This window comes from Brevibacillus sp. GCM10020057, assembly GCF_042683565.1.
Lineage (GTDB): Bacteria > Bacillota > Bacilli > Brevibacillales > Brevibacillaceae > Brevibacillus.
Genome location: NZ_JBHUJW010000018.1, coordinates 1 through 57,671, shown reverse-complemented (window position 1 = coordinate 57,671; position 57,671 = coordinate 1). Strand labels below are relative to the sequence as shown.

The window sequence follows — 57,671 nt, the reverse complement described above, 5'->3', positions numbered from 1 at the left end:
GGCAAGATGTCCGACAAAGCCTACTTCAAGGCGCCGGCAGCTATCTACGTGGAGCTGTTTCGCGGCACTCCCCTGTTTTTGCAAATCTTGCTGATTCATACGGCAGTTATCCCGAGCATTTGGGGTATCTTTTTCCCCGAGGCAAAGGTGCCGGAAGCCCTGTTTTCCGGTTATGTGTCGCTGACCTTGAACGCAGCGGCGTATATTGCGGAGATCTTTCGCGCAGGAATCCAGTCCATTGATCCCGGCCAGATGGAAGCTGCGCGTTCGCTGGGGATGACCAAAGGGATGGCGATGCGCCTGATCATTATCCCGCAAGCCTTTTTGCGCATGCTCCCTGCGCTTGGCAATGAGTTTATCGCCTTGCTGAAGGACTCCTCCCTGCTCGCGATCATTGCGACACCGGAGCTTGGCTATGCGGCTTTCAACGTTGCGAAAAATACGTTCGAGCGCTTCCCTCCGTACCTCACCTCCGGAGCGATCTATTTAATCCTCACGCTGTTCCTCTCGCGGGTAGTCGTGCGAGGACTGGAGAAGCGATATACCCCTAAATAAAGGGAATGACAGCCGCCTTTTTGGGTACACTAGAAAAGAACCACGCAGGATATCTATCCAAATTTTTCGCAAAAGAAAGGGTTGTGCTGTTTCATGCAAGGCAGAGTAAAATGGTTTAATGCAGAAAAAGGTTTCGGCTTCATTGAGCGGGAAGGCGGCGACGATGTATTCGTCCACTTCTCGGCGATCCAGTCTGAAGGCTTTCGCAGTCTGGAAGAAGGCCAGGCTGTAGAATTTGACATTGTGGAAGGCGATCGCGGTCCGCAAGCAGCAAACGTCGTCAAACTGTAGAAAACAGGAAATCCCCCTGGCCCGGTGAAGGGTGCAGGGGGATTATTATGTCAGTCGGTTATTTCTGGATGCGCAATTGGCGGATTTTGTTGATTCCACGCATTATAGCACCGGAAATTTAGTAAGTATTAGTAGAGTTATGTCGAATATGAACGAATAGTAAATATTTTGTATCATTTTTTTGGAGGGAGCCAGAAGGATTATTTGCCTTTCCGACGAATATTCTTAACTAGACGGAAGGGGGTTGGAACCATGAAATTTAACATTCGTGGAGAAAACATTCAAATCACTGCAGCACTTCGTGAGTATGTGGAAAGGAAAGTGGGCCGTCTCGAGAAGTATTTTGAAACACCGCAGCCTGCCGAAGCCCATGTAACCATGCGGGTTCATCGGGAAGAAGGCACGATCGAGGTAACAATCCCGCTCGGCGGGGTGATTATCCGGGCAGAGGAAACCCATGAGGATATGTACGCTGCGATCGATCTGGTGGTAGAAAAACTGGAACGTCAAATTCGCAAGCACAAAACGAAGCTCATGCGCAAGTTGCGCGTCGATTCTACGGCAAAAGTCAATGCGAGTCATTCAGCCGCTGTAGTGCTGGCCGAGGAGAGCGACGAGGAAGATGTGGACATTGACATTGTCCGCACCAAGCGTTTCAACCTGAAACCGATGGATGCCCATGAAGCTGTTATGCAAATGGATATGCTGGGACACAACTTCTTTGTATTCCAGAACAGCGATACCAACGATGTGAGTGTGGTGTACCGCCGTCATGACGGGCGCTACGGGTTGATTGAAGCCAAATAACGAAACTTTATAGCCTGTTACTCGTATAAAACTAGGGAGTTGCTATTGGCAACTCCCTTTACTTGTGTAGTGGGGAAATGATTTGTTAGAATAGATTTTTAGAGAGAGTTTATTTCGGAGAATCGGTATCTCTTTATAGAGATATGTGGAGCACTCCCAAACCGAGACGAAAGACCTATCTTGCATTGGGAGCATATGGAAGGGGTGTCCTCATGTTAGGACTCGTTAAAAAGATTTTTGGCGACAGCAATGAACGCGAAGTCAAAAAAATGTTTAAGCGCGTAGAAGCGATCAACGCGCTGGAACCAAGCATGGCAGCACTCTCTGACGAGCAGCTGCGGGAAAAGACTTCCGAATTCAAGGCTCGCCTGCAAAACGGAGAAGAACTGGACCAGATTTTGAATGAAGCGTTTGCCGTTGTCCGAGAGGCATCCAAACGGGTTCTCGGCATGAGGCATTTTGACGTCCAGTTGATCGGTGGTATGGTTCTGCAGGAAGGCCGTATTTCCGAGATGAAGACCGGTGAAGGGAAAACGCTGGTAGCGACGCTGGCCACCTACCTTAACGCCTTGCTGGGGAAAGGCGTGCACGTCGTTACGGTGAACGAATATTTGGCGGAGCGCGACTCGACCATCATGGGTCGGCTCTACAACTTCCTGGGGCTGACGGTTGGCCTGAACAAGAACGGGATGAGCGCGGAAGAAAAGCGCGCCGCATACGCATGCGACATTACGTACGGTACCAACAATGAGTTCGGCTTCGACTACTTGCGCGACAACATGGTGCTGTACAAGGAACAAATGGTGCAGCGGCCGCTGTTTTATGCCATCATCGACGAGGTGGACAGCATTCTGATCGACGAAGCGCGTACGCCGCTGATCATTTCCGGCTCCGCGAACCGTTCGACCGAGCTGTATTACATCTGCTCACACTTCGTCAAACGACTGGAGCTGGAAAAAGACTTCACGATCGACGAGAAGCTGAAGATCGTTTCCTTGACAGACGAAGGCGTCAGCAAGGTGGAGCAGGCGTTTAACATCGAGAATCTGTACGACACGGCCCACATCACCTTGAACCACCACATTACGGCTGCCCTGAAGGCGCAAGTCCTGTTCAAGCGCGACGTGGACTACGTGGTGCAGGAAGGCGAAGTCGTGATCGTCGACGAGTTTACCGGACGTCTGATGGTGGGCCGCCGTTACAGTGACGGCCTGCACCAGGCGATTGAAGCCAAGGAAGGTCTGCGCGTGCAGAGCGAGAGCATGACGCTGGCGACGATCACCTTGCAAAACTACTTCCGGATGTACCAGAAGCTGTCCGGTATGACTGGTACGGCGAAAACGGAAGAAGAAGAGTTCAAAAAGATTTACGGCCTCGATGTCGTCGTCATTCCGACGAACAAGCCGGTGGCGCGTATTGATTTGCCTGACCTGGTATTCAAGACCGAGGCTGCGAAGTACCGCGCCGTGGTCAACGACATCGTGGAACGCCACAAAAAAGGCCAGCCGGTCCTCGTGGGTACCATTTCCATCGAGAATTCGGAGCGCCTGTCCCAGATGCTGAAGCAAAAAGGCGTGCCTCACAACGTCCTGAACGCGAAGCAGCATGCTCGCGAGGCGGAGATCGTCGCTCGTGCCGGCCAGTACGGAGCGGTGACGATCGCGACGAACATGGCGGGCCGCGGTACCGACATCCAGCTCGGAGAAGGCGTAGCCGAACTGGGCGGTCTGCACATTATCGGTACCGAACGTCACGAGAGCCGCCGGATCGACAACCAGCTGCGCGGTCGTGCCGGCCGTCAGGGGGACCCGGGTTCCTCCCAGTTCTTCCTCTCCATGCAGGATGAACTGATGCGCCGTTTTGGTGCGGACAACATCATGAACATGATGGATCGTCTGGGTATGGAAGAAGACATGCCGATCGAGAGCCGTCTCGTGACGCGCGCTGTCGAATCCGCCCAGAAGCGGGTAGAGGGCGCCAACTTCGATGCCCGTAAAGGCGTACTCCAATACGACGACGTCATGAACCAGCAGCGTCTGGTCATCTACAAGCAGCGCCGCGACATTCTCGAGCAGGAAAACTTGCGCGAGGTTGCGCTGGGCATGCTGTACAGCGTCATGGACCGCAACATCGAGACGCATTGTCCGAAAGAAGAGGTGCCAGAAGATTGGGATCTGCAGGCGTTGGCGGATACAGCCAACCATTCGTTCCTGCATGAAGAAACCATTACCGTGAAAATGCTGAAAGGCAAAGAAGCGGAAGAAATCCGCGAGCTTCTGAAAGCCGAGATCGACAGGCAGTACGCACAGCGTGAAGCCGAGATTGGCGACATGATCCGCGAATTTGAAAAAGTGGTCATCCTGCGCGCTGTCGACAGCAAGTGGATGGATCACATCGATGCGATGGATCAGCTGCGTCAAGGGATTCACCTGCGCGCTTACGGACAGAACGATCCGCTGCGCGAATACCAGTTTGAAGGCTACGAAATGTTCCAGTCCATGATTGCGGCGGTCGAAGAAGAAGTCGCCATGTACATCATGAAAGCGGAAGTCAGCCAAAACCTGGAGCGTCAGGACGTCATCCGCGGCCAGGGTATGGACCCGAGCAAGCTGCAGACATCCGGTCCGTCCGATCGTCCTGACAGTGACACGTCGGGCGATGCCGATCCGAAAAACCGCGCGCAGCGCCGTGCCGAGCAGCAGGAGCGCCGCCGCAGCAACAAGCGATAATCGAAAGTGCGGCCGACATCCCCACCGCAGCCTGCGGGAGGGGATGTTTTTTTCCTGTTGATTCCTTTTGCGTAGACAACGTTCGTCCCTTTCCTGTTTCCCTCGTCGGCAGAGGATCGTCGATTTGTCTAACACTGGAAAAAGCCATCGAACGATTCTGGTGGAAATCATTTGAAAAAGCCATAGAATCGTAAGTACAACACTTTTTCCGAATACACGATGACGGGGGAATGAACGATGAAAACGACAGTCAACGTGATGGGTATACAAGCAGTAAGCATTCTGGAGCGGATCGCGGATACGCTGAAGGCCGTCCTGCGCGTCGGAAAAGAAAATCGATCGGTGCAAGTCATCAGTGATGGGAAAGAAACGGCAAGCAGCTCACGGCTGGAAGTGTTTACTGCCGAGGACCCCGTTTTTCCCGAAGAGCGAGTGGTCTCGGAAATTCCCCGGACGGTCTGGTCGAATGCATTTCTCGTCGCCCCTCATGGGCTTGTAGATAAGAGCGGAGCAGAGCGAGCAAAGGGTGCGAATATTACATGCAAAAAAATGAATAAACATTCACGCGCGAAAAAACGAACGGCGGGGCGCGCCACTCACCTGACGCTTGTCAAGTCCGCCCCGGCGGAAAGAGGACCCGTACGCGAAATCCGTGACCTGAGATCTTCGCCGTCGCCGCCAAAGCCGCCGCAACTTTGACGAATGGCCATAAAAAACGACCACCTTCCCCCTCCTGACGCGTTGTCAGGTTGCGGATCTGGCATTTTGCGATACAATATTCTTAGCTTACGGAAGAGAAGGTGATTCGCAACATGGCATTAATCGATATTGCGGACATCAAACAAGAGATGTCCAGTATGGCTAAGCGTTTAGCAGATATCAGGGGGTCTCTTTGACCTCCCTGTAAAAGAGGAGCGGATCGGTGAACTGGAGGAGCGCATGCTGGCACCCGATTTCTGGGACGACAACGATGCAGCGCAAAAAACTATCAGTGAACTGAACGCCGTCAGAAGTCTCGTGGAGACGATGGGCAAGCTGGATTCCCAGTACGAGGACCTGCAATTGATGCTCGAGCTGGTCATCGAAGAAGGGGATCAGTCCCTCATCCAGGATCTGTACGACAGCACCCAGGAGCTGAAAAAGGCTTTTGAGAGCTTCGAGCTGGAACTGTTGCTGAGCGATCAGTACGATAAGAACAATGCGATCCTGGAACTGCACCCCGGCGCGGGTGGGACGGAATCCCAGGATTGGGCGTCGATGCTGCTGCGTATGTATACGCGCTGGGGCGACGCCAAAGGCTTCAAAGTGGAGACCCTGGACTACCTGCCAGGGGACGAGGCAGGCATCAAGAGCGTCACGCTGCTGATCAAAGGGCACAATGCGTACGGGTACCTCAAATCAGAAAAGGGGGTTCACCGGCTCGTACGGATTTCGCCATTCGATGCATCGGGCAGACGCCACACCTCGTTTGTCTCCTGTAACGTCCTGCCGGAGATCGAGGACGACAACTCGGTTGACATTCGCACAGAGGACCTCAAGATCGACACCTACCGTTCAAGCGGCGCAGGCGGGCAGCACATCAACACGACTGACTCCGCAGTCCGGATCACGCACTTGCCTACCGGGATTGTCGTGACGTGCCAAACAGAGCGCTCGCAGATCAAAAACCGGGAGCGCGCCATGAAGATGCTTACAGCGCGTCTGTTTGAACGGAAACGGGAAGAGCAGGAAAAAGCGATGGCCGCGATCCAGGGCGAACAAAAGGACATCGCCTGGGGCAGCCAGATTCGTTCGTACGTCTTTCACCCATACAGCCTGGTCAAGGACCACCGCACCAACGTAGAGGTAGGCAACGTGCAAGCGGTCATGGACGGGGAGATCGACGTATTCATCGACGCCTATCTGAGATCGCAAATCAAACGCTGACGAGCGTTGCAAGACGGCAGGGACTCTCACCCGCCGTCTTTTTCTTTGCAACAGGCCACTGCAGTTGCGAGGCGCGAGTCATCTGGCGAACGAGTTGATCCGATGCGCGAACCGGGCAAAGACCCCACCCCGCTGCCTCCAAAAGCAAACTTGCCGGAAAAAGGTTTACCTTGTGCGGGACAAAGTGGTAAGTTGGTAAAAGCAGTGTTTCCAGTTCACCAAAAACGGATGTAAAGGGGAGAGCTACATGTTGTACGTTGCATTTTTACCCATTATCGACCAAGAGCTGAATGCAAAGGTAAGACCCGCCCATCTGGAGTATCTCAACGATTTGTTCAAGCAGGATAAAGTGTTCATGGCAGGCCCGTTCACAGATAAAGAAGGCGGTCTCGTCATTTACAAGGCCCCCTCCCTGGAGGAAGCGCGGAAGCTGGCGGAAGCCGATCCGGTAGTGGCAGAAGGAGCGCGTACGCTGGAACTTCGCGAATGGAATCCGCTGGAACTGCCGTTGTCCTAAACCAGCCGAAAGGAATGAGTTCGGGGCACATGTGGCATACTTAGCGAAGAAGTAACCAGAAAAGGAGGAAACAGCCCATGAAACGTGTCTCGATCTTCGCAGCCACGGCTGTACTCATCTTCTCGCTAAGTGCCTGTGGCGGCGGTCAGCAAGCCGAGCCGCCGGCGAATCAGCCGTCTACAGAGACGCCTTCCACGACGGCTCCGTCTGGCAGCTATGACGCAGCAGCAGCCGAAACTCTGTTCAAAAATACTTGTGCAGGGTGCCACGGACAGTCGCTGGAAGGTGCGGTAGGCCCGAACTTGCAAAAGATCGGCAGCCAACTGACCAAAGACCAGATTCTGGAGATTTTAAAAAACGGCAAAGGCGCGATGCCCCCCGGTCTGGTGAAAGATGCCGATGCGGACAATATTGCAGCGTGGCTTGCCGACAAGAAATAAGCGGTTTTACAGAATGAGCGCTCGGATGTTTCGGGCGCTTTTTCGCGCTCCCCGGGTTTTTAGGGTTGTATTCTATGTGAATTTTTATTATCATTCATGTATAAAAATACAAACGGTTTTACGGAGAAGGGGAGAGATTCATGATTCGGGTCGGGATAGTCGGGGCTACCGGTTACGGCGGAGCGGAATTGATTCGTCTGCTGGCGGGACACCCTCATGTGCAAATCGCGAATTTGTATTCGAGCTCTGTGGAAGGCGAGGCGCTGGAAAAAATATTTCCGCACGTGTTCGGATTGGGGCTGCCGAAGCTGGCGCCGATCGATGCGCAGAGCATGAGCGAGGAGAACGATGTCGTTTTCCTGGCGACTCCGGCGGGTGTGAGCGCGGGCTTGTCGCCGCAGCTGATGGAGCTCGGCGGTACGAAGGTCATTGACCTGTCGGGGGACTTCCGTCTGGAGAGCGGAGAGGCGTACCGCAGCTGGTACAAGCGCGAGCCGGCCCCGTCCGAGTGGGTGCAAAAGGCGGTATACGGCCTGACGGAGTGGAATCAGGAGCAGGTGGCCGGAGCCTCTCTCATCGCCAACCCGGGCTGCTATCCCACTGCGACATTGCTCGCCCTGATCCCCGTAATGAAAAGCGGCCTGGTCAAGCCAGGCAGCTGGATCGTGGATGCCAAGTCCGGTGTATCGGGATCGGGACGAGGCTTGTCCATGGGCGTGCATTTCAGCGAAATCAATGAGAATATTCATGCATACAAAGTCGCCAAGCATCAGCATACACCGGAAATCGAGCAGGAGCTGGCCAAGCAGAGCGGCGTGGAGTCGCTAGTGCAGTTTACACCGCATTTGGTCCCGATGACCCGCGGTATCCTCGTAACCGCTTACGGACAGCTGGAGCCGGGCGTATCGCAGGAGCAGGTGCAGGAGCTGTTTGAATCGACGTATGCCGACAAGCCTTTCGTGCGCATCCGTCCGGCAGGAACTCACCCCCATACCAAAGAAGTGCTCGGCTCCAACTACTGCGACATCGCTGTTCACGTCGACGAACGTACGGGACGGATCATTCTTCTGTCCGTCATTGACAATATGGTCAAAGGCGCAGCAGGCCAGGCCATTCAAAACATGAACGTCATGTTCCAGCTGCCGGAGCAAGCCGGGTTGCCGCTTGTGCCGGTGTACCCGTAAAGAGGAGGAGAGCGGATGCAAGGAATCGTGGTCATCAAATGCGGCGGCTCTACGATGGATCAGCTGCCGGACACCTTTTTTCAGGCGATCGCCAAGCTGCAGGCAGAGGGCAAGCAGATCGTCATCGTACACGGCGGCGGACCGGCCATCAACGGCATGCTGGACCGGGTGCAGATTGCGCCGCAGTTTGTGGACGGCATGCGCGTGACGTGCGAAGATACGCTGCGCGTGGTGGAAATGGTTTTGTGCGGGAGCATTAACAAGGCGCTGGTGCGGCGGCTGACGCAGGCAGGGGCCAAAGCGTGGGGCGCAAGCGGCATCGACGGGCAGACACTGGTCGCGGAAAAGACATCCAAGCCGCTGGGCTGGGTAGGCGAAGTGAAGCAGGCGGATACCACCATTCCGCTGGCGATTCTCGCGCAAGGCTACGTGCCTGTCATCGCTCCGCTGTCAGTCAGTCGCGATGGAGCCGATGCGTTCAATGTCAATGCGGATGTGGCGGCAGGCGCGATCGCGGCGGCGCTGTCGGCGGAGAAGCTCATCCTGGTGACCGATGTTCCCGGCATTCTGCGTCCCGAGCCGGATGGCAGCAAGGCGCTGGTGCAAGAGGCGAGCACAGAGGAAATCGAACGAATGATCGCGGAAGGTATTATTACGGGCGGAATGATACCAAAGGTCCAGTCTGCTCTGGACGCGTTGGGGCAGGGCGTGCAGCAGGTCGTGATTTGCCGGGGCACAGCCGAAGACGTGCTGGCGGTGAGCAGCGGAGAGGCTGTCGGCACGACTGTCCGGGTGAACGTTAATCAACCACAATAGGGAGGGGATATTCCCATGAGCACGGTTACAGCTCCAATCCATCTCATGAATAACTATGCAAGATGGCCCATCAGCCTGGTCAAAGGCCAGGGTAATCAGGTCTGGGACGACCAGGGCAAGCAGTATCTCGATTTCACGTCCGGCATCGCGGTAACATCCCTGGGGCACGTCCCGCCAAAGGTGACGGCCAAGCTGCACGAACAGCTGGACACCCTCTGGCACTGCTCGAACCTGGTGAATATTCCGCAGCAAAGCATTCTGGCGGAAAAGCTGAGCCGCTTGTCCGGACTGGATCAGGCGTTTTTCTGCAACAGCGGGGCGGAGGCGAACGAAGGGCTGATCAAGCTGGCTCGCCGCTATGCGCAAAAAGTGAAAGGGACGGACCGCTTCGAGATCATCACGTTTGCGCAATCGTTCCACGGACGCACGCTGGCCACGCTGACGGCGACGGGGCAAGACAAGGTCAAGGACGGCTTTGCTCCCCTGCCGCAAGGATTCGTTACCGTGCCGTACAACGATCTGGCAAGTGTCAAGGCGGCGATCACGGACAAGACGTGCGCCATCATGCTCGAGCTGATCCAGGGCGAGGGCGGCGTGCATCCGGCCGAGGAAGCATGGGTGACGGCATTGCGCGAACTGTGCGATGAGCATGGGTTGCTCCTCTTGGTAGACGAAATCCAGACAGGCATCGGCCGCACCGGCACATGGTTCGCCTTCCAGCAGTACGGTGTGAAGCCGGATGCCATCTCTCTGGCAAAAGGGTTGGGCAGCGGCTTCCCGATCGGCGCGGTAGTGGCGACCAAGGAGGTAGCGGAAGCTTTTGCGCCGGGCACACATGGCACGACGTTTGGCGGCAACCCGCTCGCAACGACGGCAGGCATCGCTACGCTGGATGCGATGGAACAGGAAAACATCCTCGAAAAAGTGGCCGCTATTCATGCGCTGCTCGTCCAGGAGCTGGAGCAGCTCAAAGCCGAGCATCCCGGCAAAGTGCTGACGGTGCGCGGAAAAGGTCTGCTGCTCGGCGTAGAGCTGGCGATCCCGGCGGCGGGCCCCGTGAACTACGCGCGTGAACAAAAAGGCGTCATCCTGCTGACGGCAGGTCCGAACGTGGTGCGTCTGCTCCCGTCCTTCGTCACGACAGAAGCGGAAGTGAAGCAGGCGGTAGCGGCCCTCAGCGAAGGACTGGCGCAGGCGTAAAAGCAAATATTGTGTGCATTGGAAAAATGCAACGAGTGGGAAGGGACAAAAAACTCGTTGCATTTTTATAATTTCAAATGTATATTAATACAAAGAGTTGCATAAATTCTCGGTAAGTGTGCCCTTTGGAGAGGAGTGGCTTTCATAGATGAGCAGTGAGAAAAAAGAAATTGGTGTCGGCTATCTCACGCTGGAGAGCGGGGAAGTGTTTACAGGAACACTGTACGGCGCCCCTATCACCGGATTCGGCGAAGTGGTTTTTCATACAGGAATGACAGGTTATCAGGAAGTGATGACGGACCCCTCTTTTGCAGGGCAGATCGTCACATTCACATATCCATTGATCGGAAATTACGGCATCAACGAAAGAGACTACGAGGCCGCCAAGCCGGCGCTGACCGGGATGATCGTCAGCGAGCTGTGCCTGGAGCCGAGCCACTACGAATCGGTCAAGACGCTGGCAGAAGCGGCAGAGGACTTCGGCTTCCCGATCCTGGCGGGCATTGACACCCGGACCATTACCAAGCGTGTCCGCCAAAACGGACCCGTCTTCGGCGTCATGTCCGACCGTCCGCTCGCGGCGGAGGAAGTCGTGGCGATGCGTTACAAGCACGCGAAAAAATCGCTCGTGGCCAACGTCTCCAGCCAACAGGTCGAGCGTTATCCGGGAGTCGGCGAGCATGTCGTGCTGGTCGATCTGGGGATGAAGCAGTCCATTCTCGATTCGCTGCTCGCCATGGGCTGCCGCGTTACGGTCGTGCCGTTCGATACGACATTTGCCCAGATCAAGGCGCTGCAGCCAGACGGCCTGATGTTCTCCAACGGCCCTGGCGACCCTGAGCATCTGCTCGCGTATTGCAGCGAATGGCGCAAAGCGGTAGAGCAGTACCCGACGCTGGGCATTTGCCTGGGGCATCAGGTGCTGGCACTCATGTACGGCGGCAAGACGGAAAAGCTCGCCTACGGCCACCGCGGCAGCAACCATCCCGTCAAGGAGCTGCTGACCGGAAAGGTGTACCTGACCTCGCAAAACCACGGGTACGTAGTGAAAGAAGAAGAGCTGGATAAGCGGTATTTGGCCGTCTCCTACCGCAATGTCAACGATGGCTCGGTCGAAGGGCTCCGCCATCTGTCCCTGCCCGTTTTCAGCGTGCAATTCCATCCGGAGGCACATCCCGGACCTGGCGATACATCACACATTTTCCACCAATTCTTGCAATCGATGCGCGTAGTAGGAGCGAAAAATTATGCCTAAATTGTCTCACATCCATAAAGTGCTGGTTATCGGTTCCGGCCCGATCGTCATCGGTCAGGCCGCAGAATTTGACTACGCGGGCGCCCAGGCGTGCCTCTCTCTCAAAGAGGAAGGCGTGCAGGTCGTCCTGGTGAACAACAACCCGGCTACGATCATGACTGATGAACAAGTAGCTGACAAAGTATATCTGGAGCCACTCACGGTCGAGTCCGTGACGGCGATCATCGCCAAGGAGCGCCCGGACGGCCTTTTGCCGACGCTCGGCGGTCAGACTGGGCTGAATCTGGCTGTTGCCTTGTCCGAAGCGGGCGTATTGGAAAAGTACAACGTCGAGCTGCTGGGAACGCCACTCGCGGCCATTCAAAACGGGGAAGACCGTGAGCTGTTCAAGCAGTTGATGCAGAAAATCGGCGAGCCGGTGCCGGAGAGCGACACGGTGGAATCCGTGGAAGCGGCGATCGCCTTTGCCAACGCCATCGGCTATCCCGTAATCGTGCGACCGGCTTACACACTGGGCGGCGCAGGCGGCGGGATCGCGGAGGACGAGCAGACGCTGCGCAAGGTGGCGGCAGGCGGTATTGCCGCGAGCCCGATCGGCCAGGTGCTGATCGAGCGCAGCGTAAAAGGATGGAAAGAAATCGAATACGAAGTCATGCGGGATGCCAATGACACCTGCATCATCGTTTGCAATATGGAAAACCTCGACCCGGTGGGGATTCACACCGGCGATAGCATCGTCGTTGCTCCTTCCCAGACGCTGACGGATCGCCAGTATCAAATGCTGCGCAGCGTCTCGACCAAGGTCATCCGTTCCTTGGGCGTCGTCGGCGGCTGCAACATCCAGTTCGCGCTCGACCCGAAATCCGACCGCTACGTGCTGATCGAAGTAAACCCGCGGGTGAGCCGTTCCAGTGCGCTCGCTTCCAAAGCAACGGGCTATCCGATCGCCCGCATCGCAGCCAAGCTGGCCCTGGGCTTTGGGCTGGATGAAGTGCTGAACCCGATCACGGGCTATACGTACGCGAGCTTCGAGCCGGCTCTGGACTATATCGTCGTGAAAATTCCGCGCTTCCCGTTCGACAAGTTCCCGCTGGCTGACCGCAAACTGGGTACGCAGATGAAAGCGACAGGAGAAGTCATGTCTATCGCCCGCAACCTCGAGGCAGGTCTGCTGAAGGCCGTGCGCTCGCTGGAGCAAGGCTGCACGCATCTGTCCCGACCGGAAATGGCCTCCTGGACGCGGGAACAACTGGAGCACGCCTTGCAGGAAGCGACCGACATCCGCCTGTTCGTCTTTGCAGAGGCGATCCGCAAAGGGTTTTCGGAGCAGGAACTGCACAGCCTGACGGGCGTCGATCCGTTCTTCCTGCGCAGCCTGCGCAAAATTGTCGATCTGGAAATCGAGCTGTCCTGCTGCGAAGGCAGCGTGCTGCCGACGGAATTGCTGCTGGAGGCCAAACGCCGCGGTTTTGCCGATGAAACCATCGCGACTCTGACCGGCCGCAGCGCAGCAGAAATCAAAAGCATGCGCCGGGAGGCAGGGATTGCCCCGACATACAAAATCGTGGATACATGCGCAGCGGAGTTCGATGCGAAAACCCCTTACTACTACTCCGACTGGCAAGGCGTGGACGAAGTCGCCTCCTTGGAGGGACGCAAGGTGATGGTTCTCGGCTCTGGCCCGATCCGCATCGGCCAAGGGATTGAATTCGACTATTGCTCTGTGCACGCAGCCAGGGCTTTGCAAAAGAACGGCATCGCGGCGGTGGTCGTGAACAACAACCCGGAGACTGTCAGTACGGACTATGAGACGGCGGATCATCTGTACTTCGAGCCGCTTCACGTGGAAGACGTCCTGCATATCGCAGAGCGCGAGCAGGTGGAAGGCGTCATGGTGCAATTCGGCGGACAGACGGCCATCAACCTTGCAGCCAAGCTGGAGAAGGCCGGCCTGAAGGTGATGGGGACGTCTCTGGCAGCCATCGAGCGCGCAGAAGACCGCGAGCTGTTCTACGAAATGCTGCGCAAGCTGGACATCCCGCACATCCCGGGGAAGGGCGTTTTCTCGCTGGAGGATGCGACCGCAATCGCGGAAGAAATCGGCTTCCCTGTGCTGATGCGCCCGTCGTACGTCATCGGGGGTCAGGGGATGGTCGTCGTCCACGATCTCGGGGAGCTGGAGGCGACGATCAAAGGCTGGTTGAATCATCCGGACAGCAAGTCGTTCTTCCCGCTGCTGGTAGATAAGTACGTGCCGGGCAGCGAAGCCGAAGTGGATGCGGTCTGCGACGGCGAAAGCGTCATTATTCCAGGCATCTTCCAGCATGTCGAAAAAGCCGGCATTCACTCCGGCGACAGCGTAGCACTGTTCCCGGCACCAGGTTTGTCAGACGACATCAAACAAAAGATCGCGAGCTACACCGAGGCAATCGCCAAAGAAATGGGCGCAGTCGGCCTGATCAACATCCAGTTTGTCATCGACGGCAGCACGGTCTATGTGCTGGAGGTCAACCCGCGGGCTTCCCGCACCGTTCCGATCACGAGCAAAGTGACGGGCATCCCGATGGTCCAACTGGCTGTGCAGGCGCAATTGGGGAAAAAGCTCGCCGGACTTGGCTACGGCACAGGCTTGCTGCCGGACATCCCATTCGCGGTCGTAAAAGCACCAGTGTTCTCGACAGTGAAGCTGAACGGCGTGGACCCGGTGCTCGGACCAGAGATGAAATCGACGGGCGAAGTGCTCGGCCTGGGGCGCACCTTCGCGGAAGCGGCAGGCAAGGCGTTTGCGTTCAAAGATAACTTTTACGGCGACTGGAAAGCAGGTCATCTGGTGATCGTGTCCCTGAAAGACGGCGACAAGCAGCCGGACGTCAGCAAGACGCTCGCCCGGCTACAGGCGGAAGGCGCCGTACTGGCAGCGACAGCCGGAACAGCGGACTGGCTGCAAAAGAGCGGAGTAACCGTCAGTCATGTCATCGACAACGAGCTGACCGTAAATGCGCTGCTGCAAAAAGAAAAAGCCGCCTTCGCGCTGATTACGGCGACCATCGGCAACCGCCTGGGCCGCACAGGTTTTGCCATCCGCGGCCGACTGGTGCAACAAGGCGTACCGCTGTTTACAGCTATTGAAACCTTCGATTTGTACGTGAAGTCTATTATGGAGAAAAGAGGTGGCTCACATGCAGCCAGTGAAGATATTGGAACACTTACCAAGTTTGTTGCTCAACAAGCATAAAGGAAAAGATCTGCTGCGCATCGACGAGTTCAACGGGGAAGAATTGATGGAGCTGCTGCATCTGGCAGCGCGCATCAAGAAGATGCAGCAACTGGGACAGCCGTTCCAGCCGCTGCAGGGCAAGACGCTCGGCATGATCTTTGACAAGGCGTCGACGCGTACGCGTGTGTCTTTTGAAGTAGGCATGTACCAGCTGGGCGGGATGGGCATGTTCCTCAGCGGCAAGGAGCTGCAGCTGGGACGCGGCGAGCCGATCAGCGATACGGCGAAGGTACTTTCCCGCTACGTCGATGCGATCATGATCCGCACCTTCTCCCACGCGTATGTGGAAGAGCTGGCAGAGCACGCCACCATCCCGATCATCAACGGGCTGACGGACCTGTACCACCCTTGCCAGGCGCTGGCTGACATGCTGACGATCTGGGAGCACAAGGGCAAGCTGCAAGGGATCAAGCTCGCGTACGTCGGAGACGGCAATAACGTGGCGAATTCCCTCGTACTGGCAGCCGTTCTCCTGGGCATGGACGTGCGCGTAGCGACTCCGCCGGGCTATGAAATGGACACCGCCATCGTGCAAAAGGCAAAAGAATACGCCGGGCAATACGGCGGAGGATTGATGGTAACCCACGATCCGGCAGAAGCGGTAGCCGGCGCGGATGCGGTGTACACGGACGTCTGGACCAGCATGGGCTTTGAAGCAGAGAACGAAGTGAGACTGCAGGCATTTGCCGACTATCAGGTCAATGAAAAACTGGTAGCACTCGCCGATCCGAACTACTTGTTCCTGCACTGCCTGCCGGCTCACCGCGGCGAAGAAGTGACCGCAGGTGTCATCGACGGTGCGCGCTCCTTTATTTTTGATCAGGCAGAAAACCGCCTTCACGCCCAAAAAGCGATTCTGGCTGCGCTCGTGTGAAAAAGGCTCCGGTTCTTTTGGCCTATTTCTCAAAATAAATCCAATAGCCTATGAATATATGATTGCCGATATTTGACACTTATGTGTAATATATAGGTATGAAAGTCGCAAAGAAGTACGGGCTGTATTTGGTCGCTTGGTCCGTATGGAGCCAGTAGCGAATCCGGCCTTTTCGACAGAAAAGGAAAGACGCGCAGGGGCTGTACATGGTCGCTTGGCCCCTGGGTTGGACAATAGCGAAGCCAGCTTTCTCCACTATATTTAAGGGGGGGAAATTGATATGAAAAAATGGTTCGTTACCGTATTGATGGTTGCTGCAATCGTAGCTGCTATTTCTGCAAACTATAACTATGGTTGATTGATGAAGATAAAACACCGCTTTATGCAAAGTGGTGTTTTTCTTTAAGATTTGGAGGCATTGAAAAACATGCTATTAGACGTAATTTGTTTTTCTTTTATCGTAGCTTTCTTGAGGGGCGGCAGAGTAAAAGCCATTCCGAGTTTTCGATTGTTGTATCTATTGATTATCAGCATCGCCCTGCAAGTAGTTTCGGCCTTTCTTCCAAGCTACGGTGGTATTTTTGTATCGATTTCGTATGTGCTTATTTTGGTATTCTTGGCATCGAATCGGAAGTATGAAGACATCAGAATTCTTATGATCGGTTGGTTTTTAAATGCACTTGCCATCTGGACGAATCACGGCAAAATGCCTATTGATCTGGAACAAGCCAAAAAGACACCATACGACTTGACCCCGATTATCAACGGCACCAATTTCAAGCACAGTGTTTTAACGGAGAGTACAAATCTGCCATTCCTGACTGATATAATATACATGCCATTCGTAATTCCGCGTGTTATTAGTATTGGTGATATATTTATCATGCTAGGTACTTTTTTCCTCGTTCAGCGATTTATGAATAAGCCTATATCGCTAATACAACTTCGTGAAGGTAAGAGCTATGCTGCCAAAAATTAATCTCCGTAATTATGTCAAAGGGTTCATTGTTCAAATTGGGTATATCGGCTTAGCTTTCCTCATCATTTACAGCGCAATCGAAGAATGGAACATGCGCGAACATTGGGGAGCCATGATTATCTATGCTTTACTTACGGTTGGGGCTTCTTTTGCTCCGATCCGTACCTTTAACTCGACACTCACATTGAATAATGCCGTCATCTGTTCGGGGATTATTTTATATGGAGCATGGATTGGTGTTTGGTCTGCGTTAATAGAAACCCTAATGCTGGCGTTTTTAGTACGGTTTCATCCTCTAAAGGCACTCTCGAATGTTGGGCAGATTCTCATTACGATCTGGGTTGTAGAATTTCTCAAAAATTACATGGGCGGTTATGCAATTCCGCCCATAATCTCTGACATGATTCTCGCAGTCGTATATTGGTATGTAAACATGTCTCTCTGTGCGATGGGCATTTCCTATTACTTTAAAGTACAGTGGCTCCCCACGATGAGAGAATTGGCAAGAGGAACGACCCTGACATACCTGCTGCTCATGGTAATGGGCTGCATCGGTTCAAGGCTGGTGGAAATCTACGGGCTTGTCACACTGATTCCGATTTTGGGAGCATTCATCACGATGAGCTTCGTTTACCATCAATACTACGACAGCCTCAACAAACTCCAGCAAAAGGTAGAGGAAGTCAAGTCATTCAACCACAGATTTCTGATGGGGATGGCGGCTTCTATCGACGCGCGTGACCGTTACACGAGCGGTCACTCTCAGCGCGTCGCTCATTGGGGCAGAGAAATCGCAAAAGAGATTGGTCTGCCACCAGAAAAGGTCGAAGAAATTTACATAGGCGGCATTTTGCATGATATCGGCAAGATCGGAATTAAAGATGAAATTCTGAATAAAAAGGGAAGATTAACACCGGAGGAATACGATAAAATCAAACAGCATACGGTGATTGGATACGAGATTATTTTACAGGCGGGCATGTTCAATGAATTGCTGCCGGCCATTCGCTCCCACCATGAACGCATTGACGGCAAGGGGTACCCGGACGGGCTGGTCGGGGATGAAATTCCGCTGATGGCGAAAATATTGGCGATATCCGATTCGTTTGATGCGATGGTGGCAGATCGCCCATACCGAAAAGGGCTGCCGGTGGAGGAAGCGCTGAATGAAATTCGGCGCGGTTTTGGCACGCAGTTTGACGAGAAGCTGGCCGGTCATTTCATCGACATCATTCAACGGTTGCCGCGTGATGAACTTGAGAGCATTATCGGACAAGAGGCGCAAGCGCAAAAGCAGTTGCAGGAGGCGATGAATGAGTAATGTCTCCGGCAACTGCTTGTTGTTTTTTTGGGGGGGTCAGCCGTATGAAATGCCATACCAGGAGAGAACTGCAGGACCGGCTGGTTGAAAACAGGGGGGCGACGTAATTCACCGCTCTGTTCGCTTGAATCCAGAACCTTTTGAATTCATACTGGACAATGTACTGTAAATTTCTTCAGGAGGTGATCCAAGCATGGTGCCTACTTACCAGGATGCCGACATGATGCTGAAGCTTTACGAACAGTATGAATCAGACCGATTGCGCACGGCAAGGGCGTGGTTCTCGACGGAGCTGGAACCGATCGCGGAAACGGGGAAGCCCGAGCTTTTTTGGGAACGTTTTCCGCGTGGGAGCGAGGGCTTTGCCCATTTTGCAGGGCTGTACGGTTTTTTTGAAATGGTGGGTGTCTTGCATAAAAACGGGCTTGTTCATCCGGATCTGTTGTTCGACATGTGGTTTATCAACGGGTTTTATCGTCCGATGTACCCGATCATTGCCGCCTGGAGAGAGCGGGGAGACATTCACATCGCGGAAAACTTTGAGCGCCTGGCTGTCGCTGAGCTGGACTGGATTTGCATCCATAAGGGGGCAGAGTACGTACCGCAAGTACCGTATGCCAGAAAATAGTGGCCAGCCCGAAAATGCAACAACAGCCGCCAAGTTTTATGCAAGGCGTTTTATCGTGAAAAAACGAGCAGCCGGACGAGTATTCTTTCTTGTTCGGCTTTTCTGTATAAAGCGTTTCCTGAAATTGCAGGACGAAAATGTAGAAGGTTCAAAAGAAAAGTGGTTGTATTTTTATTAGTTTGTTTGTATAATTACTCACATGAAATTATCTTCGGAACAGGGAGAGAGAACGATGGCAAGAGATAAAATTGTGTTGGCCTACTCGGGCGGCTTGGATACATCCGTAGCAATCAAATGGCTGCAGGAAACATATAACTTCGATGTAATTGCGGTAGCGCTGGATGTAGGAGAAGGAAAAGATCTGGACTTCGTGCAGAAAAAAGCGCTGCAAGTCGGTGCGCTGAAGTCGATCGTCGTGGATGCGAAGGAAGCATTTGCAGAGGAGTTCGTCCTGCCTGCATTGAAAGCAAACGCGATGTACGAAGGCAAATATCCGCTGGTATCTGCGCTGTCCCGCTACCTGATTTCCCGCGTGCTGGTAGAAATCGCGGAAAAAGAAGGCGCTGTGGCGGTCGCTCACGGCTGCACCGGCAAAGGGAACGACCAGGTACGCTTTGACGTGTCCTTCACCGCTTTGAACCCGAACCTCAAAATCGTGGCGCCTGTGCGTGAGTGGGGCTGGACGCGCGACGAAGAGATCGAGTACGCGAAGAAGAACAACATTCCGATTCCGATCAATCTGGACAATCCGTACAGCATCGACCAAAACCTGTGGGGCAGAAGCTGCGAGTGCGGCGTGTTGGAAGATCCGTGGGCAGCTCCGCCAGAAGGCGCGTACGATTTGACCAAATCGATCGCAGATGCGCCTGATCAACCGGAAGAAATCGAGATCACGTTCGTACAAGGCAAGCCGACTGCACTGAACGGCGAAGAGCTGCCGCTGTCCGAGCTGATTCTGAAACTGAACAAAATCGCCGGAAACCACGGCGTAGGCCGTATCGACCACGTAGAAAACCGCCTGGTCGGGATCAAATCCCGCGAAGTGTACGAGACGCCTGCAGCGACTACGCTGATCCTGGCTCACCGCGAGCTGGAATTCCTGACCCAGCCTCGTGAAGTAGCGTCTTTCAAACCGATCGTGGAACAAAAAATGGCGCAAGTGATTTACGAGGGGCTTTGGTACTCGCCAATCCGCAATGCGGTTCAAGCCTTCATCGAAGAAACGCAAAAACACGTAACCGGCGTCGTGCGCGTAAAACTGCACAAAGGCCATGCGATCGTAGTGGGACGCAAATCTGCTTCCTCCCTGTACAGCCATGAGCTGGCTACGTACAACGCAGGCGACCAGTTCGACCACAAAGCGGCGCTCGGCTTCATCAAGCTGTGGGGACTGCCGACCAAAGTTTACGCGCAAGTAAACGAAGGTGTCTTGCATGAGAACATGAAGACAGACATCAAGATTTTGGACGAAAAGGATGCGATCAAGCAATGAAACTCTGGGGAGGACGCTTCACGAAGCCGACGAATCAGCTCGTAGAAGAGTATACTGCTTCTATCTCTTTCGACCAGAAGATGTGGCGTCAGGACATCGTCGGCAGCCTGGCTCATGTTGCCATGCTGGGCAAGTGCGGTATCCTGCCGATGGAGGAAGTCAGACAGATCATTGCTGGTCTGAAAAAAGTGAAAGAAAAGATCGAGCGCGGGCAGGCCGAGTTTCTCGTCGCCCACGAAGATGTCCATATGAATATCGAAAAAATGCTGATCGAGGAAATCGGTCCGGTGGGGGGCAAACTCCACACGGGCCGCAGCCGCAACGACCAGGTCGCCCTCGACATGCATCTGTACCTGCGGGAAAAGCTGATGGAAATCATCCAGCTGGCGATGTATCTCCAGGAAGCGATGGTCGAGCAGGCCAGCCAGCATCTGGATACCGTCATGCCGGGCTATACCCATCTGCAGCGCGCGCAGCCGGTCCTGTTCGGCTACCACCTGATGGCGTATGCGTCCATGCTGCAGCGTGACATCGAGCGCATGACCGAGACGTGGAAGCGCGTCAATGTCCTGCCGCTGGGAGCGGGTGCGCTGGCCGGGACGACATTCCCGATCGACCGGGCGTTCGTGGCGGAGCTGCTGCAATTCGACGGGATTTATCAAAACAGCATGGACGCTGTCAGCGACCGCGACTTCATCGTCGAGTTTTTGGCGGATGCGTCCCTTTTGATGACCCACCTCTCCCGTCTGTGCGAAGAACTGGTCATCTGGAGCAGCCAGGAGTTTTCCTTCGTGGAGCTGGACGATGCGTTCTGCACGGGCTCCAGCATCATGCCGCAAAAGAAAAACCCGGATGTCGCCGAGCTGGTGCGCGGAAAAACAGGCCGCGTCTACGGCAATCTCCTTGGCCTGTTGACGGTGCTCAAAGGCTTGCCGCTGGCGTACAACAAAGACATGCAGGAAGACAAGGAAGGCATGTTTGATACCGTAGCGACCATTCATGGCGCGCTGGCTCTTTTGACGCCGATGATCCAGACGATGCAGGTCAAAACCGAGCGGATGCGCCAGGCGGTGACCAACGACTTCTCGAATGCGACAGACCTGGCTGACTACCTCGTGCGCAAAAACATGCCGTTCCGTCAGGCGCATGAAGTGGTAGGCAGGACAGTTCTGTACTGCATCGAGCACCAAAAGTACTTGCTCGACCTGTCGCTGGAGGAGCTGCAGAGCTTTTCCGATGTGATCGGCGAGGATGTGTACGAAGCACTCGCGGTCGAGACTGTGGTCAATGCCCGCAACGTGCTCGGCGGTACTGCCCGCAATCAGGTCGAGGCGCAGATCGAGTGGTATCGCAAAAAGCTGTTGGAAACTCATGCGTGGGTGGACGAAAACAGCCAAAAGGTCATGATCGAGTCTTTGATTGACGTCGGTTCTCCGGCGTAGTTTAGCCACCCTGTCATAAATGAACAAGCGGTGAGGCAATTTGCCTGACCGCTTGTTCAATGTGCACCTCTCTTCCTGAGCTTCCTGAAAATCGACAAAAGGAGAAAATAAGGGACTATGGGAATGGAGAAAGAGGACTCGAATCGTGAAAAAATAAGTCGAATTATAGGGATTATTGACTATAGTCTCTCTTTGTTATACGATGATCTCAATTCCAGTATTTATGAATTTAATATGATAGGCAAACTTATCGAAAGGTAAGGACGCAAAGCTACGGGTCTAAAGTTGTTAAACTATGATCGCCGGGTTGCCGTGACATATTTCTATTGGACAGATAGAACTATTCGGATACCCGAATAGTTTTTTTTGGAGCTCCCGATTTTCAAAATTTGACAAAACACAGATACGTAGCTGAGATCAAACAAGGAGGAGTTCAGATGAAACGGTTGAGAGAAAAGTTTCGCAGTCTCCAAATCAGGTTTTTGGGATTATTTGTGGTCATCCTGGTTGTTCAACTTGTTTTTTCAATGTTTATGATCAACAGTTTCAAAAAGGTCATACAGCAGGACGAAGTAACCAAATCAAAAAACTTCCTGGAAAGCAAGACGGATTTGATTGGATCAGAGTTTGGCAAAATTGGACTGGTAGGAAAGCTGGCAAGCTCGACATTTGAACAAAGATTGCAAGAAATGAACGGGATTTCCGATGAATTGCTTGAGAGCGCTTTTCAACAGAAATATTTGATGGCAAATGGCTTGTACGGTCTGGATGATTATGTGGCGAAAACAAAGCTTGATATTGGGAACGCCCGCATCGATAAAGGACCAATCACCCTCGAACAGAAGAAAATCATCATGGCGTCGGAATCATTTGATGGGCTGTTTGCCACCATCAAGAAAACCATTCCTGAATCCCAATGGTACTATTTTACGACAGAAGGCAATTTCCAAAAAATTTATCCTTTTGTAGATAACAAAGAGGGGAAATACGTCACCAGCAAGTCGAGAGAAAACGCATTCTACACGATCGCCCGTCCTGAAAACAACCCCGGTAAAGAGGTCGTTTGGACTGAGCCATACAAGGATGACCTCGGCAGCGGCATGATGGTGACAGCATCCATCCCGATTTATGCGCAAGATAAGTTCTACGGAGTATTTTCCGTCGATATTTCGCTGAGTGGCATCGAAAAAGTAGCAAGCTCGTTCACGAGAGAAGATGGATCGCATGCAATCGTAGTAGATTCCGGCAAGAATATTTTGACTGGCGCAACTAATCCTGCAGAAAAAGACAAGCAGAGTACGCTGGAAACAGATATTAAGGACCCGGAAGCCAAAGCCTGGATGGAAAAGGTTATCAGCGAAAAGAAAGATTCGGATCTGTTCCATGATTCCGTGGACTACATTCTGGCGAAGAAGATCGCTTCTACGGGCTGGTATATCTTCATGTATATCCCGACCGACACCATTGAACATGCAGCAAATGAATCGACGATGCTTGTGATTTGGGTCATTGCTTTCTTTATCGTAGGTATCCTCGTCATCCTGGTTTATATGTCCAAACGCCTGAAGGCACTGCGTGTGGTGCGCGACCGCTTGGGCATCATTGCTTCTGGCGGTGGAGACTTGACCGGACGTATTCATGTTTCCGGTAGCGATGAAATTCGCCAGTTGGCTGACATGTTCAACGATTATCTGGATCAGTTGGAAAGTATGATTGCGAATATTAAACGCGCAGCTTCTTCTGTCGTTTCCTATTCCAACCAACTGGAAGAAAATATCCAGACCAGCTCCAATTACATAAACGGTATCAACCAAAAGAGTCATGATGTTCTCAATGAGTCTACAAATATTTCGGCCGTTACCGAAGAATTGAGCGCAGCTGTGGAAGAGATCGCGGCTACGACGAGAGACAACCTGTCTACTCTGGACAAACTCGTAAATGAAGTGATGCAAATCAAGACACTGTCTGAGAACTCTGAAGGTGTTGCCAATAAAGCGTTGAGTGGCATGGAAAACATCGAGAGCGAAGTGACAAAATCTGTAGACATCACAAAACAGCTGGAAGAAAGCATGAAACGCATTCGCGAAATTGTGACCACGATGACAGATATCAGCTCACAAACCAACCTGCTCGCTTTGAACGCCTCCATTGAGGCAGCGCGTGCAGGTGAAGCAGGGAAAGGGTTCTCCGTGGTTGCAGAAGAGGTGCGGAAGCTCGCGGAAGAGTCGAAGAAAAGCTCTGACAACATCAATGAGATTATTGGCGAGCTGCAATCGTCTCTGCGTGAAACCATTGAGGCTTTGACGAATCAGAGCGATATTATCATGCAGGAGAAGCAAAACGTTCTGTCTCTGATCAAACATATGTCCGAGATCAAAGGTTCGATTGAGACTTCTTCGGAACAGATCAACACGTTCCAAACCAACGCCGATGCACAGGCCGACGGAACAGACTCTTCTTCCGAAAATCTGGGACAAGTGGCCGAGAGCCTTACCGAAGTGACAACGGCATTGGCTAACATTAACGAGAACATCCAGAATCAGACGGACATTCAGGCCAATATGAGTGACATCGCAGGTCAGATGAAAGCAACATCTGAGCAACTTCATGACTTGGTGAAATTGTTTGTAGTACGTGAAGAACTAATAAAACAAGCAGAAGAGGTGTGAAACGTATGAATCTGATGGTCCTAGACAAACCATATGTATCTATCCTTATGTCACAGACACTCAAGCACATGGACGTTCAGGTAATCAAATGCGGTGACACTCGAATTCCATTGGAGAAATCCCTAAATGTCCGGTTGCTGGAGGAAACAGGAAATCTCGCAGGCGATACGGAATTGACCCTCTTGTGCAACTCTGAGTACGGGGTAGCTTCCATTTATCCGTTGTTGAAAGGAACGCAGATCTGGGAGAATGCGGAGCTTTTCAAAAACAAGGTGAAATTCAGGGAATTGCTAAAGCAACACTATCCGGATTTCTATTTCCGTGAAGTTACATACGAAGAGCTGGTCCAACTGCCAGCGAGCAGCTTGTCCTTGCCGCTCGTGATCAAACCGGCAAAAGGATTTCGCAGCGTAGGCGTCTATCTGGTGGAAAAAGAAGAAGATTGGCCATCGATTTGCCGGCAAATACAGTCGGATATGATCGCAGCCAAGGAAATTTATCCGGATTCCGTCGTGAGCGCCAGCAGCTTTATTCTGGAGGAATGGATCAAAGGCGATGAATACGCGGTCGATGCGTATTATGATGAGAATGGTGAGCCTGTCGTCCTGAATGTGTACAAACGGATGTTTGCGCACGAAACAGATACATCAGATCGCATCTACTTCACCGGCAAGTCCGTTTTGAAAGAGTCGTTATCCAAGGTTGAAGCCTTCATGAGAAGCATGGGGCAAGTCATTTCGTTGCGTCGTTTCCCTATGCACTTTGAAATTCGAGTCACCGATTCCGGCAGATTAATCCCGATTGAAGTCAATCCGCTACGTTTTGCCGGATTGTGCACCACAGACCTTGGGGCACACGCTTATGGCATCAACGTGTATGAGTACTTCTTCGAGCAGAAGAAGCCGAATTGGGCAGAAATTATCGCGTCCCTGGATGATAGCTATTTCAGCTTCCTGTGCGCCGAACTGCCGCTGAGTATCGATGGCAGATCGATCGAATCCGTTCATGACAGGCGTTTTGTCAAGAACTTCAGTGATATTCTTGAGTACAGACTCGTTTCTTATGAGGAATATCCTACGTTCTCGGTTGTTTTTTACCGAAGCAATTCGCTGGAAGAAAACAAACATTTGCTCGAATTGGATTTGGAACAATATTTGGTCATGAAGTAAGCCGGGAAAAAGGAAAAGCGGCTTCTTCCCGCTAACAGTCAAGCCCCCTTGCTCTGCAGTTTCACAGAGTAAGGGGGCTTGCCATTTATAGAGACATGCGCAAAATCTCCGCGACATCTTCGCTGGTCAGCTTTTTGAAGCTGCCGATCGGGCCGAATGGGGTCGCTTTTTTCGCCATGACTTGCAAGTTTTCGTCGCCGATTTTGTAGTCGGCAAGGCGGGTCGGCGCACCGATGCGGGCGAAGAATGCCTCCGTCGCAGCGATTCCGGCCAGCGCCACTTCTTCGTCTGTTTTTCCGGCTGGATCGACGTTCCACACTTCCACTGCAAAACGGACAAAGCGGGATACGTTCTCCCGGTAGACGTAGCGCATCCATTTCGGGAAGATGATCGCCAGACCGCCGCCGTGCGGGATGTCGTAGACGGCGCTTACGGCATGCTCGATGGAGTGGGTCGCCCAGTCCGTTTCTACGCCGACAGGCAAGGTGCCGTTCAACGCCATCGTGCCGCAATACAGAATGTTGGCGCGGGCGTCGTAGTCTTCCGGATTGGCGAGGACGCGCTCCGCGTTTTCGATCACGGTTTTCAGGATGGACTCGGCGAAGCGGGTCTGCAGCGGAATTTCCGGTGTATGGCTGAAATATTGTTCAAATACGTGCGACATGATGTCGCTGATTCCGTAAACGGTCTGATCGCGAGGTACAGTAAAGGTGTTCTCCGGGTCCAGAATGGAGAAGGCCGGGAAGGTCGTGGTGCCCCCGTGTTTTTCCTTGGTCTCCCAGTTGGTGATGACACTGCCGCGGTTCATTTCGGAGCCGGTAGCAGCCAGCGTCAGAACGGTGCCGAGCGGGAGTGCTGCGGCAGGGGTCGCTTTGTGTGTGTAAAAGTCCCACACGTCTCCATCGTACGGCACCCCGACTGCAACGGCTTTGGCTGCGTCGATGACGCTTCCGCCGCCAACGGCAAGGACCCAGTCGACGCCTTCCTGCCGACAGGTGGCGATGCCTTTTTTTACGGTCTCGAGACGAGGGTTCGGCTCTACGCCAGCCAGCTCCAGAACCCGGCAGCCCGCTTCCTGCAGCAGGGAGGTGACCTTGTCATACAGGCCTGAACGCTTGATGCTGCCGCCTCCGTATACCATCAGGACTGTAGAGCCAAGCTGTTTCGCCTTTTCCGGCAACAGGGACAGCTGTCCCCGTCCGAAAATCAATTCGGTAGGATTATGGTAAACAAAGTTGTTCAACGTTCGTGCCCCTTTCCATTTGTCATTCTTTTCTATTGTAGCCAACCCCTCACATGGAGGCTAGACGCCGATGTGCTGGCGAGTGCAGCGGGAAAAGGATGTCGGAACCACGCGAATGTGAACCTGTTTCGACAAGAATTAAGAGATTTGGTGGATTCCATCAGCGAAACAGGGTGATATAATATGTAGGATGGGGTTTCCCGCTATTTTTGTCGATTGGCGATAGGTTGCAAAAATAGCCGGGTAGAGGAACAGGGGCTTTTTGTCGATTGATAAATAAGGATCAAGAGATACAGAAGGATCTGACTATGTAGGATGTGATTTACTTGATCGAGATGTTTGACGTATGGAAAACATACCCGAACGGCACCAATGCGCTAAAGGGTATCAACATTCGGATTGAAAAAGGCGAGTTCGTGTATGTAGTAGGTCCCAGCGGTGCCGGAAAATCCACGTTTATCAAACTGATGTACCGCGAAGAAAAGCCGTCGAAGGGACAGATTTTTTTAGGCGGCTTCAATGTGAGCCGGATCAAGGAACGGCAAATTCCGCTGGTGCGCCGCAGCATCGGTGTCGTTTTCCAGGATTTCAAACTGTTGCCGACGCTCACTGTTTTTGAAAATGTGGCGTTTGCCATGGAAGTCATTGAGAGCAGCCCGAAGCAGATCAAGCCGCGTGTGATGGATGTGCTCGGCCTGGTGAAGCTGAAGCACAAGGCGAAAATGCTGCCGAGTGAACTCTCGGGGGGAGAGCAGCAGCGCGTCGCTCTGGCGCGGGCGTTGGTCAACAACCCGGGGATCATCATTGCGGACGAACCGACGGGGAACCTCGACCCGGAGACGTCCTGGGAGATCATGAAGCTGTTCGAGGAGATCAACCATCGCGGGACGACGGTAGTAATGGCAACGCACAACCGGGAGATTGTAAACACCATGCGAAAACGGGTCATTGCGATAGAAGCGGGCCAAATCGCCCGTGACGAGCAGAGAGGGGAATACGGTTATGAAGATTAGAACGATGGGACGCCACGTCCGTGAAGGGGTCAAAAACCTCGGGCGGAACGGCTGGATGTCGTTTGCTTCCATCAGTGCCGTTACCATCACTCTTTTCATTCTCGGGGTGTTCCTGATCCTGGCGATGAACGTCAACTACTTCGCGCAAACAGTGGAGAAGCAGGTCGAAATCCGCGTCTTCCTTGACGTGCTGGCGACCAAGGAAAATGTCGCGCAGGTCGAGCAGAATATCAAGGCCATTCCGAAGGTGGACACGGTTACGTTTATTCCGAAAGACGAGGGGCTGAAGCAGTTCAAGGAGAGCCTTGGGGAAAAGGCGTACCTGTTCGATGGGCTGGAAAAGGACAATCCGCTGCCGGATACTTTTGTCGTCAAGACGAAAGATCCGAAGGACACTTCGGTAGTCGCGGCCCAGATCAAAAAGCTGGAGTACGTGAAAAACCTCAACTACGGCGAAGGAACGGTGGAAAAGCTGTTCGCCTGGACGGGAGCGATCCGCAATGTGGGGATTGCCTTCATCATCGGGCTCGGCTTTACGGCGATGTTTCTGATTGCCAATACGATCAAGCTGACAATCGTGGCGCGCCGCCGCGAGATCGAGATCATGAAGCTGGTCGGGGCTACGAACTGGTTTATTCGCTGGCCGTTCTTTGTGGAAGGGCTGCTGATGGGAATTATCGGGGCGCTGATTCCGACGGCGATGTTGACTGTCGGCTATTACTATTTGCTGGACGGGATTCAGTCGAGCTTTGAGGCTGCCCAACTGTTCAAACTGTTGCCATTGTTCCCGCTGGTGTATCAGGTGGCGCTCGCCTTGATTGCGATCGGCGCGTTTATCGGCATCTGGGGAAGTCTGGTGTCTGTCCGCCGTTTCTTGCGGGTATAATTCGGTACAATGTGGGAGGAGTATCATGAGGAAGAAGATCGCGCTTGCACTCTTGATAACCGGTCTGGTAGCCGGATCTGCAACCCCGACCAACGTGAGCTGGGCAGCAAGCAAGGCATCGCTGGAAAAGATCAATCGGGAGCTGAAACAAATTCAGCAAAAATATAAGGCACAGCAGCAGCAGGTGAAAGAGACGGACAAGAAGATTGCTTATGTGCAGAAGCAGCAAAAGGATTTGCAGACCGAGCTGATGCAGATTGACCTGCGCCGCAACGAGACGCAGAAAAAACTGGACAAGCTCGAAGCGCAAATGGATGATACAAAAGAAAAGGCAGCGCAGGCGCAAGACCAGCTGGATGAGGCCAAGGAGCGCGTCGCCAAACGGGAATCGCTGTTGAAGACGCGGGTCAAGTCGATGTACGAGCGCGGCAACGTCTCCTATCTGGACGTCCTGCTGGGCGCGTCCGACTTCGGCGATTTCCTCACCCGGATGGAAGGCTTGCAGCTGATCCTGGAGCAGGATACGCGCATTCTGGAAGACAACATTCGCGACAAGGAAACGATCGAGACGAAAAAGAAAGAAATCGATCACCAGCTGGTCGTGTACGCCGGCATGTTTCAGGAGGCGGAAAACCTCAAAGACGAGTTGGACAAGCAGTACAAGCAGAGCCTGGTTGTAAAGGCCGAGCTGCAAAAGCAGGAAAAAGAGCTGCATGAGATCAAGGAAGAAGAGGAAGCGCAGCTGCTCGCCATCGCGAGAGAGCAATCCGCCAAGTACGCGGAGCGCGTGCGGGCGATGAGCGCGGGTAGCAGCGGCTACAAGGGCGGCAAGCTCGGATTGCCGCTGGCGGATGGAACGTTTCGGATCAGCTCGGGCTTCGGAATGCGTTCCGACCCGTTTACGGGCCGCGCTGCTGGGCATAATGGTTTAGACATGGCAGCGCCAAAAGGAACCACGATCCGGGCTGCCGAAAAAGGCATCGTAATTTTTGCGGGCTATTCCAACGGTTTCGGTAATACGGTCATGATCAAGCACAATTCAGAAATTACCACCCTTTACGGCCATATTCGGGAGGGCGGAATCTTCGTTTCTGTGGGACAATCAGTAGAGAGAGGGCAAAAGATTGCCGAGGTCGGGGCGACCGGCCGAGCTACCGGCAATCACTTGCACTTTACCGTCTACAAAAACGATGTGGCTGTTGATCCTACGCCGTATATCAGGTAGAGTAGCGTCAAACAAATATTGCTAACGGAAACAGCGTACACTAGCAGCATATCTTTTTGCCGGTAGCACAAAGGATGGTGACGCAAGAGTGAAATGGAAAGGACGTAGCGTATTTGCCCTTGTACTCGTCTCGATGGTGGTCAGCAGTCTTTTGACCCTGTCGATGATGAAAATCTCGGCCAATGCCAGCGCGAGTCAGAGCGGGACTCTCACCGCATCGAGCAGCCCTTTGCTGAACGGAAGCGGAAGCGTGGAGTATCCCCAGGAGTTCAGGAAGCTGTACGAAGCTTTTTCAGCGATCAAGAAAGACTACATTCAAAATGTCACCACGGAGCAATTGGTGGAAGGCGCAATCGGCGGCATGGTAGGTTCGCTGGGCGATCCGTACAGCGACTACATGGACCCGCAATCGGCAGAGGAGTTTACGTCTACCTTGCATTCGACGTTCCAGGGGATTGGGACGGAAGTGACGATGCAAAACGGCAAGGTCACCGTCGTCTCTCCCTTCAAGGGTTCGCCAGCGGAGCGCGCGGGCCTGCGCCCGAACGACCAGATTATCAGCGTAAACGGAGAGTCGCTGGAAGGGCTCGACCTGCATGAGGCCGTGACGAAAATTCGCGGCCCCAAAGGGACAAAAGCCGTATTGAAGGTCGTACGCGCGGGTGTAGCGGAACCGCTGAACATCGTGTGCGTGCGCGACGATATTCCGATCGAAACCGTAACCAGCCAGGTGATGGAGAAAAACGGGGTCAAAGTCGGGGTAATCGCCATCTCGCAATTCTCTACCGATACGGCCAAGCATTTCAAAGAACAATTGGCCAGCCTGGAGAAGCAGGGCATCGGCGGTCTGGTCATCGACGTGCGCGGCAACCCTGGCGGTTATTTGCTGGCTGTCAAGGAAATCGGCGAAGTGCTCGTGCCGCATAAAGGCCTGATCGTGCAGATCGCATACGGGGCGAACGGTCAGCAAAAGGAAGAATACCGTTCGACGACAGACGCGCCGAAGCCGTACCCGATCTCACTTCTGATCAACGGCGGCAGCGCCAGCGCTTCGGAAATTTTGGCCGGGGCCTTGCACGACAGCGGCAACTACAAGCTGGTCGGCGAGAAGAGCTTCGGAAAAGGCACGGTCCAAAGCACGATGGAAATGGCGGACAAGAGCCAGCTGAAACTGACGATTGCGAAATGGCTCACGCCAAAAGGCGAATGGATTCACCAAAAAGGGATCGAGCCGGACATCAAAGTCAGCCAGCCAGCCTACTTCAATGCGACGCAGCTTCCGGCTGACAAGGTTCTAGCCCGCGACATGGCCGGCAACGATGTGAAAAACTTGCAGCTGATCCTGACGGGCTTGAATTTGCCCCCGGGCCGGGATGACGGGTATTTTGACGCCGGGACGGAGCAGGCGGTCAAGCAGTTCCAGACAGCGCACAAGCTGCCTGTGACAGGGAAGGTCGATGCTGCGACACGCACCTTGCTGGAAGACAGCCTGCGCGAGACGATGCGCAAACCGGAAAACGATCTGCAGCTGCAAAAAGCACTTGAGGTCGTCGCTCCCCCAAAATAATCCATCCGGCGGAGGCAGGGAAATCCCTGATATTCGTAGAAATGGTAACCACGGCAAATGGCATGCCGTGGTTTTTCTTTTGCACTCGCAAAAAGCATATGTGCTTATTAATAAAGGGTTCTTTAACCATTCGAGGTGAAGCAATTGGCGATACAGGCAGACTTGCTCTCCATTGCGTACGGGCTGGCGGCGATTTTTTTCAATCCGCTCCTTTATCTCTTCCTTTTCTTCATTTATCTGCACTATCGGCGGCAAATGAATCTGGAGCGGCAATTGTTCGCTGTGCGCATCCAGTCGCCGCTGCTTCAGACGATACGCTCCGCAGGAATGGGCATCGCAGCAGGCGTGCTGATCTCCCTGCTCGCAGGGGCTTTGGGAATTGTCGTACAAGTACAGGATCTATGGTTATTATGGGGATTGGCGGTCGTCATGGCGTTGATCCGTTTGCGCTTTCTCTGCTTTGCCTACGCAGCAGGGGTGCTGACGCTGGTAAGCGGCATCGCCCAGCTGCTGCCCGCGTGGAACCAGGCTCCCGTAATCGGGCCGCTGTGGGAGCTGTTCGGACAAGCCAAACCACTGCCGCTTCTGGCATTGGTGGCGATCATGCACCTGATGGAGGCCATGCTCATTCGCTGGAACGGGGGGAGGGACGCTTCCCCGCTGTTCGTCGAAGGCAAGCGCGGCCGCATCGTCGGCGCGTATCTGCTGCATTCCTTCTGGCTGACGCCGCTCGTCCTGTTCGTCCAGATGGACAACGGCGCTGTCAGCGGAGCGCTCTATCCGGGCTGGCCGCTCTTCTGGCCGGAAGCAACTTCCTTTGGCTTGATGTTTCTGCCGACGGTCACGGGCTTTTCGGACATGACCCAGTCGATGACGCCAAGGCGGAAGTCTTCGCGGATTGCGAAACAGCTGGCGCTTTACTCGCTTGTTTTGCTGGCGTTGACCGTACTGACGGTCTGGGTGCCCGCCCTGTTGCTTGTGACGGGGCTGTTTGCGCTCGCGGGGCATGAAGGCCTGTTCTTCCTGAGCCGGATGCAGGAGCAGAGGCAGCCCCCGTACTTTATCCAGTCGCCGCAGGGCGTCAAGGTCATGGGTGTCATCCCGGGGACGCGCGCCGAGGAAATCGGGATTGTGCCGGGCGAGATTATCGTAAAGGTGAACGGAATCAACGTCCGCAACAAGGAAGATCTGTATCCCGCCCTGCAGGCGAACTCGGCCTTTTGCAAGATGGAGGTGCTCACCCATGGCGGGGAGCTGAAATTCGTGCAATGCGCGGTGTATGCCGGCAATCATCACCAGCTCGGTATCATCGTGGTGCCGGATGCGAATACCCGCGTCTACGTCGATCTGATGCGATCCAGTGTCGTGGAACTGATCAGGCAGCGTCTGGAAAAACTGCATATCGGAGCCTAGAACGATCGGGAGGGAGAACGTGCGCCGGGGGACGCGCGGGACCCTCCCGTTTTCCTTGTGCAGATTCGCGTCTGCCACAGCATGAGGGAAGCGGCGATCAAAAATTTTTTGCGAATTTTTCCGCCCGTGCAGAAACAAAACAAAACGTGGTGCGTCTCAAGGTTAGAGGAAAAAAGAGGGAGTGAACATCCACTGTGAGAATGATACGCAAGCCTGCATGGTACGCGCTGGCCGGAATATTGACTGCAGTCAGCCTGTACAGCCCGATGACGGTATCGCATGAAGCGCGAGCAGCGGAACAGGTTGCCGCCGCACCCGTTCCCGCTCCGGTTTCCAAAGGTGTACAGAAGCTGGTTGGGCTAATTCCCGAGCTGACCAGCCGCTATGTCGTCTACGACGGTGAGGTCGACGGCCCGGGCGTGAGCGGTGTCAGCGTGACTTTTGCTTCGTCCGCTGCAGAAAAGGAGAAGGCGACGGACAGGGCGATTTTCTCGGGGACGGGCGATTTGCTGAAGCTGACGCTTGCGCCAAAAGCGGCCGAAAAACCGGTCGCGTGGACGGATCAGCAATGGAAAGACAGAGCCGCTGCGTTTGTGGCGGACCTGAAGCCGGCAGGGGGCGTGTATCAGCCGCGGACGATTACCCGTGAGCAGTCACAGACGACCGTCAGGCTGGTCAAAACGTGGAACAACGTGGCGTTTGAAGATACTTACGATGTGCTGGTTACCTTTGACGGCACAGGCAGGCTCGTCGCTTTTGACACCTTTGCCGGCAAGCCGTACGAACCCGTTGACTCGTCTTCTCTGCCTTCGCTACAGAAGGCGCTGACTGCCCAGCAAGCCGCTGCCAAATACGCGGAGAGCCGCCCGCTGGAGCTGGTGTACTTGCTCCCCGGCGAATATAGCCAGGCGGAGCGGGTGCAGGCGCAGCTCACCTACGTTGTGAAGGACGGGGTTGTCAGAGGAGCGCATACAGGCAGCGCGCTGGATGCCTTCAGCGGAAAACGGCTGGCAGAGCTTGCGTCCTCCGGAAAACAGCCGGTGCAGACGATCGCCGTGAACGGGACGGGCGAGAAGTGGGTGGCGACGACGGAGGTGCAGGCGCAGGACCTGGTGCGAAAACTGGCGCACGTAGAGCCAGGGAAGCTGCCGCTTTCTTCATTTACAGCCGCCTACGACAACGGGGAGGAACGGCGCTTCTTTATCTGGGGTCATTTCAGCGAGGGGACAGCGGCTGAGGATAAGCAGTACCAGATGGGCCAATTTCCAGAGGGGGTTGCCGCCAAGGAGCGTCTGCACATCCTGCTGGAGACAGACGGAAAAACCGGCCAGCTTCTCCGGCTTGCCATGAGCACCGCAGCAGATGGCAGCGGGAAGCCGGATAAGCAGCGGGACTGGAAGACTGCCGAAGCGATTCTGAAGCGTCTGTTGCCTTCGGGGACGACGCAGCTGCAAATGCGCGATGCAGGTAATGAGAATCTGACGTTGATTACCGCTGATCCGCTGGTCAATGGCTTGCCTGTTTATCAAGAGGGACAAACGAGTGAGCAAGGAATGTACACGATCTTGCTGGATGCGGCCAGCGGCAATGTAAAAGACATCCAGATCCGGCGTCCGGCAGATTGGATCGCGCCAGCGCGAACCTCAGCCCTGTCCGAACAGGAGGCAGTCGCTGCAATCCTGAAGACGTATCCTTTGGAGCTGACGTATTTTTCCCAGACCGATCCGCAGACCCAGGCAGTCACCTGGAAGCTGGCCTACGATCTTTCTTTCCGCCAGTCGAAAGCGCATTGCTTCTGCGGCGGGGAGCCGAAGGTAGACCTGACCGTGCGCGTAGACGCGGTGACCGGAAAAGTGCTGACGGACGAACAATAGTTAAGCGTGCAAGCGAAAGCGCGACACGAAAAAATCCGCATTCTTCGGACGGGAAGAGTGCGGATTTTTTGATCCGGTACGTAAATGTTCTACGCTTTGGCCGCGAAGCCGGTGATTTGACCAAGCGATACTCTTTGGCCGTCTTCCAGAACGAATTCGACCGTGCCGTTTTTCATGCTGACCGCCTGGATGACACCAGACAAACTGTCAGTGGAAGTGCTGCCGTCCGTGTTCGTACGGGAGGCGTTGTAGGTAATGGTATAGCCGATCATCTGGGCGTATTGCAGCGAGTTTGTCATCGCCTGGTTTTCCGGCTTGACGCTCATGCCGACGATTTCGTCCAGCTTCACGCTCGCGCCGTTGTCCAGCTGGAAGGTGGCGGTTCCGTCCTTCATGGAGAAGCCGGTAATGACCGCATTTTTGACTTCATCGACGGAAGTGATGTCATCCGTTGTGGCGGGATTGCCGTCTTGATCGACTTGTGTAGTCGTTTTGTAGGAGATTTGGTTTCCGATCATTTGCATGTACTTCAGGCTGCTGTCCAGCGCGTTTCCGGTCATGCCCTGCGACTCCAGACCTTTTACGTCAGCGAGGGGAACCGGATTCGTCTCGCCCGCCATGCGGAAGTAAATTTTGCCGTTGTCCATATAGACGGCCTGGATGACGCCTTCCTTGGATTCCGTAGACGTCTCGCCGGTGACTTCATCGGCAGTCGTCAGATCGTACTTGGCAGTGCGGCCCACCAGCGCTTCGTATTTTTCCAGCGTGAGCATGCTGTTGTTGGATTGCTCCATCAGGGTGGCCATTTTGGTCATTTTCTCGACCATTGTCATCATGCTCGTCTGTTGAATAAACTGGGAGTTATCCATCGGCGACATCGGGTCCTGGTTTTTCAGTTGCTCCAGCAGGAGTTTCATGAACGCATCGTTGTCCAGCTCGGTGGAAAATTCCTTTTTCCCTTTATAGCTTAGGTAGGCCGGCACCATCGAGCTGCTGCTTACCGTATTGTTATCAGACATGTTGGTCCTCCCCTTACTGTGCGGGTTCTTACGTGCGGGTATGTCGTTCCACGTTCCACTATCAGTATCGGAAAAAGGGGATGCAGGATGAAGACAAACATTTGTTCGAGAATTTCGGCTTAATCTTGCACGCATTGTGTTATAATGGAAGAAGAAACCTTTTACGCGATGAGGAGATGAACGAGGGAATGGAGCGTTTTGAATTGGTATCGGAGTATCAGCCGTCCGGCGACCAGCCGACTGCCATCGCAGAGCTGGTGGCAGGGGTAAAGGCTGGCAAAAGGCACCAGACCCTCCTGGGGGCGACGGGAACGGGAAAGACCTATACGGCTGCCCAGGTGATCGCTCAAGTGAACAAGCCGACATTGGTCATGGCGCACAACAAGACGCTGGCCGCCCAGCTGTGCGCGGAATTCAAGGATTTTTTTCCGAACAATGCCGTAGAATATTTCGTCAGCTACTACGATTACTATCAACCGGAAGCATACATTCCCCAATCGGATACGTTTATTGAAAAAGACTCCAGCATCAACGAAGAGATCGACAAGCTGCGCCACTCGGCGACCAGCGCCTTGTTCGAGCGGCGGGATGTCATCATCGTCGCATCGGTGTCGTGCATTTACGGTTTGGGTTCTCCCGAGGAGTACCGGGAGATGCTGCTGTCGCTGCGCGTCGGCATGGAAAAGAGCCGGGACGAGGTTTTGCACCGGCTGGTAGACATACAGTACACTCGCAACGACATCAATTTCACGCGCGGGACCTTCCGGGTACGCGGGGACGTGGTCGAAATCTTCCCTGCCTCGCAGAGCGAGCAGGCGATTCGCGTGGAGTTTTTCGGAGACGAGATCGACCGGATCACAGCGATCGACGTGTTGACAGGAGAAATTCTCGGTCAACGCGACCATGTGGCGATCTTTCCGGCATCCCACTACGTGACGCGGGAAGAAAAAATGAAGCTCGCCGTGCAGAGCATCGAGGCGGAGCTGACGGAGCGTCTGGCCGAGCTGCGCGAAGCGGGCAAGTTGCTTGAAGCGCAGCGGCTGGAGCAGCGTACGCGCTACGATATCGAAATGATGCTGGAAATGGGCTTTTGTTCCGGGATCGAAAACTACTCCCGCCACCTGACGGGATTGCCGGCCGGGCATGCCCCATACACTTTGCTCGACTATTTTCCTGATGATTTTCTCGTTCTGATGGATGAGTCACACATGACCTTGCCGCAGGTGCGGGCGATGTACAACGGCGACCGCGCGCGCAAGGACGTCCTGGTTGAGCACGGTTTCCGCCTGCCGTCTGCCAAGGACAACCGTCCGCTGAAGTTTGAGGAGTTCGAGGCGAAGGTCAAGCAGGCTATCTACATCTCTGCTACACCTGGTCCGTACGAGCTGGAGCACTGTCCGGAACTGGTACAGCAAGTCATTCGTCCGACGGGTCTGGTCGATCCGACAATCTCGGTGCGCCCGATCAAAGGGCAGATCGACGACCTCATCGGCGAGATCCAGGCGACCATTGCCAAAGACGAGCGGGTCCTGGTCACGACCTTGACGAAAAAAATGGCGGAGGATTTGACGGATTACCTGAAAGAAGTGGGCATCAAAGTCCGCTATCTCCACTCCGACATCAAGACGATCGAACGGATGCAAATTTTGCGCTCCTTGCGCCTTGGCGAATTTGATGTCCTGATCGGAATCAACCTGCTGCGGGAAGGTCTGGACCTGCCGGAAGTGTCGCTGGTAGCGATTCTCGACGCCGACAAGGAAGGCTTCCTGCGCAACGAGCGCTCCCTGATCCAGACCATCGGCCGTGCCGCGCGCAATGCGGAAGGGCGCGTCATCATGTACGCCGACAAAATCACGGATTCGATGGATGCGGCGATCAAGGAGACGGAGCGGAGACGCGCGATCCAGATGGCTTATAACGAGCAGCATGGCATCACGCCGCAAACGGTGAAAAAGGCCGTCCGCGACGTGATCGAGGCGACGAAGGTGGCCGAGGAAAAGGCGGACTACCTGCCGCATGAAGATTTCAGGAAAATGCCGAAGAAAGACCGCTTGACGGTAATCGCACGAATGGAAGAAGAAATGAAAGAAGCGGCCCGCAACCTCATGTTTGAACGCGCGGCAGAATTGCGCGATCTGATTCTGGAGCTGAAGGCTGAACTCTAAGGAGAGATTTTTTTCATGCCATTGGAACATATCGTGGTCAAGGGTGCTCGCGCCCACAACCTGAAAAACATTGATGTGGTCATCCCACGGGACAAATTCGTCGTGCTGACGGGTCTGTCCGGGTCGGGGAAGTCTTCTCTTGCCTTTGATACGATCTATGCGGAGGGACAGCGCCGTTACGTGGAGTCCCTGTCTGCCTATGCCCGGCAGTTTCTCGGGCAGATGGACAAGCCGGATGTGGACTCTATCGAGGGACTCTCTCCGGCGATTTCCATCGACCAGAAGACGACCAGCCGCAATCCGCGTTCTACGGTGGGGACGGTCACGGAGATTTACGATTACTTGCGCCTGTTGTATGCGCGCGTAGGAAGAGCGTTCTGCCCGGAGCATGGCATCGAGATCCAGTCGCAGACGGTGGAGCAAATGGTGGACCGCGTGATGGAATATCCGGAGCGCACGCGTATACAGATTCTCGCGCCGATGGTTCAAGGACGCAAGGGTGAGCACGTCAAGCTGCTCGAGGACATCCGCAAGCAAGGGTTCGTCCGCGTACGGGTGAACGGAGAGGTGCGCGATCTGTCCGAGGACATCAAGCTGGAGAAAAACAAGAAGCACAACATCGAAGTGGTTGTCGACCGGGTCGTCGTGAAGCCGGATGTGCAGGCCCGGCTGGCAGACTCGCTGGAGACGGCGCTGCGGCTGGCGGACGGCAAAGTGATCGTCGACGTGATGGAACAGGAGGAACTGCTCTTTAGCGAAAAGCATGCATGCCCGGTGTGCGGCTTTTCCATCGGCGAGCTGGAGCCGCGCATCTTTTCCTTCAACAGCCCGTTCGGTGCCTGTCCCGAGTGTGACGGATTGGGTGTCAAGCTGGAAGTAGACCCGGACATGGTCGTGCCGGATGCGACCCGGACCTTAAGCGATGGGGCGATCGGAGCGTGGGAGCCGAAATCTTCCACGTACTACCAGCAGTTGCTGGAGTCGGCCTGCCGCCATTTCGGTATTCGCATGGACGTGCCGTACGAGGAGCTGCCGGCCGAGCAGAAGCAGATTTTGATGTACGGCAGCATGGGCGAGAAGATCGAATTCCGCTATGAGAACGAGTTCGGCCAGGTGCGGGAAGCGGTCGTGCCGTTCGAGGGGGTCATCCCCAACCTGCAGCGGCGCCATCTGGAGACCAGCTCGGACTACATTCGGGAGCAGATCGAGGGCTATATGAGCCAAAAGCCATGCGCGGTCTGCAAAGGGCAGCGCCTGCGACAGGAGAGCCTCGCGGTAAAAGTCGGGGAGCGGAATATTTCCGAGCTGACAGACCTGTCTATTCTCGATGCGCATCAGTTTGTGGATGGACTGGTTCTGACAGAGAGAGAGGCGAAAATCGCCAACTTGATCGTCAAGGAAATCAAGGCACGCCTAAACTTTTTGATCGATGTCGGTTTGGACTATTTGACGTTGAGCCGGGCGGCAGGTACGCTCTCCGGGGGAGAAGCGCAGCGGATTCGCCTGGCGACGCAGATCGGTTCCAGCCTGATGGGCGTCCTGTACATTTTGGATGAACCGAGCATCGGCCTGCACCAGCGGGACAACGCGCGGCTGATTCGCACGCTGGAGCACATGACCAAGCTGGGCAATACGCTGATTGTCGTGGAGCATGACGAAGATACGATGCTCGCCTGCGACTACATCATTGACATTGGGCCAGGAGCCGGCATTCACGGCGGCCAGGTCGTCGCTGCCGGGACGCCGGAGGAAATCATGAAAGACCCCAAATCGCTCACCGGCGCCTACTTGAGCGGGCGCAAGTTCATTCCGGTGCCGCTGGAACGCCGCAAGCCGACTGACAAATGGCTCAAGATCGAGGGTGCCAGGGAGAACAATCTGAAGAACGTCAATGTGAAAATTCCGCTGGGCATGTTCGTAGCGGTGACGGGTGTCTCCGGCTCGGGGAAAAGCACGCTCATCAACGAAATTTTGCAAAAGACACTGGCGCGCGATCTGAATGGGGCCAAGGTCAAGCCAGGGGAGCATCGCCGCATCCTTGGCCTGGAGCATCTGGACAAGGTTGTGGACATCGACCAGTCTCCCATCGGACGTACACCGCGCTCCAATCCGGCCACGTACACCGGCGTATTCGATGACATCCGCGACCTGTTTGCGTCGACCAACGAAGCCAAAGTGCGCGGCTACAAAAAAGGCCGGTTCAGCTTCAACGTCAAAGGAGGCCGTTGCGAGGCGTGCAGCGGCGACGGGATCATCAAGATCGAGATGCACTTCCTCCCCGACGTGTACGTTCCGTGCGAGGTTTGTCACGGCAAGCGCTACAACCGGGAGACGCTCGACGTGAAGTACAAAGGAAAGAGCATCGCCGATGTACTGGAAATGACCATCGAGGATGCGGTGGAGTTTTTCCGCAACCTGCCCAAGATCGAACGCAAGCTGCAGACGATCGTCGACGTCGGGCTCGGCTACATGAAGCTGGGTCAACCTGCCACCACGCTGTCCGGCGGGGAAGCGCAGCGCGTCAAGCTGGCGTCGGAGCTGTATCGCCGCAGTACGGGACGCACGCTGTACATTCTCGATGAGCCGACGACCGGTCTGCACACCGATGACATCGACCGTCTGCTGAAGGTGCTGCAGCGTCTGGTGGAAAACGGGGAGACGGTACTCGTGATCGAGCACAATCTGGATGTCATCAAGACCGTCGATTACATCATCGACCTGGGACCTGAGGGCGGGACTCGGGGCGGTCAGATCGTCGGGACTGGGACGCCGGAGGAAGTGGCGGAGCTGGAAGGCTCGTACACAGGAAAATACTTGCGTCCAATCCTGGAGCGAGACCGCACCCGCACGCTGGCGCGAATGGAACAGCTGGTTTCCAAATAAGGATGGAAGCAAGAAGGGAGAAGAGGGGCGAACTCGACGGAAGGGAGCGCCCCTTTTGCCATAGAGATCAATTTCGCAGGAAAGAGTGGCGAGAAGGGAGCAAGAGATGGATTACCTCAAAGCCGGCATGGAGCGCCTGCCGCAGCGGCTGGTGGCGGCGGCCAGGGAAATGTTTGACGGGCAGGACCCTGCGCACGATTGGCAGCACAATCTTCGGGTGATGGCCATGTGCGAGCGGATCGGTCAGGCGGAAGGAGCGGATATGACGGTGCTGGGACTTGCTGCGCTGCTGCACGATATCGGCAGGGCAGAGGAGCGCCGGACGGGAGAATGCCACGCGCAGATCAGCGCACGAGCCGCAGAAGGCTTGCTGCGGGAGGAGGGGCTGCCGGACAGCCTCATCGCGCGCGTGCAGGCCGTCATCCTCGCGCATCGCTTTCGCAAGGGACAGCCGCCTGTTACACTGGAGGAAAAGATTTTGTTTGACGCCGACAAGCTCGACTCGATCGGCGCCATCGGCGTAGCCCGTGCGTTCGCCTATTCGGGGGTGCTGGGCCAGCCCATTTGGGCCCAACAGCCCGAACAGCACACACCGCTCAAGGAATACGAGTGGAAGCTTGTGCGCATCAAAGACCAGTTGTTTACCAGCAGCGCCAGGGAGATTGCGGAGCAGCGCCATCGCTTTATGGTGCAGTTTTTTGAACGATGGAAAGAAGAAGTGCAAGGGATGCGATAAGAAGAGAGGAACGCAAGCAATATCCCCTCATGGTTGACTGTGTTGCAGTTGGGAAAGACACAATTGACCAGAGGGGTTTTTTATGGTCGAAGCCAAACACAAAATGAAACCTGAATCGTATCGAAAATTGCGGACTCTCGCTACTTTTTTGCGCTCCGCGTAATCTGACATTCCGTATAATGTCAGTAGTGAATATACAATCTTCTCAGAGGAGAAAAGACAATGGATCAAATGCAAGGTGTGGTGAAAGGTGCCCAGCAATTGCTGAAACAGCTGCCAGATCCGATTTACATAGTGGATCTGAATGGCCGAATGATTTGGAATAATGATGCTTTTCAACAACTCATTGGCAAAGGGACAGACCTTGCAGAGCTCCTTACGAACAGCGCGAGTGTTGAAAAAGTCAGTATTCAGGACGATGCAAATGAAATCATCGGATACACTGTCGTATTGAAGAACGGTGTAAGGGAAGAGAAGATGGATCAAATTGCCCTGCTTCCTAACGAAGATTCTCGGATTGAAGAATTACTTGAGAATATTTTGGATAATGTAAACGCTGCCGTCTTCTCCATAGACAAAGATTTTACGAAATTCACGTTCTGCTCCCGGAGTATTGAGAAAATGGTCAGAGTATCCCGGGAAGAAATCATGTCCAATCCTATGAGCTTCCATAACTATATCCATCCGGAAGATAACACTATCATTATGGGAGATGTCAAACGGAAGGTTGAAATGGGAATGCCGACTGAACAGGTCATTCGGTTCATAGATGATCCGGAAGCAATCAAATGGGCAAAATTAGTGATACATCCCCAATTCGATCAAACAGGCGCAATTGAACGATTCGACACGATCCTGTTGGATATTACCGAACAGAAACGTTCGGAAATGGCGTTGGAGGAGAGCGAACAGCGGTATAAATCGTTGTTTGAAAACAATTTGGACGGCGTATTTTCTATTGAATTGAACAACTTTTATTTTGTGAATGCTAACCGATCTTTTGAAAACCTTACCGGTATCCAATTAGACAAGCTTCCAGATCGTTGCTTTCTCGGATTAATTGTGGATGAAGATCATCCGGTTGTGTTTGAAGCAATTTTTCATGTCATGCAAACTCGAGAGCCGATGGATATTGAGTGCCGTATCACGAGCCCCAAGTACGGAGAGAAGATCGTGAGTATTTCGTTTGTCCCTATCTTTCTTTCGGGAGAGTTAAACGGCATACATGGAATCGTAAAAGACATTACACAACGGAAACAAGATGAGCGGAAGTTGATCCAAAGCGAAGAGAGGTACAAAACACTTCAGAAAAGCTTGAACCGTTTCTCCAACGATCTGGTCAGCGTCATGAAAGTATCAGAACTCGAGAACCGACTTATGGAAGAGATAAAGTCAGTGTTTCCGGTTACCAGTATATCCATTGAAGAAATCCCGCGCGAACAGGAACATACTGTACGGAATACGTCAGAAAGATGGATCAAAATAGCAGAAAAGCAGAACCCTGTCTATTTACGAATTTCAATGGATCATGTCATGGTAAGGATTGAGGAGGAATGGCTCGAAACGGCGGTTCATTACGTTACCATTCTTTATGACAATCTGCATCTGATTGAAGATTTGATGAAGCGACTTGAGGACATGGTAACCCAAGATGTGACGCCCAAATGGATGCTGAAACTTCTGTTTAAGCTATCTGAAAAGGAAAGGGCATCGCTCTCCAGCGATCTTCACGATTCGGTACTTCAGGATTTGATTATCTGGTACCGCAAGCTTGAATCGTTACGTTCCTCTGCTATATTGGCCAGGGAAACGCAAGTTCAGCTTGAACAAATTGAAGAGGGTCTACTCGATGCCATCCATCAACTCCGTATTACCTGTAACGAGCTGCGCCCCCCGTTTCTTCTAAAAATGGGGCTGGTTGAGTCACTGAAAAGTCTCTTCTCGTATACGCGCATGTTTTCCAACTATGAGATCGAATTCATAACAGATCAATTTGATTGTACGCTAAACGAGGATCAAATCCTGGGTCTGTATCGGATCGTGCAAGAACTGCTAAACAATGCGACAAAGCACTCCCAGGCAAACAAGGTGACGATTTCGTTGGCTTGCATGGATGACCATCTGAATTTCACCTACTCAGACGATGGAGTAGGAATGGATCTTTCTGCTTTTGAAGGTTCCTTTCAACACATGGGGATTACAGGCATTGAAAAAAGGGTTCTCAGCTTAGAAGGGGAAGTAACTCTGAAATCCGCTTCAGGGCAAGGGTTACATGTAAACATATCTTTACCCTTACATGCACAGAGGTGAACGCTATGGAAATATTATTGGTCGACGATCACAGATCGGTGGTAGAAGGGACAAAAATGTTGATCGAATCCGAGCCGGACATGAATGTCACGATCGAGGCGGATGTGTATGCAGTGCCGGATTTGGTACGACTCAAAAAATTTGATGTGATGCTGTTCGATTTGTACATGCCAAATATCAACGGGGCAGATTTGACGCGCAAGGTGCTAGAATACGTGCCCGATGCAGTCATTCTCATTTATTCCGGCTTTGATATTGCGCCTCATTTCAATTTGCTTATGGAATCCGGTGTTTCCGGCTTTATTGCAAAAACCTCCACCCGCGAACAGCTGATCCAGGCCATTCGCTGTGCAGCGAGGAAAGAGGCCATTGTCCCCATACAGCTCCTGAAGCAGCTAAGACGCCAGGAAATTGTGTTGCACGGCGGAAAGGAACGGGAAAATTCTACGATTACGAGTGATGAAGAAAAACTGCTGCGAGAGTTGGCGAAAGGGAAAAGCAACAAAGAGATTTCCAAAACGCTGATGATCAGCCAGCGGAAACTGGAATACAGCATCACAGCCATATTCGAGAAATTACACGTCAACTCACGGGTTGAGGTCATTAAAAAAGCCAAAGCCTTAGGAATACTCCCAAGTGAAGATCTATATTGATACGGATAGGCCGGTAGCTACCGGCTTTTTTGTTGAAGCAGAATTTGCCGCCCCGAAAGGGATCAGCCGCACTTTGCGTGAATACCGCAATCTTTTGCGTTGAGGTTGCCATTTTTTGCGCGTTGTAGGTTCTTCTGTCACGATAAGATGATTCCAGATGTCGCTTGATGTATCGAATGGAATCATCGGTGAGAAAAGAACACAAGCAAATATTCAGGACAGAGGAGAATCAAAAATGAAGATTTTATTACGTATCGGTGTTTATGTCATGACGTTCGTGATCCTTTTCGGGGGAGTCGGTGCGTTTGGGTATATTCGCTCTAACCAGGGATACTGGATTCCTACCCGCCAGACCCCAATGCCTGCTTTGCAAGAAATGAGCATCCCTGAGCATCATCCGGAAAAACCAACAGTAGCGGTTCTCTTATCCGATCCGACGACAGAAGTGTTTGATTTTTTGGTTCCGTATGAAATGTTCGCCATGACGGAGTCTTATAACGTCTATGCAGTAGCGCCAGACAAAAATGTGAAAACACTCTCCGGTGGTTTGGACCTGATGCCGCACTATTCTTTTGCTGAACTGGATCGCTTGTTAGGAAAAAGTCCCGATGTAATTGTGATTCCGGCCATGCCCAGAGTTGACGAAGCCAAGTATAAGCCTGTTCGGGAATGGATACAAAAACATGCCGATACGAAGCTGGTAAGTATTTGCGCTGGAGGGGTGAACCTGGCTGATACGGGTTTACTGAAAGGGAAAGAAGCAACCACGGACTGGAAAAGTTTCGATTATGGTGAAATCAATAGCTATCCGGATACAAAGTGGAATAGAGGGGTGCGTTATGTTGAGGACGGGAACATTGTCTCCTCAGCAGCTCTCACTTCAGGAATCGATGCCATCCTCCATGTGATCTCGCAGCAATTGGGAGAACCCATGGCGGAGAAAATAGCGAAAGAGATGAATTACCCTTCGTATCATTTCGTCAAAGACCCGAAGGTAGATCCCTATTACGTGGATCGAACGGAATTGATTTTTACGTTCAACCAGGCATTCCAATGGAACAAAAAAAGCGCAGGGGTCTTGTTATATAACGGAATGGATGACGGAGCCCTTGCGACGATTTTTGATACGTATGCTGCTTCTGGAACAACAAAGGTGTACACCATTTCAGACGCCAAGCAGCCTGTCGTCACGAAGTATCACCTGAACCTGGTCACCCGATATCAAATGTCGAATGCGCCGAAGCTGGATCGTCTGTTTGTTCCGGGCGTAGAGGCGGAGTCTTTAGCAGCGGAAGATGTCAAAGAGTGGAACAAAAAGGGAAATCACGTGACGCCTGAGTTCATTCACAGCGGCTCCGCTGACCGATTTATCTTTGATGCGCCACTGGAAGATATAGCGAAGCAGGAGGACGTTCTAACCGCCAAATATGGGGCGAAGCGGTTGGAATACCGTGCGACCAATCTACACTTCGATGGCAGTCCGTTTTCCTATGAAGCTTTCGGCATACCGGTTCTCCTTGTTTTGACAGCATGGCTTATCGCTTTCAATATAGACAGACGATTCATTCTGAAAAGGAAAAGAGATCGTCAGCCACTCGCAAGTTCAAGATAAACATCCTCCCTTTTGGAACGGCGAAACGAACTGCTTCCCAGTTAGTTCACAAAAGCGATAACCAAAGTAAAATACAAGACCGTCTACAATCAGAGGCGGTGTCAAAAAAACAAGGCGAGCGCTTCCCGATTGCGTATCGGAAAGCGCTCGCCGCTTGGCTATGGGTTTTATGCAATCTGCCTGACTGGGTTATGACCAGGCAGGCGAGTGTAATCATCGAAGAAATTCGTTCTGCTTCTCTCGCAAGTGAGGAGGAAGGGGCTCGTACACAGCGCCGCCCTTCAGTACACCCGAAATGTTCAGCGCTGAAAGGACAGCAAAAAAACCGGAAAGCAAGGTACGCAACTTCTTCATTGAAAACCACCCTCTCGTCAAAAGTTTGCCAAACGCGACACGAATCGATATGTACGCGGCATGAGAAGAACGGATTGCAAGAGAACTGCTAGTGCATACGTCATGCTGGTTTGGTAGATATATTCTACTAGTAGAGAAAAAAAGAAACAACCCGTTCCGATCAGCAACAGGAGGATGAAACGGCTTCTGCGCTGGACGGCAGGGTTGTGCGGCACGTATGTATGCTCGGCGGGCGCGTAGCGATAGTTAATCCGAAACGAAATTCCGACGACAGCGAGGATCAGCAACTGCGCGTAGGGCGCTGGCACGACAGGCAGCTGCTTCAGCAGGTATCCGCCGCCAAGCATCAGGGCGAGAGTAGCCCCCAAACAAGTCCACGGGCTGCGCAGGTGGACACCGCCGCTGAACAGGCGGTGCAAGTAAAAGAAACAGAACAGCAACATGGCTTCCCGGAAAAGATGGAAGACCAGGGAACATAGAATCAGTGCAGCCAGATTGATTGCGTTCAGCAAAAAGATTTCGATGCCATGGGCAAGTGTCCCCAGCGAATGCGGTGTTTCTTCTGTTTTGAGACACTTGGCAAGACGCATGGATACTTTTTCTGTCCACTTCATGGGCGAGTTCCCCCTTTGAACAGGAATCAAGCCATCGAGCGTCACAAGCTACCGACTGAGAAAGGAAACGCGAAAGCTGGTTACGCCATCCTCGGACCGGACCGTGATTTTGCCGCCGTACCGGTCTGTGACCGTTTTGACGATGGAAAGTCCCAGACCTCCATCGCCTTCCTTTTTGGTGGTGTACCCGGATTGGAAGATTCTGGATAGTTTGTCTTTAGGAATCGTCGGGCCGCTGTTTTCGATCATCAGGTAATGCTCACGCTCGTCCTGCCCCCATTCGAGACGGATAAAACGGTTTTCCTCCAGCTCGTAGGAAGTGGCGCGAATGGCGTTGTCGAACAGGTTGCCCAGCACCTTGATCAGGTCGTACGTTTTGATTTGCGGAAACTGGTTGACCGTATGGATGTTCATGGTCAGCGCGATTCGCTCCGCCAGGCAGACCTCCATTTTGGATTGCAGCAAGGAGGAGACAGCCGGATTTTTGATGCCTTCCAGCAATTGCGAGCTGGAGTCCACCGACTTCTCTACCGTGACTGTCTCTTCCAGCAGATGCCCCACGTATTCTTTGGCCAGATCTACGTACCCCTTTTTCAGAAAGCCGTTGATCGCGGTGTAGTGATTCAGCGAATCGTGCTTGATGGAGCGGATCGCAGTGACCAGGTCGTGAATGCTGTTCAGATACGGCGTTCCGGTTTCTTCCTCTACCCGATTAATGGTGAGCGTCAGGTAAATGCGGAACAAAATGACGATGACGATAAAAAGGGCCAGAATCAAAAGCTGAATCATCATCTGGAACTGCGGCGAATAGAAGGCCAGCAGACGGGAGTTGTTATCCCGCAAGAAAAATGATGTATTCAAAAAGAGAATCAAAAGAAACTCGATGCTGCCCACGAGCACGAGTAAGAAGAGATAGCGGTTGTGACGGTTGTCCGGCAACAATCGGTGAATATCGAATTTTGTGACCCGCAGCAAAACGACAGCAAGCAAAAAAAGCCCCAAATACAGGCAGCGCAGGGTGATCGTCTGCATCGTCGTGGAGAGAATCTCTTCAAAGTAGATATGCTGGCTGTTAAAAATGGCAAGCACAATCGATTCTGCGACGACCATCGAGCAGATGGCGGCCGTTCCCATAAAGACCGACTTTAAGATGTTGAAGCGATACAACCAGGAAATGAGCAGGCTTGCAAGCGGGAACATGAGCAGTACCTTTGGCTGGTAGTACACATCGAAATAAGAAAGCAACTCACCAGCGACAGAAAAGAAGAAACTGAAGCAAAGCGCCTGCTTCTTTTTTTCAAGTATCGATAGATTGAATATGGACAAAGCGATAGCAAGCAACAAGAGGGCCTCGGGTATGTCCACAAGTACGAATCGAAGTATGAAATCCAAAGCGGTGTCTCCCCCTCTGTCCGAAATTCCTGGAACGAATGATGTCAAATTAACTGTAACCTATGTAGCGCCTTAGACCAATACATTTTCTATCTTAAAAAATAACCTGAAAAATGTAAATGATGTGACAGATGTCGCTCGTGGCATTGTCAATCTCTTGTTCGCCCCGAAGATTGCGTACGGTTTCAACCTCTCTCTTTCAGCTTCCCTGCCCCGGGGGAAGGTTGTCGCAGGCAGGCCCCTTCGCTACAATAGAGGTACACAAACGGGACGGAAATCCCAAGGTAGGGGGAAACACATGCGAAAGACGAATGTCAGCCATCTCGCCGAACATTTCAATATGGCGGTCCTTAGCGGCGAAGAAGGCCTGGGGCGAGAGATTACCGTAACCGACCTGAGCAGACCGGGGCTGCAACTGGCAGGTTACTATTCGTATTATGCGGGTGAGCGCATCCAGATCTTTGGATTGACCGAAATCAACTTTTTTCAGACTCTCGACCGGGAGAAGCGGCTTGAGCGAATGCATTTTCTCATGCAGGGGCAGACGCCGTGCTTTTGCGTGACTCGCAATCAGCCGGTGCCGGAGGAAATGATCGAGGTGTCCAACGAACACGGGGTTCCGATCCTGCATTCTCCGCTGGCTACGACGACATTGGTCGGCAAAATGACGAACTTCCTCGAAAACCGCCTGGCACCGACGACGACCATTCACGGCGTGCTCACGGATATTTACGGCGTGGGCGTCCTGATCATGGGCTCCAGCGGAATCGGGAAAAGCGAGGCGGCGCTGGAGCTGGTCAAGCGCGGGCATCGCCTCGTGGCCGATGATGCGGTGGAAATCCGGCAGACGCAGTCTGGGCAGTTGAGCGGCAGTGCGCCCGAGCTGATTCAGCACCTGCTGGAAATCCGCGGGGTAGGGATTATCAACGTCATGACCATGTTCGGCGCCGGCGCTGTGCGGAATGTGAAAAATATTGAAATGGTCGTGCAGCTGGAGCTGTGGGAGCCGCAAAAAATGTACGAGCGTCTCGGATTGGACGAGGAAACACTGAAAATCATGGATACGGATATCCCGATTATTACCGTGCCGGTTCGCCCTGGCCGCAACCTGGCAGTCATCATCGAAGTGGCGGCGATGAACTTCCGCCTGAAACGGATGGGCTACAATGCGGCGGTTCACTTCTCGCGCAAACAGTCGGATGCCATTCTCGAAGATTCCGATTTGTAGTGAGGAAAAGAAGGAGAACATCTGATGAGAAAGACGACGCGTTATCCCGTTCAAGGCGCCAACCCGCTGTGGCAGTTGTATCGGACGGTGAGCTTTTGGAAAGTCATGAAAAACTTTGTCGTGATCCAGCTGGCGAGGTATACGCCGTTCTTGTCCTGGAAGAACTGGCTGTACCGCACCTTTCTGCGGATGGAGGTAGGGCAGCACAGCGCCGTGGCCTTGATGGTCATGATGGACATCATGTTTCCCGAGCTGATCAAGATCGGCCGCAACTGCGTCATCGGCTACAACACGACGATTCTCGCCCATGAATACCTGGTGGAGGAATACCGGCTGGGGGAAGTCCGCATCGAAGACAATGTGCTGGTAGGGGCGAATTCGACCATCTTGCCCGGCGTGACCATCGGCAAGGGAGCGGTCGTAGCGGCAGGAACCGTCGTCCATAAAGATGTGCCGGCAGGAGCTTTTGTGGGGGGCAATCCTATGCAGATTATCCGCAGTGCTATGCAGGCGGGCGACGAATAGAAAGAAAGTAGACGGGGAAGGTTATACGAGGGGGGCTGCTGCTTCATGGCAGGCTCCCTTTTCTGCTCAGCCAATGACGGAGGTACGGTCGTGTTTTCTGATATTGGACCATAAGTGTGACGCAGCCGCATTTTGGGCATGCTCACTGTGTAAAGTAGAATTTTCCGACTATTCTCAGCGATGTTGACCACTCCGAGTTTACGTGGTACGCTTCTTCATAACACTTTAGTTTACTACCATATTAGCAGAGTAAAGCGCGAGCGATGGAGGGAAATGCGATGGCAAAGCCGTTGGGATTTGAAAAACCGTTGGGAATGCGGGACATTTTGCCGGATTCACTCGCCAAACAACGGCATTTGGAACGGGCGCTGCGCCAATGCATCGAGCGCTGGGGGTATGAAGAGATCTCCACGCCGTCACTGGAATATTACGACACCGTAGGGGCGGCCAGCGCGACGTTGACGGACCGAATGTTTCGTCTATTGGATAAACAGGGACATACGGTGGTGCTGCGTCCGGATATGACGGCGCCGATTGCCCGTGTCGTATCCTCCCTATATAAAAACGTTCCTTTGCCGTTGCGCCTGTTCTACCAGGCGAACGTGTTCCGGGCGCAGGAAAAGGAAGCCGGACGCAATGCAGAGTTTTTCCAGACCGGGATCGAGCTGATCGGCGATGCGTCCGTCGATGCCGATGCCGAAGCGATTGCCCTCGCGGTGTTTTGTCTGCGGGCGGCAGGAGTGGAGACTTTTCGCATCGCTATCGGACACGTAGATTTCGTAGATGGGCTGCTGGAGGAATGGGTCGAGGACGAGCAGGTTCGCAATCAGTTCCGGCAATTCCTCGTGGAACGGGATTTCGTCGGATTCCGCCAGTTGTTGTCTACACTGGAACTGGCTCCGGAAGCGAAAGAACGGCTCGAGGTCCTGCTGCGATTGCGCGGCGGCAAAAACAAGATCGACGAAGCCCGGACTCTTACGGAGAACGGAAAGGCGAGAAGGGCGGTCGAAACGATCGCGTCGCTGTGGGAAGCTCTGGAAGCGTACGGCGTGACGGACGACTTGCTGCTGGATTTTAATCTGATTATCAACCTGAACTACTATACTGGCGTCGTTTTTGAAGGCTATGCGGCGGACCTGGGCTCGCCCCTGCTGGGGGGCGGACGGTACGACCATCTGTTGGCGCAGTTTGGCCGTCCGGCTCATGCGACAGGCTTTGCGATCAAAATGGACCGCTTGCTGATGGTGACACCTGCCATGGACAGCCCGCCTGCCGCTCGTGTTCTGCTGTGCTATACGGAGGAGCGGCGGACAGATGCGCTGGCCGAGGCGCAGCTGCTGCGGGCGGACGGACTCGTGGTCGTGACCCGGCTTGTAGGCAGTCGGGAAGAGGCCGAGAGCCTTCCGGGGACTTCCTACAGCAAGGTCATTTGCTTGACGAAACAGGGGGAATAGGGAATGGGTTTTTCCGATCTTTCACAAAAACTGACGATCGCCATGCCGAAGGGGCGGATTTTTGAAGAAGCGGTCCACTTTTTGCAGCAGGCTGGCCTTCAGGTGACGGCAGAGCTGCAAGACTCCCGCAAGCTGGTGATCCCGGTCGAGAATGCCAGTCTGGAGTTCATTTTGGCAAAGCCCACGGATGTTCCTACCTATGTCGAATACGGCGTGGCCGATGTCGGGGTGGTAGGAAAGGATGTCCTGCTGGAGGAAGAGCGCGATGTGTACGAACTGCTCGATTTGCAGATCGGGTACTGCCGGATGATGGTGGCGGGGATGCCGGACTGGAAGCCGACGGAGGCGCCGCGGGTTGCAACCAAATATCCGAAGATCGCCTCCCGTTACTTTCGCGAGCAAGGCCAGCAGGTGGAGGTCATCAAGCTGAACGGCTCGGTGGAGCTGGCTCCGATGATCGGGCTGGCAGATCGCATCGTCGACATCGTTTCGACCGGGCGGACGTTGAAAGAAAACGGGCTCGTGGAGCTGGAGCATATTTGCGAAATTACGACGCGGCTGATTGCCAATCGGGCAAGCTATCGGATGAAGAGCGAAGCGGTGGATGACATTGCGGGCAAGTTTCTCGAAGTCATCCCGAAAAAAGCGTAGCAGGGCAGAGAGAAAAGTGGAGAGGTGACACAGGGATGCGCATCATGTCAGCCAGTCAGTTCGACGGAAAACGGTCGGTAGGCTCCGGAACAAAGGAACAGCAGGAAGCGGTCAAGGCGATTCTCGCGGACGTGCAGGAGCGGGGAGACGAAGCGCTGCGCGACTATACCGAGCGGTTCGACGGCGTGCGTTTGGAGCAGTTTCTCGTGAGTGAGGAAGAATTTGCGGAGGCTAGCGCCCAAGTTTCGCCGGAAGTCACGGCAGCTTTGGCAGAAGCGGCAGAAAACATCCGGGATTTTCATCAACGGCAAGTGCGCCAGTCGTGGTTCACCACGAAAGAGAGCGGGACGCTGCTCGGTCAGATCGTGCGTCCCTTGAAACGCGCAGGGCTGTACGTGCCGGGCGGAACGGCGGCTTATCCGTCCAGTGTGCTGATGAATGCCATTCCGGCGAAAATCGCAGGCGTGCCGGAAGTGGTCATCACGACGCCGCCGGGACGAGACGGCAAAATCAATCCGGCTATCCTCGTGGCGGCGAGAATTGCAGGCGTGAAGGAGATTTACAAGGTCGGCGGGGCGCAGGCGATTGCGGCGCTCACTTACGGCACGAAGCAGATCAAGGCCGTCGACAAGATCGTCGGTCCCGGTAATATTTTCGTCGCGTTGGCGAAGCGGGAAGTGTTCGGGCTGGTGAGCATCGACATGGTGGCAGGGCCGAGCGAGATCGCGGTGCTGGCTGACGACACCGCCAATCCGCGCTACGTAGCGGCTGACCTGCTGTCACAGGCCGAGCACGATCCGATGGCGGCTGCGATCCTCGTGACTACATCGCAGAAGCTGGCAGAAGAAGTGGCAACAGAGGTGGAGCGCCAACTGGCCGATCTGCCGCGCCGCCAGGTAGCAGAGGCTGCCATTCGCGACTTTGGCGCCATTCTGGTTGTCGACGATCTGGAGGAAGGCTTTGCGGCCATCAACCGGATCGCTCCCGAACATTTGGAGATTATGATTGCGGAGCCATTCGAGCATCTCGGCAAGGTGGAAAACGCCGGAGCGATTTTCCTCGGGCCGTACAGCTCAGAGCCAGTGGGCGACTACTTCGCCGGCACCAATCACGTCATTCCGACGAATGGCACTGCGCGTTTTTCGTCGCCGCTGTCTGTCGATGACTTCATCAAAAAATCGAGCGTCGTTTCCTACAGCAAGCGCGATTTGCGGGAGAATGGACGCAAAATCGTGGCGCTAGCCGAGCAGGAAGGGCTGGCTGCACATGGACGGGCGATTGCCGAAAGACTACGAGACTTTGATCGCGAAGAAGAGCAGGAGCGTGACAGTAGATGAGTGAGTTGCAAAAGCGTACAGCCAGGATCGAGCGCAACACCAACGAGACACAAATCGCCCTTTCCTTTGGCATCGACGGGGCGGGAGAGAGCAAGCAGGACTCCGGCGTTCCTTTTCTCGACCATATGCTGGACCTGTTTACGCGGCACGGGCACTTTGATCTGACCGTCAAAGCGAAGGGCGACATCGAGATCGACTACCACCACACCGTCGAGGACATCGGCATTTGCCTGGGGCATGCCTTGCGTGAGGCGCTCGGGGACAAAAAAGGGATCAAGCGCTACGGCAACGCCTTTGTCCCGATGGACGATGCGCTGGCCCAAGTCGTGATCGACATCAGCAACCGCCCGCATCTGGAGTACCGGGCGACCTACCCATCCAACGTGGTCGGGCAATTCCCGACGGAGCTGGTGCACGAGTTTTTGTGGAAATTCGCGCTGGAGGCCAGAATCAACCTGCACGTGATCCTGCACTACGGACACAACACCCACCACATGATCGAAGCGATCTTCAAGGCACTTGGCCGTGCGCTGGATGAAGCGACGACGATCGACCCGCGCGTCAAAGGGGTCCCGTCCACCAAAGGGGTTTTGTAGCATGATCGGCATTATCGACTACGGCATGGGCAATCTGTACAGCTTGAGCAAAGCGTTGGAGCGTCTGGGCTATTCCTATGACTTTGTAGCCCAGCCCGAGCGGCTTCGTGAATACAGCGGGCTGATTCTGCCCGGCGTGGGAGCGTTCGGCGATGCGATCGCGAACATCCGCGAACTGGGCTTGGAGTCAGCGATCCACGATTATGCCGCGACGGGCCGTCCGATCCTGGGCATTTGCCTGGGGATGCAGCTGCTGTTTGGCAAAAGCGCGGAGCACGGCGAGCACATCGGGCTGGGGCTGCTCGGCGGAGAAGTCGTCCGTTTCGCTGGCGACTACAAGATTCCGCACATGGGCTGGAATCAACTGCAACTGCGGGCGGAGCATTGGCTGTTCGATGGCGTGAAATCGGGCGACTACGTCTACTTTGTCCATTCCTACCACGTGCAGGTCGCGAATGCAGAGGAATTGCTGGCGACCACCGACTACCATCAGGATGTGACTGCAATCGCAGGGCGGGACAACGTATTCGGCATGCAATTCCACCCGGAAAAGAGCGGAGAGACCGGGATGCGCCTGCTGCGCAATTTTGCCGTACAGTGTGAGGGGGTCATGGCATGAGTTTTATCATTTATCCGGCGATTGATATTCGCGGAGGCAAATGCGTCCGGCTGTTCCAGGGGGATTACGCCAAGGAAACCGTGTACGCGGACTCTCCATTAGAAATGGCAAAGCGTTGGGTAGCGCAAGGAGCCGACTGGGTGCATCTGGTCGATCTCGACGGAGCCAAGGAAGGAAAGCCCGCCAATGCGGAAATCATCAAGGAAATCGCTCGAACGATTTCGGTGCCTGTCCAGGTGGGAGGCGGGATTCGGACGGAGGAGCAGATCGCCGATTACTTGGAGGCGGGCGTGGCGAGAGTCATCGTCGGGACGGCGGCGATCGAAGACGAGCCGTTTACCCGGCGCATTTTGCAGAAGTACGGGGACAAGATCGCGATCGGGCTCGATTGCCGCAACGGCATGGTGGCGACGCGCGGCTGGCTGAATACGACGGACGTGTCCGCGACAGAGCTGGCGAAAAAGCTCGTGTCGTATGGGGCAACGACGTTTATTTACACGGACATCGCCCGCGACGGTACGCTGACCGGCCCCAATGTGGAGGAAATTACGGCCTTGGCTGTCGCAACGGGCAAGTCTGTCATCGCATCTGGCGGCGTCAGCAACCTCGACGACCTGCTTGCGCTCTCTGCGCATGAACAGGATGGAGTCACCGGTGCTATCGTAGGCAAGGCGTTGTACACGGACGCCTTCACCTTGGAAGAGGCGCTGAATCGCATGGGGGAGCGTGTGTAGGATGCTGGCCAAACGAATTATTCCGTGCCTGGACGTAAAAGACGGACGGGTCGTCAAAGGCGTGCAGTTCGTCGGGCTGCGCGATGCGGGTGACCCGGTGGAGCTCGCCAAAAAATACAGCGAGGAGCGGGCGGATGAGCTCGTCTTCCTCGATATTTCCGCTTCCCATGAAGGCCGCAAAACGATGGTCGATGTCATCGAGCGAACAGCAGCGAACATCACCATCCCGTTTACGGTCGGCGGCGGCATCAACAGCGTCGACGACATGAAGCGCATCCTGCGCGCAGGGGCGGACAAAATCTCGCTGAACACGGCGGCTGTGCTGCGGCCGGAGCTGATTCGCGAAGGGGCGACTGTATTCGGCTCCCAATGTATCGTCGTCGCAATCGATGCCCGCAACGTAGGCGGAGAACGGTGGGAAGTGTACACGCACGGCGGACGCAATGCGACGGGCAGAGATGTCATCGCCTGGGCGCAGGAAGCGGAAGCGCTGGGAGCAGGGGAAATCCTTTTGACCAGCATGGACGACGACGGAGAGAAAAAGGGCTTTGGCCTCGAGTTGACCAGACGGGTATCCGAAGCGGTCGGCATCCCGGTCATTGCTTCCGGCGGCGCCGGTTCTCGCGAGCATTTTTACGACGTTTTGACAGAAGGAAAGGCGGATGCGGCACTTGCTGCTTCCATCTTTCACTACGAGGAGACCTCTATTCAAACGGTGAAAGAGTACCTCCAAGATAAAGGAGTTGTGGTGCGGCCATGACAGAGCAAATCGCGTGGGAACAGTTGAAATTCGATGAAAATGGCCTCATTCCCGCTATTGTGCAGGATGCCGTGAGCAAGGAAGTGTTGACGCTTGCGTACATGAACAAGGAGTCCCTGCAAAAGTCGCTGGAGACGAACGAGACGTGGTTCTGGAGCCGCTCGCGTGCAGAACTGTGGCACAAGGGGGCGACTTCCGGCCATACCCAGCGGATTCTCTCCATTCGCTACGACTGCGACGGCGACGCTCTGGTCGTACAAGTCGTGCCAAACGGGCCAGCGTGTCATACAGGGGCTTACAGCTGCTTCTCCGGCGAGTTGACGGGGAGCAAAGAACAGGAGGCGTCTGCCCCTGTTTCCGCTGACCGGTTTGCCATTCTCGGGGAACTGGAGCAGCTGATTGCCGCACGGGAAGCAGAGCGTCCGGAAGGCTCCTACACGACGTATTTGTTTGAAAAAGGCGTGGACAAGATTTTGAAGAAGGTAGGCGAAGAAGCAGCGGAGGTCATTATCGCGGCGAAAAACCGCAGCCACGAAGAACTTCGCTACGAAGCCGCCGATCTGATCTTCCACTTGCTGGTCCTCTTGCGGGAGCAAAAGCTGCCGCTGGATCAAGTCTTGAACGAGCTGCAGCGGCGACGTTGATTGCCATGTATTGATTACGACAGGGGGCTGTCTCAAAAGTCGATTTTTGACTGAAAGACGCCCCCTTTGCCGTTCAAAACCGTTAAAAAATCACGGGTTAATTTGGGGATTTTTGCCTTTTCGCGTTAGATTTGCGCGATCTTAAGAAGAATGCCGACAAGCTCTCCCTTTTCAAGCTGAAACGGAGCAGCATGGATGAGAGGAGCGGTACTGCACAGCAGATTACGCGTATGAAAAATGGGGATGGGAAAAAGGTTGCTTCGTGCAGGAAGGACGACTTGGAATAAATAACCATCAAAATTAACTCTTGATTTCGATTTTTAGATATGATAGATTATTCCTTGTCGCCAGCGAGCGATGACAAAACACGAGGAAAGATCGCAAACTTCGATAAAAAAAGATCTTGACTCGAGGGTAGCGAACGTGATAAGGTAATAAGCGTTCGACAAAAAATGCTCTTTGAAAACTGAACAGCGAAAGCGTTGATGAGTCTATCATTTAATGATTTGCCAGCTTGAAAAAGCGATGAACCAGAAACAAACTTTATTGGAGAGTTTGATCCTGGCTCAGGACGAACGCTGGCGGCGTGCCTA

Annotated in this window: 48 protein-coding genes and 1 riboswitch (1 of these 49 running past the window's edge); of the genes, 43 read left to right on the top strand and 5 right to left on the bottom strand. The window is 53.9% G+C overall.

The genetic code is table 11. From position 1 onward, the window contains the following. From ACFSO0_RS05265 to ACFSO0_RS05165, 21 genes are all read left to right on the top strand, one after another. Positions 1-555: the 3' portion of an amino acid ABC transporter permease gene (locus tag ACFSO0_RS05265; RefSeq protein ID WP_376877322.1), read on the top strand. It extends 120 nt beyond the left edge of the window; only the last 555 of its 675 coding nucleotides appear in the window; the start codon falls outside the window, past its left edge; the stop codon is at positions 553-555. A gap of 93 nt (positions 556-648) precedes the next feature. After that, positions 649-846: a cold shock domain-containing protein gene (locus ACFSO0_RS05260; RefSeq protein WP_376877319.1), complete on the top strand. Its 198-nt coding sequence runs from the start codon at positions 649-651 to the stop codon at positions 844-846. Positions 847-1,098: 252 nt separating this feature from the next. Further along, entirely contained in the window at positions 1,099-1,653 is a 555-nt protein-coding gene (gene hpf / locus ACFSO0_RS05255; RefSeq protein WP_376877316.1) for a ribosome hibernation-promoting factor, HPF/YfiA family, read from the top strand. A gap of 212 nt (positions 1,654-1,865) precedes the next feature. Next, complete coding sequence (secA, locus tag ACFSO0_RS05250) at positions 1,866-4,382, top strand: preprotein translocase subunit SecA (RefSeq protein ID WP_376877313.1); 2,517 nt, start codon at positions 1,866-1,868, stop codon at positions 4,380-4,382. A 237-nt stretch (positions 4,383-4,619) separates the two neighbouring features. Beyond that, positions 4,620-5,081 (top strand): hypothetical protein, encoded by a 462-nt coding sequence (locus tag ACFSO0_RS05245; protein ID WP_376877310.1) that lies wholly within the window; start codon positions 4,620-4,622, stop codon positions 5,079-5,081. A gap of 113 nt (positions 5,082-5,194) precedes the next feature. Further along, positions 5,195-6,308 (top strand): peptide chain release factor 2 gene (gene prfB / locus ACFSO0_RS05240; protein WP_376877307.1). Its coding sequence is split into 2 segments (ribosomal slippage): positions 5,195-5,275 and positions 5,277-6,308, totalling 1,113 coding nucleotides; the frame shifts between segments, so codons are not numbered across the junction. Positions 6,309-6,555: 247 nt separating this feature from the next. Beyond that, positions 6,556-6,825, top strand: a complete 270-nt coding sequence (locus tag ACFSO0_RS05235) for a YciI family protein (RefSeq protein WP_376877304.1) — start codon at positions 6,556-6,558, stop codon at positions 6,823-6,825. 77 nt (positions 6,826-6,902) lie between these two features. Next, positions 6,903-7,265, top strand: coding sequence for a cytochrome c551 (cccB, locus tag ACFSO0_RS05230; RefSeq protein WP_376877301.1), 363 nt, complete (start codon positions 6,903-6,905; stop codon positions 7,263-7,265). Between the two features lie 140 nt (positions 7,266-7,405). Further along, on the top strand, positions 7,406-8,449 hold the full coding sequence (gene argC / locus ACFSO0_RS05225) for an N-acetyl-gamma-glutamyl-phosphate reductase (RefSeq protein ID WP_376877298.1): 1,044 nt from the start codon (positions 7,406-7,408) through the stop codon (positions 8,447-8,449). A 15-nt stretch (positions 8,450-8,464) separates the two neighbouring features. Next, on the top strand, positions 8,465-9,265 hold the full coding sequence (argB, locus tag ACFSO0_RS05220; RefSeq protein WP_376877295.1) for an acetylglutamate kinase: 801 nt from the start codon (positions 8,465-8,467) through the stop codon (positions 9,263-9,265). A gap of 15 nt (positions 9,266-9,280) precedes the next feature. Further along, positions 9,281-10,465: an aspartate aminotransferase family protein gene (locus tag ACFSO0_RS05215; RefSeq protein ID WP_376877292.1), complete on the top strand. Its 1,185-nt coding sequence runs from the start codon at positions 9,281-9,283 to the stop codon at positions 10,463-10,465. Between the two features lie 148 nt (positions 10,466-10,613). Then, the gene (locus ACFSO0_RS05210; RefSeq protein ID WP_376877289.1) at positions 10,614-11,720 is read left to right on the top strand and encodes a carbamoyl phosphate synthase small subunit; all 1,107 of its coding nucleotides are present in this window, start codon (positions 10,614-10,616) and stop codon (positions 11,718-11,720) included. Next, positions 11,713-14,955, top strand: a complete 3,243-nt coding sequence (carB, locus tag ACFSO0_RS05205; RefSeq protein WP_376877286.1) for a carbamoyl-phosphate synthase (glutamine-hydrolyzing) large subunit — start codon at positions 11,713-11,715, stop codon at positions 14,953-14,955. The genes ACFSO0_RS05210 and carB overlap by 8 nt, the downstream gene beginning before the upstream one ends. After that, on the top strand, positions 14,900-15,871 hold the full coding sequence (argF, locus tag ACFSO0_RS05200; RefSeq protein ID WP_376877283.1) for an ornithine carbamoyltransferase: 972 nt from the start codon (positions 14,900-14,902) through the stop codon (positions 15,869-15,871). The genes carB and argF overlap by 56 nt, the downstream gene beginning before the upstream one ends. A 427-nt stretch (positions 15,872-16,298) precedes the next feature. Continuing rightward, positions 16,299-16,850 (top strand): DUF5317 domain-containing protein, encoded by a 552-nt coding sequence (locus ACFSO0_RS05195; RefSeq protein ID WP_376877280.1) that lies wholly within the window; start codon positions 16,299-16,301, stop codon positions 16,848-16,850. Continuing rightward, positions 16,834-18,171 (top strand): HD-GYP domain-containing protein, encoded by a 1,338-nt coding sequence (locus tag ACFSO0_RS05190; protein WP_376877277.1) that lies wholly within the window; start codon positions 16,834-16,836, stop codon positions 18,169-18,171. Before ACFSO0_RS05195 ends, ACFSO0_RS05190 begins: the two co-directional genes overlap by 17 nt. 193 nt (positions 18,172-18,364) lie before the next feature. Continuing rightward, positions 18,365-18,799 (top strand): DUF4760 domain-containing protein, encoded by a 435-nt coding sequence (locus ACFSO0_RS05185; protein ID WP_376877274.1) that lies wholly within the window; start codon positions 18,365-18,367, stop codon positions 18,797-18,799. 232 nt (positions 18,800-19,031) lie between these two features. Further along, a complete protein-coding gene (locus tag ACFSO0_RS05180) occupies positions 19,032-20,291 on the top strand; it encodes an argininosuccinate synthase (protein ID WP_376877271.1) in 1,260 nt (419 codons plus the stop codon). Further along, positions 20,288-21,733, top strand: coding sequence for an argininosuccinate lyase (gene argH / locus ACFSO0_RS05175; protein ID WP_376877268.1), 1,446 nt, complete (start codon positions 20,288-20,290; stop codon positions 21,731-21,733). Before ACFSO0_RS05180 ends, argH begins: the two co-directional genes overlap by 4 nt. A 230-nt stretch (positions 21,734-21,963) precedes the next feature. Then, a riboswitch (cyclic di-GMP riboswitch) is annotated at positions 21,964-22,048 on the top strand. A 122-nt stretch (positions 22,049-22,170) separates the two neighbouring features. Then, positions 22,171-24,402: a methyl-accepting chemotaxis protein gene (locus ACFSO0_RS05170; protein WP_376877265.1), complete on the top strand. Its 2,232-nt coding sequence runs from the start codon at positions 22,171-22,173 to the stop codon at positions 24,400-24,402. Between the two features lie 287 nt (positions 24,403-24,689). After that, a complete protein-coding gene (locus ACFSO0_RS05165) occupies positions 24,690-25,571 on the top strand; it encodes an ATP-grasp domain-containing protein (RefSeq protein ID WP_376877262.1) in 882 nt (293 codons plus the stop codon). 85 nt (positions 25,572-25,656) lie between these two features. Here ACFSO0_RS05165 and ACFSO0_RS05160 read toward each other — a convergent pair whose 3' ends face one another. Further along, entirely contained in the window at positions 25,657-26,814 is a 1,158-nt protein-coding gene (locus tag ACFSO0_RS05160; protein WP_376877259.1) for an iron-containing alcohol dehydrogenase, read from the bottom strand. 326 nt (positions 26,815-27,140) lie between these two features. On the opposite strand from ACFSO0_RS05160, the gene ftsE reads away from it, so the two are divergent. From ftsE to ACFSO0_RS05130, 6 genes are all read left to right on the top strand, one after another. Continuing rightward, positions 27,141-27,827 carry a cell division ATP-binding protein FtsE gene (gene ftsE, locus ACFSO0_RS05155; RefSeq protein ID WP_376877256.1) on the top strand — a complete coding sequence of 229 codons (687 nt, stop codon included), beginning with the start codon at positions 27,141-27,143 and terminating at the stop codon, positions 27,825-27,827. Then, positions 27,817-28,713, top strand: a complete 897-nt coding sequence (gene ftsX, locus ACFSO0_RS05150) for a permease-like cell division protein FtsX (protein ID WP_376877253.1) — start codon at positions 27,817-27,819, stop codon at positions 28,711-28,713. Before ftsE ends, ftsX begins: the two co-directional genes overlap by 11 nt. A gap of 25 nt (positions 28,714-28,738) precedes the next feature. After that, entirely contained in the window at positions 28,739-29,938 is a 1,200-nt protein-coding gene (locus ACFSO0_RS05145; RefSeq protein ID WP_376877250.1) for a murein hydrolase activator EnvC family protein, read from the top strand. An 88-nt stretch (positions 29,939-30,026) separates the two neighbouring features. Continuing rightward, entirely contained in the window at positions 30,027-31,505 is a 1,479-nt protein-coding gene (locus ACFSO0_RS05140; RefSeq protein WP_376877248.1) for a S41 family peptidase, read from the top strand. Between the two features lie 144 nt (positions 31,506-31,649). Then, positions 31,650-32,918, top strand: a complete 1,269-nt coding sequence (locus ACFSO0_RS05135) for a PDZ domain-containing protein (RefSeq protein WP_376877245.1) — start codon at positions 31,650-31,652, stop codon at positions 32,916-32,918. Positions 32,919-33,118: 200 nt separating this feature from the next. Beyond that, positions 33,119-34,792 carry a hypothetical protein gene (locus ACFSO0_RS05130; RefSeq protein ID WP_376877458.1) on the top strand — a complete coding sequence of 558 codons (1,674 nt, stop codon included), beginning with the start codon at positions 33,119-33,121 and terminating at the stop codon, positions 34,790-34,792. An 89-nt stretch (positions 34,793-34,881) separates the two neighbouring features. On the opposite strand, the gene ACFSO0_RS05125 is transcribed toward ACFSO0_RS05130, so the two are convergent. Next, entirely contained in the window at positions 34,882-35,811 is a 930-nt protein-coding gene (locus tag ACFSO0_RS05125) for a flagellar hook assembly protein FlgD (protein WP_376877242.1), read from the bottom strand. A 188-nt stretch (positions 35,812-35,999) separates the two neighbouring features. Between ACFSO0_RS05125 and uvrB the strand changes: the two genes are divergently transcribed. The 6 genes from uvrB to ACFSO0_RS05095 all read left to right on the top strand — a co-directional run bounded on the left by uvrB (position 36,000) and on the right by ACFSO0_RS05095 (position 46,170). Then, the gene (uvrB, locus tag ACFSO0_RS05120; protein ID WP_376877239.1) at positions 36,000-37,976 is read left to right on the top strand and encodes an excinuclease ABC subunit UvrB; all 1,977 of its coding nucleotides are present in this window, start codon (positions 36,000-36,002) and stop codon (positions 37,974-37,976) included. Positions 37,977-37,991: 15 nt separating this feature from the next. Then, positions 37,992-40,859 carry an excinuclease ABC subunit UvrA gene (uvrA, locus tag ACFSO0_RS05115; RefSeq protein WP_376877236.1) on the top strand — a complete coding sequence of 956 codons (2,868 nt, stop codon included), beginning with the start codon at positions 37,992-37,994 and terminating at the stop codon, positions 40,857-40,859. A 106-nt stretch (positions 40,860-40,965) separates the two neighbouring features. Then, a complete protein-coding gene (locus ACFSO0_RS05110) occupies positions 40,966-41,595 on the top strand; it encodes an HD domain-containing protein (RefSeq protein WP_376877233.1) in 630 nt (209 codons plus the stop codon). Positions 41,596-41,817: 222 nt separating this feature from the next. Further along, positions 41,818-43,905, top strand: a complete 2,088-nt coding sequence (locus ACFSO0_RS05105) for a PAS domain-containing sensor histidine kinase (RefSeq protein WP_376877231.1) — start codon at positions 41,818-41,820, stop codon at positions 43,903-43,905. A 5-nt stretch (positions 43,906-43,910) separates the two neighbouring features. Then, positions 43,911-44,558 carry a response regulator transcription factor gene (locus tag ACFSO0_RS05100; RefSeq protein ID WP_376877228.1) on the top strand — a complete coding sequence of 216 codons (648 nt, stop codon included), beginning with the start codon at positions 43,911-43,913 and terminating at the stop codon, positions 44,556-44,558. Between the two features lie 235 nt (positions 44,559-44,793). Further along, the gene (locus tag ACFSO0_RS05095) at positions 44,794-46,170 is read left to right on the top strand and encodes a DJ-1/PfpI family protein (RefSeq protein WP_376877455.1); all 1,377 of its coding nucleotides are present in this window, start codon (positions 44,794-44,796) and stop codon (positions 46,168-46,170) included. A gap of 371 nt (positions 46,171-46,541) precedes the next feature. Here the strand turns inward: ACFSO0_RS05095 and ACFSO0_RS05090 are convergent, their stop codons facing one another. Continuing rightward, positions 46,542-47,138 carry an accessory gene regulator ArgB-like protein gene (locus ACFSO0_RS05090; RefSeq protein ID WP_376877225.1) on the bottom strand — a complete coding sequence of 199 codons (597 nt, stop codon included), beginning with the start codon at positions 47,136-47,138 and terminating at the stop codon, positions 46,542-46,544. 48 nt (positions 47,139-47,186) lie between these two features. Then, positions 47,187-48,383 carry a sensor histidine kinase gene (locus ACFSO0_RS05085; protein WP_376877223.1) on the bottom strand — a complete coding sequence of 399 codons (1,197 nt, stop codon included), beginning with the start codon at positions 48,381-48,383 and terminating at the stop codon, positions 47,187-47,189. 445 nt (positions 48,384-48,828) lie between these two features. Here ACFSO0_RS05085 and hprK point away from each other — a divergent pair, with 445 nt between their 5' ends. The 10 genes from hprK to hisIE all read left to right on the top strand — a co-directional run bounded on the left by hprK (position 48,829) and on the right by hisIE (position 57,078). Beyond that, on the top strand, positions 48,829-49,758 hold the full coding sequence (hprK, locus tag ACFSO0_RS05080) for an HPr(Ser) kinase/phosphatase (protein WP_376877220.1): 930 nt from the start codon (positions 48,829-48,831) through the stop codon (positions 49,756-49,758). A 24-nt stretch (positions 49,759-49,782) separates the two neighbouring features. Beyond that, on the top strand, positions 49,783-50,283 hold the full coding sequence (locus ACFSO0_RS05075) for an acyltransferase (protein WP_376877217.1): 501 nt from the start codon (positions 49,783-49,785) through the stop codon (positions 50,281-50,283). 278 nt (positions 50,284-50,561) lie between these two features. Then, entirely contained in the window at positions 50,562-51,737 is a 1,176-nt protein-coding gene (locus ACFSO0_RS05070; protein WP_376877214.1) for an ATP phosphoribosyltransferase regulatory subunit, read from the top strand. A 3-nt stretch (positions 51,738-51,740) separates the two neighbouring features. Beyond that, positions 51,741-52,388, top strand: coding sequence for an ATP phosphoribosyltransferase (gene hisG / locus ACFSO0_RS05065; protein WP_376877211.1), 648 nt, complete (start codon positions 51,741-51,743; stop codon positions 52,386-52,388). A 35-nt stretch (positions 52,389-52,423) separates the two neighbouring features. Continuing rightward, complete coding sequence (gene hisD, locus ACFSO0_RS05060; protein WP_376877208.1) at positions 52,424-53,725, top strand: histidinol dehydrogenase; 1,302 nt, start codon at positions 52,424-52,426, stop codon at positions 53,723-53,725. Beyond that, a complete protein-coding gene (gene hisB, locus ACFSO0_RS05055; RefSeq protein WP_376877205.1) occupies positions 53,722-54,321 on the top strand; it encodes an imidazoleglycerol-phosphate dehydratase HisB in 600 nt (199 codons plus the stop codon). The genes hisD and hisB overlap by 4 nt, the downstream gene beginning before the upstream one ends. Before the next feature lies 1 nt (position 54,322). Continuing rightward, entirely contained in the window at positions 54,323-54,940 is a 618-nt protein-coding gene (gene hisH / locus ACFSO0_RS05050; protein WP_376877202.1) for an imidazole glycerol phosphate synthase subunit HisH, read from the top strand. Then, the gene (hisA, locus tag ACFSO0_RS05045) at positions 54,937-55,674 is read left to right on the top strand and encodes a 1-(5-phosphoribosyl)-5-[(5-phosphoribosylamino)methylideneamino]imidazole-4-carboxamide isomerase (protein WP_376877199.1); all 738 of its coding nucleotides are present in this window, start codon (positions 54,937-54,939) and stop codon (positions 55,672-55,674) included. Before hisH ends, hisA begins: the two co-directional genes overlap by 4 nt. 1 nt (position 55,675) lies before the next feature. Continuing rightward, entirely contained in the window at positions 55,676-56,434 is a 759-nt protein-coding gene (gene hisF, locus ACFSO0_RS05040; RefSeq protein ID WP_376877196.1) for an imidazole glycerol phosphate synthase subunit HisF, read from the top strand. Continuing rightward, complete coding sequence (hisIE, locus tag ACFSO0_RS05035) at positions 56,431-57,078, top strand: bifunctional phosphoribosyl-AMP cyclohydrolase/phosphoribosyl-ATP diphosphatase HisIE (RefSeq protein ID WP_376877193.1); 648 nt, start codon at positions 56,431-56,433, stop codon at positions 57,076-57,078. Before hisF ends, hisIE begins: the two co-directional genes overlap by 4 nt. A 334-nt stretch (positions 57,079-57,412) precedes the next feature. On the opposite strand, the gene ACFSO0_RS05030 is transcribed toward hisIE, so the two are convergent. After that, positions 57,413-57,671: hypothetical protein (locus ACFSO0_RS05030; RefSeq protein WP_376877190.1), on the bottom strand; the 259-nt coding region annotated here is incomplete at its 5' end.

Bases quoted from the DNA above. Each gene is read 5' to 3' on its own strand.
- ACFSO0_RS05190 (WP_376877277.1), top strand. From the start codon at position 16,834: ATGCTGCCAAAAATTAATCTCCGTAATTATGTCAAAGGGTTCATTGTT.
- hisF (WP_376877196.1), top strand. From the start codon at position 55,676: ATGCTGGCCAAACGAATTATTCCGTGCCTGGACGTAAAAGACGGACGG.
- ACFSO0_RS05130 (WP_376877458.1), top strand. From the start codon at position 33,119: ATGATACGCAAGCCTGCATGGTACGCGCTGGCCGGAATATTGACTGCA.
- ACFSO0_RS05070 (WP_376877214.1), top strand. From the start codon at position 50,562: ATGGCAAAGCCGTTGGGATTTGAAAAACCGTTGGGAATGCGGGACATT.
- ACFSO0_RS05180 (WP_376877271.1), top strand. From the start codon at position 19,032: ATGGCAAGAGATAAAATTGTGTTGGCCTACTCGGGCGGCTTGGATACA.
- argC (WP_376877298.1), top strand. From the start codon at position 7,406: ATGATTCGGGTCGGGATAGTCGGGGCTACCGGTTACGGCGGAGCGGAA.
- ACFSO0_RS05090 (WP_376877225.1), bottom strand. From the start codon at position 47,138: ATGAAGTGGACAGAAAAAGTATCCATGCGTCTTGCCAAGTGTCTCAAA.
- argF (WP_376877283.1), top strand. From the start codon at position 14,900: ATGCAGCCAGTGAAGATATTGGAACACTTACCAAGTTTGTTGCTCAAC.
- uvrB (WP_376877239.1), top strand. From the start codon at position 36,000: ATGGAGCGTTTTGAATTGGTATCGGAGTATCAGCCGTCCGGCGACCAG.
- hpf (WP_376877316.1), top strand. From the start codon at position 1,099: ATGAAATTTAACATTCGTGGAGAAAACATTCAAATCACTGCAGCACTT.
- hisA (WP_376877199.1), top strand. From the start codon at position 54,937: ATGAGTTTTATCATTTATCCGGCGATTGATATTCGCGGAGGCAAATGC.
- ACFSO0_RS05100 (WP_376877228.1), top strand. From the start codon at position 43,911: ATGGAAATATTATTGGTCGACGATCACAGATCGGTGGTAGAAGGGACA.
- ACFSO0_RS05110 (WP_376877233.1), top strand. From the start codon at position 40,966: ATGGATTACCTCAAAGCCGGCATGGAGCGCCTGCCGCAGCGGCTGGTG.
- hisIE (WP_376877193.1), top strand. From the start codon at position 56,431: ATGACAGAGCAAATCGCGTGGGAACAGTTGAAATTCGATGAAAATGGC.
- ACFSO0_RS05125 (WP_376877242.1), bottom strand. From the start codon at position 35,811: ATGTCTGATAACAATACGGTAAGCAGCAGCTCGATGGTGCCGGCCTAC.
- ACFSO0_RS05185 (WP_376877274.1), top strand. From the start codon at position 18,365: ATGGTGCCTACTTACCAGGATGCCGACATGATGCTGAAGCTTTACGAA.
- ACFSO0_RS05170 (WP_376877265.1), top strand. From the start codon at position 22,171: ATGAAACGGTTGAGAGAAAAGTTTCGCAGTCTCCAAATCAGGTTTTTG.
- uvrA (WP_376877236.1), top strand. From the start codon at position 37,992: ATGCCATTGGAACATATCGTGGTCAAGGGTGCTCGCGCCCACAACCTG.
- ACFSO0_RS05145 (WP_376877250.1), top strand. From the start codon at position 28,739: ATGAGGAAGAAGATCGCGCTTGCACTCTTGATAACCGGTCTGGTAGCC.
- ACFSO0_RS05210 (WP_376877289.1), top strand. From the start codon at position 10,614: ATGAGCAGTGAGAAAAAAGAAATTGGTGTCGGCTATCTCACGCTGGAG.
- cccB (WP_376877301.1), top strand. From the start codon at position 6,903: ATGAAACGTGTCTCGATCTTCGCAGCCACGGCTGTACTCATCTTCTCG.
- hisD (WP_376877208.1), top strand. From the start codon at position 52,424: ATGCGCATCATGTCAGCCAGTCAGTTCGACGGAAAACGGTCGGTAGGC.
- hisB (WP_376877205.1), top strand. From the start codon at position 53,722: ATGAGTGAGTTGCAAAAGCGTACAGCCAGGATCGAGCGCAACACCAAC.
- hprK (WP_376877220.1), top strand. From the start codon at position 48,829: ATGCGAAAGACGAATGTCAGCCATCTCGCCGAACATTTCAATATGGCG.
- ACFSO0_RS05075 (WP_376877217.1), top strand. From the start codon at position 49,783: ATGAGAAAGACGACGCGTTATCCCGTTCAAGGCGCCAACCCGCTGTGG.
- secA (WP_376877313.1), top strand. From the start codon at position 1,866: ATGTTAGGACTCGTTAAAAAGATTTTTGGCGACAGCAATGAACGCGAA.
- ACFSO0_RS05245 (WP_376877310.1), top strand. From the start codon at position 4,620: ATGAAAACGACAGTCAACGTGATGGGTATACAAGCAGTAAGCATTCTG.
- ACFSO0_RS05235 (WP_376877304.1), top strand. From the start codon at position 6,556: ATGTTGTACGTTGCATTTTTACCCATTATCGACCAAGAGCTGAATGCA.
- ACFSO0_RS05260 (WP_376877319.1), top strand. From the start codon at position 649: ATGCAAGGCAGAGTAAAATGGTTTAATGCAGAAAAAGGTTTCGGCTTC.
- ACFSO0_RS05195 (WP_376877280.1), top strand. From the start codon at position 16,299: ATGCTATTAGACGTAATTTGTTTTTCTTTTATCGTAGCTTTCTTGAGG.
- argB (WP_376877295.1), top strand. From the start codon at position 8,465: ATGCAAGGAATCGTGGTCATCAAATGCGGCGGCTCTACGATGGATCAG.
- carB (WP_376877286.1), top strand. From the start codon at position 11,713: ATGCCTAAATTGTCTCACATCCATAAAGTGCTGGTTATCGGTTCCGGC.
- ACFSO0_RS05105 (WP_376877231.1), top strand. From the start codon at position 41,818: ATGGATCAAATGCAAGGTGTGGTGAAAGGTGCCCAGCAATTGCTGAAA.
- ACFSO0_RS05095 (WP_376877455.1), top strand. From the start codon at position 44,794: ATGAAGATTTTATTACGTATCGGTGTTTATGTCATGACGTTCGTGATC.
- hisH (WP_376877202.1), top strand. From the start codon at position 54,323: ATGATCGGCATTATCGACTACGGCATGGGCAATCTGTACAGCTTGAGC.
- hisG (WP_376877211.1), top strand. From the start codon at position 51,741: ATGGGTTTTTCCGATCTTTCACAAAAACTGACGATCGCCATGCCGAAG.
- ftsX (WP_376877253.1), top strand. From the start codon at position 27,817: ATGAAGATTAGAACGATGGGACGCCACGTCCGTGAAGGGGTCAAAAAC.
- ACFSO0_RS05215 (WP_376877292.1), top strand. From the start codon at position 9,281: ATGAGCACGGTTACAGCTCCAATCCATCTCATGAATAACTATGCAAGA.
- argH (WP_376877268.1), top strand. From the start codon at position 20,288: ATGAAACTCTGGGGAGGACGCTTCACGAAGCCGACGAATCAGCTCGTA.